This window comes from Klebsiella sp. 10, from assembly GCF_018223925.1.
In the GTDB taxonomy this organism is placed as follows: domain Bacteria; phylum Pseudomonadota; class Gammaproteobacteria; order Enterobacterales; family Enterobacteriaceae; genus Klebsiella; species Klebsiella pneumoniae.
Genome location: NZ_JAGRRB010000012.1, coordinates 169,003 through 223,159, shown reverse-complemented (window position 1 = coordinate 223,159; position 54,157 = coordinate 169,003). Strand labels below are relative to the sequence as shown.

Sequence of the window (54,157 nt, the reverse complement as noted above, 5' to 3'; positions counted from 1 at the left end):
CCAGGTCAAGGCTGTAACCAGTGCCGGAACAATACTGTTTGGAACAAAGAGACTAAAAATCATCAGCGCCGTGTACAGCACCGAAAATAACCCACCGATCAGTTTATTTTTCATTTCGTTACGCTCCTTTTAAGCACCAGGACAGCTCCCGCGCGCGGCGGTTGTCCAGCCCCGGATTAAATACGCCTTTGACGTATACCCAGCGCGGCAACTGATAGCAGGCATCGCGCCAGCGCTTCTGATTGATAAACTTCACCATGGTTGAGCTGCAGGCGTTGCCGGTTCCCACGTTGAAGGCCAGCGATACCAGCGCGTCATAGACGTTCTGCGGTACGCTCACCAGGACACAGCGATCCAGTGCCTTCTCCACCCTTAAAACGTTGGTGATGAAACTCCCGGCGGCCTGCCGTTCCGTGATGGTTTTCCCCGGCACCACGCCGGACGTATTGCCAATGCCATCGGTCCACACCCCCGCATCACACTGATACGGCTGCAGGCGGCAGCCCTCGTAATCGGCTATCAGCTTCAACCCTTCCACTGAGGTATGAAGTTGCTGAAAGCCCGGCAGGGTGGCGGCAATCGCCAGCACCGCCCCTACCAGGCAGCGTTTAACGGTTGAAGGATTCATATTCCCCCTGTGTAATTTTTCCGCCGCGCAGCAGCTGGTAGGTTTTGTGTTTGTAGTACCAGTTGATGGCCAGCATCAGCACGCCAATCAACACACCGCCCACTGTCGACACATCCTTAAGCGATAAATCTCCCATCCATGCCAGCAGTACAGCGATGCAGTACGTGATGAAGGCGCTGATCCGTTCAAGCGTCATATTTCAGTCCCATAACTGGACGGTCTGCACCGTGGAAGTGGTGGCAATATCCGGCAGCTCCACCTGCAGCCCGTGTGGTAAGAACGGGCCGTGCTCAGCCAGCCCCGGATTTGCCTGCAGTACCTGCTCCGTGACGCCCTGCGTGCGTCCGTAATGACGCCAGCAAAGCGCGTCCACCGTGTCACCCTGGTACGCACGCACTTTCATCAGATCAGATCCACCGTACAGTGAGGCGCATCCTGGACCCGGCTGATTGCCCAGCGAGCATCACGCCACAGATCGCCGCTGGCCTCCGCCAGCTCATCCCCCCTTTTCACACCGGAGGCCGTGGCGTCGTAGTCCTGGTAACGCTCATTCACCTGCGCGCGTGCCCAGCAATAAACGGCGTTGTGGTAGTGGTGAATACGTTCGCTTTTACCGTCCAGCAAGTCCGCCGGTACATCGGCCAGCGTCATAAATCCCAGCGCCTGCTGGCGCTTGCGGAAGTCGTACAACTCCGCATTGACCTCTGACATCGCAGACCGGATGAGTTGTCCGAGACGGGGTGACGTCACCGTGCCATCCGTCCGCATCACGCTGCGAAACTCTGATAAATCCACATCGGGCCAGAACGGCGTATTTTTGATAATTTCCGCCTGTTCCGGCGCCTGCTCAGGCGCAACAAACTTCATGCGGGCTTTCTCCTGAAATAGTGGGCGGTGGACGGGGTTTTGATGTGGCAAAAGCCTTTCGCCACCCCGTGCCGCCCGTGCGCGGGGCACGTTCCGTTAACGGCTGTCATTGCGCAATCTGCGCTCCAGCTGCTGTTTTTCTTTTTTGACGCCACAGCGTGGATCAAGCTGCAGCGCATGATTGATGTGATTCAGGGCGGAGGCCGGGCTGGTTTCGGTCAGTACAGCGCCAATCGCTTTATGCAGTCGTGCCCGTGACTGGTCTGGCATATCCTGGCCGTCTGTCAGCTCCAGTGTCTGCAGTAACAACCCGGCATCGAAAGATTCACCTACCAGCAGAGCGGCCTGCGCAGCGTCTGCCATTTCCTCTGCCAGCACCGTCTGGACGTTACGGTTTCCGATGGGCATCACCCATCCGTGCCGCAGCGCATGACGCCCGGCATCCAGCGCACCGGCATAATCACCGGCATCGATACGCCAGAGCATCACAAACATCACCACGTCATCCTGCCGGGCACCATCAGCAGCCAGCACACCCTCCACCCAGGCGGAATAACGGGGCAGCAGTTCCACTTTGATTTGGGCTTTCTTCACGGTGGACTGGATACCTTTCAGGCGGCGGCGGTCCTCCGCCAGCTGCATCAGCATCAGGTCATACCCCGTCGCGTGGCGAACATTGCCGCCCTGCCGGGCGGCCTGTTCAGCCTGGACGCGCAGGCGGTGCTGCCGTGCGGGACTCAGGCTCATGCGTTATGCCCCCTCGCCTTCCGGTACAGCTGGCGCGCTGAAATCCCCCATCTGGATGTTTTCGACCAGCGCCGCGCAGCGGTAATCCTCAACCACATACGCTTCATTGACGGACTCGAAATTCTCGATCCGGTCACGTTTCGGGTTATCGATAACAGAACGACGGCGGGTATCTTCCTGCCAGTAAATGGACAGGTTATCCAGGCGGGTGATCAGCAGTGCATTCGCAGGGAAATACGGCGCGCGTACAGCCTGCAGGCCACCCATGCGTTTCTGGCTGATGATCAGATCAGCGGCCAGCTTCTCCGTGTTCTCCTGGTCTTTGTTAACTAGCGGGAAATACTTGTCAGACAGCAGCTCACGGCCACAGACCACCACCAGATCATCATCATCCTGATACACCGGGTCGATCAGCTCGTTGACCGCATCCATCACCACGGCGTCCAGGTTGGCATAATCGCCACCCTTACCAACCTTCACGGCGCCTTTGGTGGTCACGCCTTCTTTGGTTTCGCTGCCCATGACATGATCCGGCGCATCTTCGCGGATTTTTTGCAGCCAGCCCTTATTTACGTCCTGCAGCATCGGGTTGGCGTCGCGGTCAGAGGTTTTGGCACGCTTCACGCCGTTGAACCCGATCATGATGCGGTCCAGAGCCTGGCGCTTCACGATGGCGTTACGGATCCGTACCTGGAAATCCTGGAATTTTGCCCACAGGTCCAGCTTTGCATAGGTTAGCACCGTATCAAAGTTGGTCTGCTCGCATTTGTATTCCACGTCCGCCATCACTGTCGGGTCAGTTGGTTCGCGCTCTTTGGTGGTGGTATCCGTAGTACCGGCAATCGTGCTACCGACACCCAGACCCAGCAACTGGCCTGACTGCTCATCCACCGGGGTGATGTTAATCAGTGTCAGAAAGGCAGCGGACTGCTGGATCTGGTCTTCCAGCGTCTGCTGTACCGACGGCTCAACGGTGAATTTGCTGGAAAGTTCTTCCACTTCCACGTTGTTCAGGCGTGCCAGCTGCTGCAGGTAGGCGTTAAAGGCAAAACGGGTTTTCTTTTTCATTGGTTCTTATGCTCCATCAGCAATTGGTCAGTGTGCCTGCCGGTGCGTTTCCGCCCGGCGCGCGCTGGCGATAATCTTTGCGGCTGTCTTCCTGGCTCAGCCGCTGCTCCAGTTCAGCAAAAGCGGTCTGCTGTTCCTGCAGGGAGGCTTCCAGCTCAGCAATGCGCGCATCCTGCGCAGACAGGGAGTGCTCAGTACGTTCGCTCAGGTTTTGCTGTTCAGTAGCAATCAGCTCCACCGCGCGATGCACGTCAGAAAAACGCGCGTCATCGTTCTGTTCTTTTTTGGTGAACATCGCGGCAACGCGGGAAAACAGGGAGGGTTTTTCGTCCTGGACTTCTTCCCACTCGATCAGCGTTTCTTCTGCGGCGGTAAAGAGGTTTTCAGGGTTTTGCTTGCGGCCTGCCAGGGGGTTACTTCTGGCGCTGGCGCTAAACTGCAGCATTTCAGTACCGAGGCTTGCGGGATCATCCGTCGCCGCCAGGCCAATGAGGTAGGCTTTGCCGGTATCGGCAAAACTGGTATTGACTTCCATAGAGGTAAACAGCTTTTGCAGATTGCGTGTATACGCCACCAGATCCGCTGACGGTGTGATCCACGCATACAGGGCCATTTTCCCTTTCAGCGGGCCGTCTGCAATCTCCTCTGCCTCCAACTTATCCACGGTCCCGAAACGGCGGAATGGGCTATCAGGGGTGTAACCCTTGATGTGCTCCAGATTAATCAACGCGGTATACACCTGTGGGTCATAGCTCGCCGCCATCTGTTCCAGCCAGGCACGCTCAATATTGCGCCCGTCTGTCGTTGCCCCTTCCACACCGATGCGGAAGCGCTTTGCTTTTACAGCCATGTGACCGACTCCATCAAATAACTCTGTGAGGCCTTATGGTTGCTGCGATGGAGGGGGTGAAACAACGCGCGGACCTTGTGCGGTAAACCATACAAAGGCCAGCCGGGGAAAGGCGCCTGGCAAGGTCGTATGTTTGTGCCATGGAAACGATGACCCCCGCAGACCTCGATCCCCGCAGGCAGGCATTACTGCTGTATTTTCAGGGATACCGCGTAGCCCGCATTGCTGAAATGCTGGGCGAAAAAGTTGCAACCGTTCACAGCTGGAAAAAGCGCGACAAGTGGGGCGAATATGGCCCACTCGATCAGATGCAGCTCACCACTGCCGCCCGCTATTGCCAGCTCATCATGAAGGAGCACAAGGAAGGGAAAGACTTTAAAGAAATAGACCTGCTGGCGCGCCAGTCCGAGCGCCACGCCCGCATCGGTAAATTTAACAACGGCGGTAATGAGGCGGACCTTAACCCTAACGTGCAAAACCGCAACCGCGGCCCCCGCAAGACACCAGAAAAGAACCTGTTTACTGACGAACAGATCGAAAAGCTGGAAGAAATTTTCCGCAACGGAATGTTTGAATATCAGCGCCACTGGTGGGAAGCAGGAATTAAGCACCGCATCCGCAACGTGCTTAAATCGCGCCAGATCGGCGCTACGTATTATTTCGCGCGTGAAGCGCTGATGGACGCCCTGATGACAGGGCGAAACCAGATTTTCCTGTCAGCCAGTAAAGCCCAGGCGCATGTTTTTAAGCAGTACATCATCGAGTTTGCCAAAGAAGTCGACGTGGAATTAAAAGGCGATCCCATGGTGCTGCCAAACGGCGCCACGCTGTATTTTCTCGGGACCAACGCCCGCACCGCACAGAGCTACCACGGCAACCTGTATCTTGATGAGTATTTCTGGATCCCGAAATTTCAGGAGCTACGTAAAGTCGCCTCCGGCATGGCGCTGCATAAGAAATGGCGCCAGACCTATTTCTCAACGCCTTCCAGCCTGACGCACAGCGCTTACCCGTTCTGGTCCGGCGCCCTGTTCAATCGCGGGCGGGCAAAAGCTGATCGCGTTGATATCGACCTGACCCACTCAGCCCTTGCTGCCGGTCTGCTTTGCGCTGACGGTCAGTTCAGACAGATCGTGACGGTGGAGGACGCCGTGAGCGGTGGCTGCAATCTGTTCGACCTCGACCAGCTGCGCCTGGAGTACAGCCCCGACGAGTACCAGAACCTGCTGATGTGTGAGTTCATCGACGATCTCGCCTCCGTTTTCCCACTGGCTGACCTGCAGGCCTGCATGGTGGACAGCTGGGAAGTCTGGGAAGACTTTCAGGCGCTGGCCCTGCGTCCGTTTGGCTGGCGCGAAGTCTGGATCGGCTATGACCCGGCGAAAGGCACCCAGAACGGTGACAGCGCTGGCTGCGTAGTTATTGCCCCGCCTACGGTACCTGGCGGTAAGTTCCGCATCCTTGAGCGCCACCAGTGGCGCGGAATGGACTTCCGCGCCCAGGCAGAGGCCATCCGCAAACTGACTCAGCAGTATAACGTGACCTACATCGGCATTGACTCCACCGGCGTCGGTCACGGTGTTTATGAAAACGTAAAAGGCTTTTTTCCTGCCGTGCGGGAGTTTGTCTATAACCCCAACGTCAAAAACGCCCTGGTGCTCAAGGCATACGACATTATCAGCCACCGCCGTCTGGAGTTTGACGCCGGGCATACCGACATTGCGCAGTCATTTATGGCTATCCGCCGCGCCACCACCGCCAGCGGAAACCGTCCGACCTATGAAGCCAGCCGCAGCGAAGAAGCCAGCCACGCCGATCTGGCCTGGGCTACGATGCACGCACTTTTTAATGAACCGCTGCAGGGCGAAGCGGCCAATACCAGCAACATTGTGGAGATTTTTTGATGGGCAAGAGGAATAAAAACCGCGCTGTAGCTAACCAGAACGTTCAACAAAACAGCGGCGTATCTACAGAAGCATTCAGCTTTGGCGATCCGATTCCGGTACTGGACCGCCGGGAATTGCTGGATTATGTGGAGTGCGTGCAGATGGATCGCTGGTATGAACCGCCGGTGAGCTTTGACGGGCTGGCGCGCACTTACCGAGCCGCCGTTCATCACAGCTCGCCAATTGCGGTCAAACGCAACATCCTGACCAGCACCTTTATCCCGCATCCACTGTTAAGCCAGCAGGCGTTCAGCCGGTTTGTTCAGGACTATCTAGTATTCGGTAATGCCTATTTGGAGAAACGCACTAACCGGCTCGGCGGCACTCTGTCACTGGAGCCGTCGCTAGCTAAATATACTCGCCGTGGCCTGGATCTTGATACTTACTGGTTTGTGCAGTATGGGATGACAACAGAGCCTTATGAGTTCACAAAGGGCAGCATTTTTCACCTTATGGAGCCGGATTTAAACCAAGAGATTTATGGCCTGCCGGAATACCTGTCAGCCATCCCCTCTGCGCTGCTTAACGAGTCCGCTACGCTGTTCCGTCGTAAGTATTACATTAACGGTAGTCATGCGGGCTTCATCATGTATATGACCGACGCGGCGCAGAATCAGGAGGACGTGAACAACATCCGCCATGCGATGAAAAGTGCCAAGGGGCCAGGCAACTTCCGCAACCTGTTTATGTATTCACCCAACGGGAAAAAAGACGGCATCCAGATCATCCCTCTGTCAGAAGTAGCGGCAAAGGATGAGTTTCTGAATATCAAAAACGTGAGCCGCGATGACATGATGGCAGCGCACCGCGTACCGCCACAGATGATGGGGATTATGCCGAGTAATGTTGGTGGGTTTGGGGATGTGGAGAAAGCAAGTAAGGTTTTTGTCAGGAATGAATTACTTCCGCTTCAACACCGGATATCAGAAATTAACTCATGGATTGGACTTGACGAAGAATTGATTAAATTCACCTCATATGATTTAGATTAACTATCTAGAAACGCACCTAAAATGAAGAATAACTTTAGGTGCAGTTCATAATCACCCTATTTGATCCAATAATTCTTCCGCATATTTTTTATCACTATCCATTCGTTGCTGAACTGCATCTCTAAGATGATTCTTCAACTGCTCAGGGTAATTTTTACTGGCATCAATCAATTTTGTTCTTAAAAGCTTAGCACCATTTACGATGGTGGCATAAGCCAAAGCATCAGCTAACTCCTTAACTTTAACATCATCAGTTATGATAGAAGGAATTGAAAATACGTAATATTTTGCGACATAATTTTGCGTATACCAGCTATTATATAACAATCCAATTAAAGCATCCCCAAGATCGTCTTTTCTTTTAAACTTGCTGCCAAATGTATTACCCCAAGTACCTATAGCCCCTTTGGTAGCATTAGAATAAAAGTCAAAATATCCTTTTTTGCATTCTTCAATAATGATGTTTTCCATCCTAATTAAAACATCATCAGGAAGAATTCGCCAAGCACTCGGCTTAATTATTCTGAATACATTAGCAAACTCAGAATCATTACTGGCCCTGCGTAATTCCTCACCTATCAACCGCATTGCAGCTTTTTCTTCTTCTCCTGACAATCTTTGGTTAATTGCTTTAAATATAGAATCGATTTCCTTAGTTGGCCTTTCGTTAAAACGAAGAATTAAATCTTGAAAAAAATCAACTAGTCTTTTCTCTGGGATTTGTGAAATTAAAGCTTCAGCATAATCAGAATTATTCACAAAATGAACTTCATAAACTCTTTCAAGAATAGCAGTGTAATCGAATTCAGCTACATCTCTTTTTAAATATTTAATTAAAGTATCCAACATGATCAATATTCTCATGCAGGAATCTTCTGTATCGGGGAAATTGTCATGTGTCCTTGGATTTCTTATACACTGGTAGTACCCTCTTAATAGGGATTCAAATCCGCGCTGTTCGTCCTGCTCTGATACAGATTGAAGGCTATTAATTTTGATTCTAGGCGATTGTCCACCCAATACAGTACCGACAAGCTGAGCCCCATCCCCTTCACATTGCCCTTTTTCACGCAGCAAAGTTGTTAGATATTTGGTTCCTGCAAGTATTGCATCCGAGAATTGATTGTTTTCCAGCCTGTTACCAATGGCATCAACTAATTCCACATCAAAATTATTTGCATTGAAGTTATTTTTTACAAACATCAGATTCCCCTTTTTTGAGAGGGTATTGTAATGGACCTTTTTAAGATTTCTCTGATAAGTATCACACTATCTAATGTTGCGCGCGCTCGTATCCCCGCCACGCCTGCCCGCTTTGTGTAGTGGTTTTCATGCACCTGCATGAGATATGAAAAAACCCGCCTGAACTGGCGGGCCGGAGCTAAAACGATCCTCAAACGATCATGCAAATTCATGCAGCATAGTCATGCACTACTCTGCTCTGCGTCGCCAGCAGTCTTTCTCCTGCGTGTGGATGGCTTTTTACCACCCAACTTGCGGCAGTCTTTCCGGTCACGCGCTTCGTTTTCTTTAAATTTGTTATACGTTTCAGTATCAAAAAACGAGATGGTTTCAACTTCGTCTTTAGGGATCAGCACACGGAAATCCTGGATATTCAGGCGCGACATCCCACTGATAACACCGCTTTCAAGATAGTGCTGATGATAGTTTGTCGTGATATTTATCGTTAGGTCGTCTTTATCACGATATCCGCTCAGCAAGGGGAGAATTTCAAGGTGTTCCGACAATCCATTTTCCAACGCAGGGCAAGTCACCAGCCCTACATAGATTTTGCGTGATGAAAGTGTAGCAATGATAGGAAACTGGCGAGCTGATGCTTCCATGAGCAGCGATTCAAAAGCATTGTTTCCCACTGCCTTTGCCAGTGCATCCCAACGGCGATCCCCCTTTGAAGTACGGCGTTTGTTTAGCCAACCGAACAGTGCCGCCAGAACTATTGAAATCACAACCCACGCGATTTGCTTAATTTCATTGATGCGCTGCGGTTTATCGGTTGTGGTGGATAACATCCCGTTAAAGCTGTCTGGAGTCAGATTCAGCGCATTAGAAAACCAGCGAAACCCACCGCTGATGTTAAGAGCGAAGGTAAGGAAGCCGCCAGCGAGGAAAAAGACAATTCCCCATGCAGCCACAAAAAAATAAGCGTCCCAGCCATTGGAACGCTTATATCTATAACGTGTTGAAAGTGATAGGTTTACATATATAAAACCACTAACCAAAATCACTGCTAAAAGTAATGTTGCCATTAACGGGTTCTGTAATAATATTTTGCTTTAACAGTGCTCGTTTTGATGCCTTCAAGCTTATCCATCTGATCTCGGATGGCTTTCATAGCTTCTTCGTTGGACAAATCTACGGACACAAAACCATCTTTACTCAGATTGAGCTTGTCCTGGTTCTCTTTCAGAACCCGTGCCAAACGTTCAACTGGATTACCCAGCTTCAATGCGGCGATACTTGACATAACCCCTCCTTCTTATACGGCGCGGAAGTGTACACTTCGTCACCAGCAACCACAACAGCAAATTCCTTATAACTAAGACAACCGTTTTAACTGTTGGTTGCGTTACTTAACTTAAGTTCATTGCCCCTAATCGCGCAAGATGTTTCTGCCTTAAACCACTGCATTTAGCATATATAGTGCCTCTTATGAGAAGCAGGCACTAACAAAGGCAATTTCTAACGCCTCGCACGGCTCGTTGTTCAACCTTGCGGACGGTAAAAGCCAGTTTTATCGTCCGCAAGGTTCGCTAATGCAGCCAGCTGTCGTCTTCCCAGACCTGCTGCATAATCTCCATTACCCGCTGCTTATCCTCATCAAGTTTTAAGCCGGTCAACTCGATACCGTTGGCACTCCTTTACGAATGCGGATCGCCGTCTTGGGATACAAAGGGGTCAGGTTTCGGTAAAGCTCGGTTTCAAGTGCTTCCAGTGTCGCCAGGCTAATTTTCTGCTCTTTATCAATCATTATTTCGACACGCATGGAGATCACCCCTTCTAACTGGAAACATCCATTGACTGGCTGTACTCATGGCTACGAATTTTCGCCATTAATTCATCTGTCAGCTCTGAGACCCACTGGATAGCAAGCCGCTTCTCTTCATCGCTGCACTCACTAGCCGCTACAAGCTTGATAAAAAAATCAATACGCTGGAGCTTCAACGACTCCAAAAGATAGTCCTGCATTTTCCCTCCGATCCTCACTACAGGGTATGTAATGCCACATCCCTACATACGGACAACCAAATACTGTATATGCATACAGTATAATACGTTTTTTAAGTTGTAAAATACTTTCTATCATTCAATCAGATGTGTCCGATGTAGCAGGATAAAGGCAAAAAATGCGCCCCTTCATCAGTACCACCGCCGCCATTTATCATCTTCCTGCAGCCTTTGGTTCCGGTAAAAGACACGCAGACCGGCTCCGGATGGAATACTGCCACCGCGCAGAAGCAGATCGATCTCCGCCTCCGAACCATCAAAGCCTCTCGATTTAAGTTCATACTCCAGCTGCAGGCGCTGCTGATTATCCACATCCTGCCTGTACCCTTTCCGGCGCTTAGGCTTAACCATGCGAAGCCGTGCGTTTAGCTCCCTCAGCTCTTTTTTGCTCATGCTATGGAGATACTCCTGCAGCTCCCGCTCATCCATACCCGCAATATCCGGTAAATCCTGTCCGCTTACGGCCCCGTTTTCGTTCATTTTTTCCACAGGGGGACAGTTATTGCCACGAGTCCAAGGGGCGCAAGCGCCCTGGTCGGCTGGCGCCTCCTGAACGTCAACGGCCTTACGAACCATTTTCCACTTCATCGCATGCGTGCAAATCCGGTCCTCAATAATCGGGGACCAGATGCCATAAATACGGATGCCGTGATCGCCATAGACTGATGGCTCGTCATTGAGTTCATAAGCCGTTCGGACCAGGTGATGTTTACGCGGAACCAGTACGCCGCCCTGTTTCATGATGTAGGTGGCAAAACACCCGGCATCGGCTGCCGCCAGCACGGCATCCAGACGCGGGTTATCCAGTACCGGCGCACCGGCTTTTTTATCGGTCTGCTGTCGCGCGGCCTGGCCCGCCAGCAAACGCAGCTCGCGATAAGCCTGGCGGCCCGGTATACCGAAAAAGCGGAATTGCTGGACGCGATGCAGCGAGGCCCAGGCATTGACATGTTCGGCATTGTCCCGCAGTGATCTGCCGGTTTCTTTGCTGATTTCGTTAGCCAGGCCACGCCCGTCGATGTTCTTACTTATGTACTTCGCGATGTAGCTGGTCGGCGTACCCTTGCGCGGGTTGATCAGCTCAGACTTAAAGCGCGGGCCGGTATTGTTGCCCAGCTCCTCGCGGTCCTCACGGATGGCAAATTTACGCAGCAGTGCAGTGATGGACTTGCGGTCTTTTTTGCGCATGAAGCAAAGCAGGTGCCAGTGCACGGTGCCGTCATGGTGTGGCTCAGCAACGCGGACGCCATACCAGCGCAGCCCGGCTTTGTGCATCGCCTTGCGGAAAGCGGCGAACGTATGCACCAGATAGTCGCTACTCTGCCGGACCGTTGCACTGGTCCATTTCGGGTTTGGTCTGCCGTTATTGAGCGTTGCGTGAAAGCGTGACGGGCAGGTGATGGTATAGAACACCGCGCAGTCTCCGCGCATTTCTGCGATCAGCTCCAGCCCTTTAACGCAGGCCATCATTTCGTTGCGCCGGTGTGCCGGATTGCTGCTGCTGGCTTTTACCACGTCTTCCATATCCAGCGTATCGCCCTGCTCATTGGTCAGCTCATGCGAGCGGAAGAACTCCAGCGATTTGCGGCGCTGTTCGCGTTTATGGATCACGGCCTCATAGCTGACATACGGAGACGCCTTTTTGTTAACCAGGCAGACGGCGCGCAGCTGTTCTTCTCGCCATTCACACCGCATCTGCCACAGCTTGCGATACCACCAGTCAGCACAGAGCATACGGGCAAGCGAACCCGGAATAAGTTCGTACGGGACGGGGTTACGGCGGTGCTTTTTACGGCGCAGCTGCTCGAAGGCAGGCGGGATAACATCAAGGTGCATGGCCTCAGCGGCCACCCTTTCCCATGACCGGCGGATCTCTTCCGGCGTAACGTCTTCATCCGCAAACAGCTCACCACAGGCAGCATCCAGACACATGCTCATGTGTGCCGCCACCAAGGTAGATAACCGCTTAACCTGATCCTGGTTCATTTCCGGCAGAACCAGTAAGCCCTCCAGCCCGTCGTGGCTCGCCATAAACCGGAATGACGCAGAAACCTGGCTGGCACGCACGCGCTCCAGGCGTTCCAGGCACGGCCTGATGGTTTCACGTAGATAGCGGGAATATGCCTTCGGCTTGCCCAGGCCCTCGAAATATTTAATGCGCTCAAGCAGTGGCTTGCTGATATGTGATGGTTCAGCGCTTACGTCTGCCAGAATCACCAGATCGGGATTAAACCGCTGCTGCTCGCGGGCCATTTTGGCACGGCTGATCAGCCGGTCCTGCTCCATTTCACGCTGAACAGGATCACGGGCTTCATTGTAGAAATAGCGCTCCCAGACCTCATCGCTCATCGCCTCACGGCGCAGCTGCTCCTGCTCGTTGTCGCTGGCGTAGAGAGCGATCAGGTTTGAAAGCGCAGACACCGGCGCAACTTCCGCCGGGTCCACATACGGGTTAACCGCTTTTTTCGGGGCATTCCAGACAAAAGCAGCGGCGGCATCATCTGCACCGCCGTAGTTTTTAATGTCGTGATGGCTCACACAAATACTCTCTTTGGAAAGTTTCGTAAGACGCACTCACGACTGGATACGCTGCCAGATCAAACCCGGACCAGATCAGAGGTTGAGAAACAGCGATAATTTCAGTTGCAGACTTACCATCACCACCAGCAACGCCCATACTGCGTTTTGCGTTAATACGGTGGCGGGTAAAATTCTGGTAAATCGCGTTCGTCAGCTCGGTTTCACTGTTCGACACAACAACCTGATGGCCTGCTGATGCCAGTACATCAAGAGTCGTCGCCAGGCGACGCTGTTCAAGCTCATTGAAACCATCAGTGTGATAGTCGGTAAATGTTCCGTCATAAGGTGGGTCGCAATAAATCACATCACCTGCTTTGACCATCGCTAAAGTTTCCTCATAGCTGGCACAAATGAAGGTGGCGCGTTTTGCTTTCTCTGCAAATGCTCTGATTTCGTCTTCCGGGAAATATGGTTTTTTATAATTCCCGTATGGAACGTTAAATTCACCTTTCCTGTTATAACGACACAGGCCACGATAGCCGTGGCGATTGAGATATAGGAAATATACTGCTTTCATGAAATCAGTAATTTCAGAGGAATGATTAAATTCATGCCTAATGTTGTAATAAGCTACCTCTCTATTCGCAATCGCAAAAATATTTTTTGCGCGTGATACGAAAGCTTCACAATCAAGGGCAATTTTTTTATAAAGATTGATAAGATCTGGATTAATATCCGCGACAAGATAATGAGGATACTCTGTCGCCATCATCACAGCGCAGGAACCCGCGAAAGGCTCAACCAGTCGCAGGCCTGCAGGCAGGTGCTTTTTCAGCTCATGCGTGACGGAGGTCTTATTGCCCGCCCATTTCAGGATGGTGCTCATACAGCACCCCCATTGTAGTGTTTGCCTTTCAGCTCTGCGATTTCCTGACAGGTGATGCAGCACTGCACGCCAGGAATAGCACGGCGGCGGGCTGGCGGTATTGGTGCGTCGCAGTCAATGCACAAGACACGGGAAACGCCCGGCGCTTTACTGCGGGCGGTGTGGATGTGCCTCTGGCGTTCTTCTTCAACGCGCTGCTGTACGAGGTCCATAGAATCAGCCATCAGTGGATCTCCTGCGCTTCGTTCTGGATGTTTTCCGCAGCAACGCACAGCAGCTCCGCCGCCTCAACGTGATTAAGCTGGCGCGATGTGATGTGACACGCCAGGCTATCAAGGCGGGCAGCCATTGCCGCAGCACGTGCGCGGCGTTCTTCCATGCGGGCCTCTGTCAGTATCTGGTTAAGACCTGCATCATCCGGGCCGATTTTGTTGGAACGGGTTTCGATATTTCGCATTGTTGTTTCTCCTGAATTTTGGCAAAAGAATGCCCGGCGGGTTTACGCCATTAATTTCCGTTGTCGTTTAATTCGGCATGGTTAGCCGCTTTGGAAATAAACTCACGACTGCGCGAAGATGGTTCATCACACCAATAAGTGCGGTTACCTCGTCACTCGTCAGCTCACTAAATTCAACGCAGTGACGCTCCTTGCTAATATTTGCAAGAAAAAATAATGCTGCAAGCACACGATTATTCAGCTCGTACTTTTCATCACGCTTATCACGCATTTCGTTAATAAAACGATTAAGTTCTTTTTCACAGTCGCCATATAGAGCGGTGCGTAATACAGATATATGATTTAACGCACTGGCACGCTGCCCGGCGCTCATATTGATAGTGATATCTTCAGCTTTGAAAGCCATGACATTCTTTTCCTGTTACCGGTTAAACCTTCCAGCAGCGCATCCTGAGAGCGGCACGGATGCCAGCGCTTGCCATCCTTCCCCATGATCCAGCCATGCCCGAAATGAGGTGATGGGCTTTGCTTAACGAGCAGCGATGCGAGTGATGGTTGTTTAGTCAACATAGCCACCTCAGATCAAACCAAATGAGGCACCCAGGCCAGTGACTGTATCAATGGTGCTGGCCATCGCCGGGCTTGCCTGCAGGCGCGCGTGCAACGTCACTGCGGTTAATGCCATCAGTCGAGTAACTGAATTGATGCTATCAACAATCTGGCGGCGCCCTGCCGTTGTATGAGCTTCGCCGGAAACGGCGCCGGCAGCCACGCGGCCGATTTCGGCCGTAGCTTTTAGTACATAATCCGGCATCTTTTCGCGAGCGACTTCGTTTAGCGGCACGCACGGGAGGCAGTGGATCTGCGCCAGGAAGCCATCAACCAATGCGGAATCCTCGGTCAGATCAGTAAGCAGCCAGATTTCCGGTGCGGTAAGTTGGTGCGGCTGGTCAGGGTTTAGCTTGTTGCGCAGAGTCTGAACATTCATCCCGGCACGCCCTGCCAGCTTCGTCATGTTATGACGCAGTGCGAAAGCCCTGCAGGCTTCATCAAAATGCGGATGTTTGGAAATCCTGAAATCAAACATGTTTTTGGCCTCTCTATATCCCAAAATGGAACTATCAGGCTTGCATTGCGATTTCGCAGCCTTGAGCCGCTTCCATCGTCAATGCGAACATGTTTACTTCGATAAGGCTATTTACCCCTTCCTTTTTACGAATTGGAAGGCGGCCTTCACGGATCATTTGGCGGGCGTAGCTGAGTTTGTAACCGGTACGGCGGCAGAACTCATCCAGGGTAATGAATGGTTCAGACACCACAAGATTGATGCTAGGGCGCATTGATAATTGGCGACTCATGATGCACTATTCCTCGGTTTGGGTGCGTAACTCACTATTAGGCACTGTTTAACACTATTCAAAACATCTTGAATCGAGATATTAGGATCACAAAACCATCATGTCAACACGAAACTTAACGAATAAAGATGACGTAAAGCTGATTCGAGATTTCATATCTCAAAATAGAGGCGGAAAAGAGGTTATTGCTCGCATTCTGGAAGCTTATGGTTTCACTACCCGCATAGCCCTCTGCCATCAGCTTGGCGTCTCGCAAAGCACTATGGCTAACAGGTATGCACGCGATACCTTCCCAGCCGACTGGGTGATCGTTTGTCATCTTGAAACAGGAGCATCCCTAATTTGGCTTAGCACAGGGGAAGGAAGCAGGTTCCTTGGGGGCAACGATGAAAATATCACCTATTTAAAACGCATAGACATCACTAATGGGAATATCTCACCCCAAAACGATGTAATAGCTGATACATCGACAATTCCAGAGGGCTTGAATTCACCGTTCATCTTGAATGCTGACAAAACGACCTACCTTGCTGAACGTTACGATGGCGAATTGGTAGATGGGCTCTGGTTCATTGAAATTGATGGGATTGTAAGCGTCCGCGAGTTGTACCGCTTTCCCGGCGGACGCGTGCGAGTTGAGAATGGCAAGGCCTCTTTCGAATGCAAAATTGATGACATAAAAATTCTTGGGAAAATAATCACTCGTACAGAGAGCATGTGAATTATGGCTGTTTCAAAACTACCTAACGGAAAGTGGCAGGCTCAGGTTTTCCCAAACGGTAGGGATGGAAAGCGCATCCGTCGCCAGTTCGCGACCAAAGGGGAGGCTTTAGCATTCGAGCGTCACATAAAAGATCAGGCTCAAGATAAGCCGTGGCTGGGCGAGAAAACTGATAAACGCCGCGTTCGGGATTTGGTTACAGCTTGGTATAACGCACATGGCGTTACGCTTGCTGATGGTGAAAAGCGCAAAGGCGCAATGGAGTTTGCCTGTCTCGCAATGGGTGATCCCCTCGCTACAGAATTCAACGCTAAACTGTTCTCAACTTATAGAGAACAGCGGTTAAGCGGAAAAATAACCCGCTCTGATCGCGTCAAGGCTGTCACCCCTCGCACGGTTAACCTTGAACTAGCTTACTTTCGGGCTATGTTCAACGAGCTGAAAAGACTTGATGACTGGACAGCACCCAACCCTCTTGAAAACGTCAGAGAGTTTAAGATCGCAGAAATTGAGCTGGCCTGGCTTACAGTTGAGGAAGCGGCTCGCTTGCTGGAAGAATGTGAAAAAAGCAAGGCGGAGGATTTAACCATGATTGTTAAAATCTGCCTTGCAACCGGAGCAAGATGGGGTGAAGCGGAAAGTTTAACTGGAAAGCAGATAAGCCCCGGAAAAATCACTTTTATCAAAACGAAAGGTAAGAAGAACCGAGCTGTTCCTATCAGTGACGAGCTTTATGAATTACTACCCAAAAGCCGAACCTCTAAACCGCTCTTTACCGGATGTTACTCAGCATTCAGGAGCGCAGTAAAACGGGCGGGAATTGAACTTCCTGACGGTCAGCTTTCGCATGTTTTACGGCATACTTTTGCCAGCCATTTCATGATGGGCGGCGGCAATATTTTAGTCTTACAACGCATCCTCGGACATACAGATATCAAAGTCACGATGCGTTATGCTCACTTCGCCCCTGACCACCTTACAGAAGCGGTTCAACTTAACCCATTAAACCTGATAAGTGGCAGCAAAATGGCAGCACAGCGCAGCACTATGCAATACTTTTCGACAATATACGAAATGCTATGCGTTTGATTTAACTGTATATCTTTGTTTTTATTAGAATATAGTTCGGACTCATAATCGCTTGGTCGTTGGTTCAAACCCAACAGGGGCCACCAAATTTTAGCTTTAAAATCATATAATTAAGTCACTCGAAAGAGTGGCTTTTTTGTTTCTGAATTTTAAAATGGCACCACAAACCACTGAGCAACGCGCATGGCTTAGCGTGTTGTCGCTATCCCATTAAGAGGATAAAAAGTCCGTTATAACGCAGGGAAAATTTGCGCTTACGCTAAAACAGATAGCATTCTGCATTAGCAAAATATTGCTCAGAGCATCTCGGGCAGCCCATAACCGCCGCACTCCTGTTGACTTCTGTCTAACTACGCAACGTAGTCTTGAAATATCTTTCATTCCTGCAATGCTGGAATTCATACTACTCACGATAAATGTAACAACACAGTTCAATTTCCGAAAAATAACCATAGCCTGCGCCAGCTGATCGTAATCAACGCGTTCCTCCCCCCGCTCTTATATATAACCCGCTGACTTACAAAAAGGATGAAATGATGAAAATACGGGATATATCAATCAGTACCTGTCTGGCACTGTTATTAATGGGTTGCGTAGCTAAACCACCCATGACGACGGAAAATGAAAGAGGCCGCCGCGTTTGCTTTTAATGTCGATGCTTCGCAGGTGACAATTTCCGATGCGAGGCAGCAGGATGTGAAAACCAACTTTGTGGTCACCATCGGCAAAACCAGCCATCGCTGCTATGTGACGAAGGCCGCCGAGCCGAAGCTTTACGGGCTGATCCCGCTGGGCGGCGGTAGCACCGTCTCGGATGCCATCTGCGCAGGCGCCAACCCGACGCTAGCGAGCAAAACCTGCGACGCCCTGTCGCAAAAAGCGGGCCGCTGCTGAGCCTTTGCGCAGAAGAAGGCCGCTAACTGCGCATTTAGTCACTTTTTCTGCCGTTTTACCGCGGTCGCTTAGTTCAGCGACCGCACCTGCTGATAAGAATTGAGCCGTTCCCGCAGCGAGGTGAGCCAGACATCCGGCTCCTGACGGCAGATTTCGGTGAGGATCGGCGTCAGCACCAGCTCGGCTTCATGGAAGTCGGTCCACTCCGGCGGCTCCAGTGAAAAAGGATCGTTCATCAGCCAAATCACCATCGGCGTCCAGGCGCGCGGATCCAGTTGCAGATAATCCTGACAGCGCATCATATCTCGGGTCCGCGCCTCATCGGGGACGACATCCTTTCCCACCGCGGCGCTACTCATTGCCAGTACTGTTATTCCTGCCATTAGATGTTTCCAAACCCATTTTCGCCAGAAGGCGCGTTTTTCTTTCGCCATTGTTATTATTTTACCTGCCAGTTGTCGCCGGACGATATTCCCGAGAACTCGCCTTAATAAGAGCAGATTAATCGTTTGCATTTTTTTTAACAGCAGACCGCGCTGAAGCAAGTGAACGCCCGTTCCTACAGCTGTCATCCAGCTATGCAAATATATTCGTCTGGCTCAGCTCCACAATATTTCCCTGGCCCAAAACGATTTGTGTTACAATTACGCCTTATAACGGCATCGATAAAAATAACCCCCGCCGCACCTGCACCAGGCATCGCCCTTCTTTTTTCATATCAGGATTTACGCCCCCATGAATGCGATAATCATTGACGATCATCCATTGGCACGTATCGCCATTCGCAACCTTCTCGACAGCAACGGTATTACCGTCGCGGCAGAGCTCGACAGCGGCGCTCATGCCGTGCAGACCGCGGAAAGCATGCAGCCTGACCTGCTCATCGTCGACGTCGATATTCCGGAGCTCAGCGGTATCGAGGTGCTGGAGCAGCTGCGCAAACGCCGCTACCAGGGAACAATCATCATCATTTCCGCTAAGAATGAACTGTTCTACGGCAAACGCAGCGCCGACTGCGGAGCAAATGGTTTTGTGAGTAAAAAAGAGGGAATGAATAATATCCTCGCCGCAATCGACGCAGCCAATAATGGCTACAGCTATTTCCCCTTTTCACTGGAACGCTTCTGCACCCACGGCATCACCGATCAGGACCGGCTGGATACGCTGTCAACGCAGGAGATGAAGGTGTTCCGCTATATTCTCAGCGGCGTCGACTACACCACCATCGGCAGCAAAATGAACATCAGCAATAAAACGGTAAGTACCTATAAGGTCCGTCTGATGGATAAATTAGGCTGCAGCACCCTGCTTGAGCTATATGACTTTGCGCAACGCAATAAAATAGGGTGATGGCATGGCGGTTCGTCTTATTTTATCCGTCGTTGTCGGGCTGGCGCTCAGCCTCTCGCCTGCCGCGTATGCCATGAAACAGCTGGAGCTGAAGAGCCATTCTCATATCGCGGCGATCGATATCCCGCTTAGCGGTAAGGAGAAAGCATGGCTGGCGGCGCAGCCGACGCTGACCGTCGGGACCTGGCTTCCCGAGAGGACGCCCATCGTCTATGACGGCGACGAGAAAAGTTATCAGGGCATTAACGCCGACTATCTGGCGCTGATGGCGCACAGCCTCGGACTGAAGGTGATTATCCGCCAGTATGACACCGAGCAGCAGGCGCTCACCGCCCTGGCCGACCGCCAGGTGGATACCCTGCTCACTCAGGTGGCGCACCGGGATGCGCTCGCCCCGGGCCTGGATCAATCCGCGCCGCTGCTTAAAACCTGGCCGACGCTGGTCACCTCGCTGAAATCCCCTCTGCCGCCGCTGACCACTGACCGCCGCGTCACGCTGGCCTGCACCCGCGATTGCGCTTTTTTCGATATTATTCAGCAGGCGTTTCCCAACGCCAAAATCACCCTTTATGATAGCGACTATCAGGCTCTCGCCTCGGTGGTCAGCGGCGAGAATCAGTATTTTATCGGCAACAACATCACCACTGGCCACTGCATCTCGAAATATTTCTCGCAATCGCTGGTTATCGCGCACTATTTTCGTCAGCAGGAGCAACACAACCGCTTTGTCACCCGTGACGATCGGCCAGAGCTGCATCAACTCCTCGACCGTTTTATCCATGCCGTCGACAGCGACACCGCGATGCGGATCATGCAAAACTGGCTCAACCGTGGCGATCTGTCGTTTCTCAATACCCCGCTTACCTTTAGCCCCGAAGAGCAGCGCTGGCTGCAGAAGCATCGTCGCGTCCGCCTGCTGGTGAACCCCTATTTTCCGCCATTTACCCTGGTGGATAACGAGGATGAACTGCGCGGCATCATGGCCGATATGCTGAATATTGTCTCACTCCAGACCGGCCTGCAGTTTGACCCTATTCTGGTGCGCAACCGTCAGGCTCTGGCAAAGCGCATGGAAAAAGAGGACTGGGCGATCATGCCCGCCGCCACCCTGACCCCACAGCCGCAGGCCTACGTCACCCTCAGCGATCCGCTCATTAACGTGGCCTTTGTGCTGGTCGCCCGCGGCAGCGCCCCCGATCAGCATCTGCTGACGCGCTCGGCGCGGATCGCCCTGCCGGTCGGGCCTATCGCCGCCCATGATCTGAAAGCGCGTTTTCCGCTGATTAACTGGGTGGAAACGGATAACGTTGGCGTCGCCATGAAGATGGTAGAGGAAGGCGAAGTGGATGCCGCCGTAGCCTCGGAGCTTTCCGCCCGCTATATGATCGACCACTACTATCCACAGGGTCTGCACTACACCCGCATTGATGGACTCCCCGTCGCGGCCATTCGGCTGGCCATCCCGCGCGATGAACCGGTGCTGGCCGCCATTCTTAACAAAGCGCTGCAGGTTATTCCGCCACGGGATATTCTGCAGATGACCGAGAAGTGGTCGAAAATCTCCAGTCAGCAAATAGAGAACTGGAGCCAGTACAGCCGCCAGTTTTACCAGCTGATCGCCTTTGCGCTGGTGCTGATCGCCATCAGCCTCGGCTGGGGACTCTCCCTGTGTCGGGAAGTGCGCAAACGTAAAGACTCCCAGCAGCGGCTCGAGGAGGAGCTGGCGCAGAAGGAGGCCCTCTCCTGTGCGCTGGAGCGCGAAAAAGACAAAGCGATTCAGGCGACAAAAGCCAAGAGCCGCTTTCTGGCCAGCATGAGCCACGAGCTGCGCACGCCGGTGAGCGCCATCGTCGGCTTTCTGGAGCTGCTGGCGAAACCTGAGCTGAACGTCGGCCAGCGTAAAGAGGCGATCGAGCTGGCGGGGTCGACGGCGCAAACCCTGCTGGGACTTATCGGCAATATTCTTGATATCGACAAGATTGAATCGGGAAAATACCAAGTTACCCCGCAGTGGAGCGATGTCGCACAGTTAGTGTCGCAGCAGTGTCATACCTTCGACGCGCTGGCGCAGCAAAAGGGCATCGATCTGCACTACCATAACGCGCTGCAGGAAGGGACCATGCTGTGGGTCGACCCGCAGGCGCTACGGCAAATCCTCAATAATCTCATCGGCAATGCGCTGAAGTTTACCGTCGAAGGCGCAATTCAGGTCTCCTGCCGGCTGACGCCGGCGAATGAGACACAGGGAGAGCTGGCCCTCATGGTTAGCGACAGCGGCTGCGGGATCAGTGAAGCAGAGCAGGCCACCCTCTTCCACCGCTATGCCCAGGCGCGCCAGGGACGACAGCAGACCGGCTCCGGACTGGGGCTGGTCATTTGCAAAGAGCTGGTTGCGCTGATGCAGGGTCGCCTGGAGATGGTCAGCCGTCCGGGCGTGGGGACCACTTTCACCATCACGCTGCCGGTCAAGGCGAGCCGCTGCGCGATCCACGCGCCGCAGGCGTCGCCCGCCAGACCGCAGGCTCTACCCGGGCTGGCGATACTGATAGCGGACGATCACCCCACCAACCGGCTACTGCTCAAGCGCCAGCTCAGCACTATCGGCTATAGCGTCGATGAAGCCTGCGACGGTGAAGAGGCAGAGAATAAGCTCGCCAGCAAACATTACGATCTGCTGATAACGGACCTCAATATGCCGAAGAAAGATGGCCTGGCGCTGGCGGCCTCGCTACGCCGTCGCTATCCGGGCCTGGTAATTTGGGGCGTGACTGCCAGCGCGCTGCCGCAGTCGCGGGAGGCGTGTCTGGCCAGCGGCATGAATATGTGTCTGTTTAAGCCGGTGTCGGTCCAGACGCTGAGTCATGAGCTCAGCCGTTTAGCGGTGGGCCGCGCATCACCTCACGCTACCCGGCACCTGAAGCTCAGCGTGCTGAGCGAGAATACGGGGGGAGACCAGGCGCTGATGAATGAGATGCTGGAGACGTTCCGCGATGCGTCGGCCGCGGATTTACAGGCTGCCGGACAGGCAATCGCCCGGCATGAGCCGCAGACCTTTCTGCGGGCGCTGCACCGCCTGCACGGTTCAGCACAAATTCTGGGGATTACTGCGCTACAACAACTGTGCGCCCCTTTTGAGGCAAAGCGGCCTGATTCGCTGACGCCGGCAAGCTGTCTGGAGGTGGTACAGCGCATCACCGGCGTCATGCGCGAGATCGATGGCGAAATCGACGCCCTGATCGGCCGCTAGCCGTTCCGCTCGGGCAGTCCGCCTGCCCGAGCGTTAAGGGGACATCCTTGTCAGTTTTTTCCTCTGCGCTCTCTCAGGGTGGAACAAGTATCAGTTGCCTGCCACCAGCATCTCGCTATCCACCACAATGCCCTCTTCAGCGCCCTTCAGCACCAGATTCGCTTCGTAATATTTACCGGCTTTCAGCAGTTCTTGCGCCTGCGCTACCGCCTTACGGGTCTGGTTAAGCGGCATCAGATACTGGTTCTCAATCACGCCAATACCGGCCAGGCGCAGGGTATCGATAGCTCCTTTCTGATCGCCTTTCGCCAGCTTTTCGTTGGCGGATTGGATAGCGCTCTCTTTTTCCGGCGTGGCCACATAGTCTTCAGACAGGGCGATAGAGGCGTTAATGATCACATAGCGATCGGCGATCATTTTGGCTTTAGCATCAGTTTTCACAAACTTCGCCCAGCTGGCATCATCGGCGGCCAGCAGCGCGGCGGCGTCGTCTGTCAGTTTTTTGGCGCTATCCGGCTGGCCATGGAACAGCGCCAGACGGGCGAACTGGATGTCGCGCATCGCATTCGCGCCCTGCACCGCCACCTGCAGCACATCGGCGGCTTCTTTCTGTACCTGCGTCGTGGCTGCCGCGGCTGGCGCTGCCGTCGCGCTATCTGTTGCCCATACCGGAGAGGTACTCATCATGGTTGCCAGCAGGCTCGCCAGAATGACTTTTTTCATCGTTGACTCCTGATTAAAATCGGTAAGCATCACCAAACGCAGCCAGCTTAAAAAATATCGTGGGCATTGAGAATCAGAGCCCGGAAGTAATATTGCGGGCCTGGTCTGACAGCTGTCAGACCAGGCGTATAAAGTGGCCTCGGCGCTCTTATTTACGCCTGCCGATCGCGCGGCCTACTATTTTCCTCAGACCTTTCTTTTGGCCCGCTGAATAAATCCTCACGCTTTTTATTCAGCGTCAGGCCGCCAACCGGGATCTGCGGAGCAATTATGTTTATGTTTAGCCATTACACCTTAAATGCGTTTAGCCCACGCGTCTTCATTCGATATAAACGGCATGCCTGCCTGATGGCGGTATTGCTGTTTATCTGCGGAGCCTGTTGTCTGGCCTGGCCGTTGGTCGCCGGCTGGTATCTCGCCACAGTAACCGGCATGTTATTGATGATCTGCGGCTTCTATTCGCTGTACAGCCTGATTGTCTTCCGCCAGCAGCACTGGAAATCACGCCTGGTGGCGCTGATCTTCGCCATCGCCTGGATCGTGCTCGGCCTGAGCTTTGTCGTCAATCCTCTCAACGGTATGAGCAGTCTGGCCATTTTATTTGGCTTTTTATTTGTTCTCGGCGGTATTTCCCGCATCGTTAACGGATGTCAAACCCGCAAACAAAGCGGCGCTGGCTGGAATATTTTTATCGGCCTGTTGGATTTACTTATCGCCTGCCTGTGGCTGGCCATGAACCCGCAGCAAAGCTGGTTATTTATTACCGCCTTTATCGGCGTTGAAATGATATTTAGCGCCACCGGCTTGTTGGTCCTGCGCAATAAAATGAAGCACGCTCAGGCTTAAGCTCTATTTTGACACTGGAGAAGAAAATGAATTTACCTAAAGCACTCGTATTGACCGTGGCGGCTACCACATTCTGTCTGATGACCAGCCCGGCGTTCGCGGTTGAGGAAACCACGCCGCAGAATATGACCTGTCAGGAATTTATGGATATGAACCCAAAAAGCATGACCCCGGTGGCCTTCTGGGTAGTGAATCGCAACACCGACTTTAGCGGCGGCGACTATGTTGACTGGCATGAAGTCGAGACCGTTTCGGTACCGAAAATGCTGCAGGAGTGCCACAAGAACCCCGCCGCTAAACTTGGCGATCTCAGCGCGGTCATCAAAAAATAACCCCCCCGGCATCAGGCCGGGGAAACCCGCCGCGCTGCGGCGGGTCCCGCTTTACTCATCGATACCGCATTCGCACGGCAGATGGCGGCCGATAAGCTTGCGATACAAAAACGCCCCGATAATCGCCCCCACCACCGGCGCCAGCAGCGGCACCAGAAAGTAAGGGATCGCCAGCCCACCGGTAAAGGCGATCGAGCCCCACCCGGCCAGACTGGTAAACAGTTTTGGGCCGAAGTCGCGCGCCGGATTCAGCGCAAAGCCGGTTAGCGGCCCCATCGACGCGCCGATCACGGCGATCAGCAAGCCAATCAGCAACGGCGCCAGCGGCCCGCGCGGAATTCCGTTGCCGTCGTCGGTCAGGGCCATGATCATCGCCATCAGGATTGCCGTGATGGTGGTCTCCACGGCAAACGCTTGTATAAAAGTGATATGTGGATGCGGGTACGTGGAAAAGACCCCGGCCAGGTTAAGACTGGCGGCAGTGCCGCGCACGATATGCTGACTCTGTTCAAGATCGAGAAACAGCTGGCGATAGAGCCCATACACCAGCGCGGCGGCGCAGAAGGCCCCGGCCGTCTGGGCAACAATAAACGGCAGCACCTTGCGGCGTTCAAAACAGGCGAACAGCCACAGGGCAATGGTCACCGCCGGATTAAGGTGCGCGCCGGAGACACCGGCCGTCAGGTAGATGGCCATGGCGACGCCAAGGCCCCAGATAATACTGATCTCCCACTGACCAAAGCTGGCCCCGGCGACCCGCAGCGCAGCGACGCAGCCCGCGCCGAAGAAAATGAGCAATCCGGTGCCAAGAAACTCGGCCACGCACTGCCCGGTTAAGGTAGAAGTCTGGTTCATTATCGGCATCCTGAAATAGCACGTTAAAGAGAGAGGCTGGCGCGAGCGCCCGTTTAATTCGCCTGACCGGCCAGTAGCAGCCCGGTGGCGACCGCATTGCGCGGCCCTTCTGTTCCCCGAATATTGCCCTGCCCGGCGACCACGCCATAGTGCGACAAGGCTTCCGTGATAAGCTGCGGGATCTCAAAGTCCAGCGATGAGCCGCCCACCAGCACCACAAAGGCGATATCGCGAATGGAACCGCCGGGTGAGACCTGGCGCAGCGCGCGCAGGCAGTTGGTGACAAACACTTTCTCTTTCGCCTGCCGGCGCACGAGACGAATTTTTTCCAGCGGGCTGGCGTTATCGATCGGCACCAGTTCGCCCTCCTTGATGTACACCACTTTGGCGAACACCGCCGGGCTGAGGGCTTCCCGAAAGAACTCCACCGCGCCATTCTCGTGACGAATACTGAACAGGCTTTCCACTTTGGCCAGCGGGTATTTTTTTATCGCTTCCGCCAGCGAAAGATCCTCGAGGCCCAGCTCGGTTTTAATCAACAGGCTGACCATATTCCCCGCCCCGGCGAGATGGACCGCCGTTATCTGCCCCTCCGCGTTGACGATCGCCGCATCCGTCGAGCCGGCGCCGAGGTCGAGGATCGCCAGCGGCGCCGCACAGCCGGGAGTGGTTAACGCCCCGGCGATGGCCATGTTGGCCTCCACGCCGCCCACCACCACCTCGGTCTGCAGTCGGGCGCTCAGTTCGCGGGCGATAACCTGCATTTGCAGACGATCCGCTTTCACCATCGCCGCCATCCCGACGGCATTTTCCATGGCGCACTCGCCGGCCATCCCGCCCTGCACCTTGCGCGGAATAAACGTATCCACCGCCAGCAGATCCTGGATGTATATCGCGCTCATCTCATGGTCGGTCAGGGACGCCATTACCTTGCGCACCCGCTCAAGCATGCCGCCGGCGTGAGTGCCCGGTTCGCCGCGGATGTCGCGTACCGGAGCGCAGGCGCTCATCGCCTGCATGATGGCTTCCGCGCCCTCGGCGACATCGGCCTCTCCGCGGCGCTTTTCGCCGCTAATGTAGAGGTTGCCCGCCGGGATCACCCGCGACTGCACGTCCCCCTGCGGGGTCTTGAGCACCACCGCTGAACGGTTGCCAATCAGGGCGCGGGCGATGGGGACGATGGCCTGGGTCTCTTCCGGGCTTAGCCCGAAGAAGGTGGCGATCCCGTAGGGATTCGACAGGATCCGCACCACCTGGCCCGGCGCGGCCACTTCCACCGCCGCCATTACCCCCTCGGGGACCTGCTCCAGCAGCGTCACTTCATCTACCACCGGCAGGGTTTTACGCAGGCGGTTGTTCACCAGCACGCCGTCGTCCTTTTTGAGGATCGCCGCCACCACGTTGATCCCCCGGTCGAGCGCCTCATTGAGCCACCACACGGCGTCAAGGAAATCGACGGCGTCGTCAATCAGTACGATCCACCCCTCGGCATACTGCGCCGCCGGCAGCGTCGCCAGCCGCCCGAGGGCGATAGTCGTCCCCACGCCAACGCCCACCCCGCCCGGCGTCTGCGGGTTATGACCGATCATGGTCGATTCGGTGATAATGGTCTCGGTGATGGTCTCCATCGCCACATCGCCAATCACCGGCGCGGCTTCGTTAAGATAGATGCGAGAGACATCGCTCATCGACCACGGTGTTTTCGCCAGGGCCTGCTCCAGCGCGGCGAGGGTCCCGGCGATATTGTCCCGCGTCCCTTTCATGCCCGTCGTCGCGACGATCCCGCTGGCAACAAACGCCCTCGCCTGCGGGTCGTCGGACGCCAGCGCCACCTCGGTGGTGGCGTTGCCGATATCAATCCCGGCTATTAACGGCATGCTGACCTCCGCTTAGCTTCCTTTACGCAGCTTATGCCGCTGCTGATACACTTCCGCCGACTCCCGGACAAAGGCGGCATTCACTGTCGCATGCCAGGTGTGCTCCAGCTCGTCGGCGATCGCCAGCAGCTCCGCCTGCGAGGAGCGGAACGGGCGCAGCGCGTTATAGATAGCCAGAATGCGCTCGTCAGGAATGGCGATAAGCTCCGCCGCGCGGCGGAAATTGCGCGCCACCGCATGGCGCTGCATCTGCTCGGCAATCTGCGCCTGGTACTCAAGGGTCTGGCGGGAGATCCGCACATCCTGCGGGCCCACCTCGCCAGAGAGCACCTTCTCGAGGGTAATATCGGTCAATGGTTTACCGGTAGGCGTCAGGATATGCTCCGGGCAGCGGGTGGCTAACGGATAATCCTGCACGCGCATGGTTTTCTCGCTCATGGTCACTCCCTTACTAAGTCGACGTGCAGGGTGACGGGCTCGGCGTCCTGCACCACATGTTTGGTCTCTTTGATATGAAATAGCGCGGCTTTGGCCATAAATTTCGGCCGCACCATCTGATCGTTCACCACCGGCACCGGCGAAGGTGACTCTTTGCGCGCATAGCGCGCGGCGTTTTTGCCAATCTGCCGGTAGGTCTCCAGCGTCAGCAGCGGCGCCTGGGAGAACAGCTCCAGGTTGCTGAGCGGCAGCAGATCGCGCTGATGGATGACCGTGGTCCCCTTCGACTGGATACCGATGCCGATCCCCGAGCCGCTCAGGTTGGCCGCATCCCAGGCCATAAAGGAGACGTCGGACGTGCGCAGAATGCGCACCACCCGGGCGTGAAGCCCCTCTTCTTCCACCCCGGCAATCAGCTCTTTGAGGATCGCGCCATGGGGCATATCGATCAGAGTGTGATGCTGGTGTTTATCGAAGGCAGGGCCGACGCCGATCACCACTTCATCGGCGCGTTCATCGGCAGAAGCTACCCCGCCCTCGCGGGTTTTCAGGGTAAAAGAGGGCTGAATTTGGGTTGTCTGTTGCACAGGAATACCGCCTTATTCAATGGTGTCGGGCTGAACCACGCCCGGAATATTTTTGATCTCCGCCCAGCGTTCGGCAGAGATGCGATAGCCGGTGCCCGGCCCCTGATAGTCATTGATGTCGTTGACCGCACTCACCACCTCGAACTGCCGATCGAGAATGGCCGAGGTCTGCAGGTAATCGCCGGTGACCCGCTGGCGCAGCATATTGAGAATATTGCTGGCGATATCCTCAAAGCCGCTGCGGCTCAGCGCGCCGACAATATCGAGGCCGGTGATGTTGCGCTTCATCATCTCTTCCACCGCACTCAGATCCTCCACCACGTTACGCGGCGGCATCTCGTTGCTGCCGTGCGCGTAGGTGGCGGCCTCCACCTCCTCGTCGGCGATTGGCGGCAGCCCCAGCTCGCGGAAAACCGCCTGGATCGCCCGCGCCGCTTTCTGGCGAATGGCAATGGTTTCCGCCTCGGTCACCGGACGCAGGCCGCCGTCAACCATCAGGTCACGCTGCAGGATGTTGTAATCATCAAAATCTTCCGCATCGAAGTTCGAGCCGGCGAACATGTTGTCGTAGTTCGGCACCGCGCTGTAGCCGGAGAAAATAAAGTCGGTGCCCGGCAGCATCTGCATCAGGGTGCGCGCGGTGCGGCGAATATCCGAGTGGGAGAAAGTCTGGTCGTTGGCGGACGCCACTTCGAGGTCGAGCATAGAGGCGATCAGGTTTTCCGCCAGCACCGCCCGAATGCCCGACGGCACAGCGCCGGTCATGCCGATACAGCTCACCGCGCCGTTTTGCAGCCCCTGAACCCCGGCGCCTTTGGTAATGAAGATGCAGCGCGATTCGAGGTAGAGCATCGACTTGCTCTCCGAATAGCCCATCAGCGCTTCGGATCCGGTGCCGGAGGTGTAGCGCATTTTCAACCCGCGGGAGGCGTAGGCCGAAGCGAGGAACGCCTTTGACCACGGAGTATCATCGCCGTCGGTAAATACCGCTTCCGTGCCGTAGACCGACACCGTCTCGGCGTAGCTGGTTAAGCCACGCATGCCCAGCTCCAGCTCGGTGGCCTCTTCCACCGAGCACTGCGTCAACACGCCGGGGCGGCCGCACTGCGAACCGACCAACAGCGCCAGGGCGTTAAACGGCGCGTAGCGCGCGATACCGACCGTGGTCTCCTGTTCTGAGAAGCCGCGGATCCCGGCCTCGGCGGCGTCAGCGGCAATCTGCACCGGATTATCTTTGAGATTGGTGACGTGGCACTGGTTGGAGGGGGTCCGGCGGGCACGCATCTTCTGCAGCGCCATCATCATCTCCACCACGTTCATCTGCGCCATCACCTCGACCGCTTTGGCCGGCGTGATGGCGGTAGTGATGGCAATGATCTCCTCCCGGCTGACGTGAATATCCACCAGCATGCGGGCTATTTCCACCGCCTCCAGGCGCATTGCCTGCTCTGTGCGCTCAACGTTGATCGCGTAATCGGCGATAAACCGGTCGATCATGTCAAACTGGTCCCGGCGTTTGCCGTCCAGCTCGACGATCAGACCGTTGTCCACTTTTACTGAAGAGACCGGGTCAAAGGGGCTGTCCATGGCGATCAGCCCCTCTTCAGGCCACTCGCCAATCAGCCCGTCCTGATTGACGGGGCGCTGGGCCAGTACTGCAAATCGTTTTGATCTTTTCATTGTTCATCGGCTCAAAAGGTGAAATCCGCAGACGGTAGCGAATACGCCGGGCCAGCGTCGTTGCCGCCCGGCCATTACCGGCAATAGCGGAACTTTAAATGAGCCAGTGGTGAAAAAAATAAATTTAATTTCGTTTCAATTTGGCACACGAAATCTACCGACAGTTTCACTATGAAACTTTACTCCGCCGGCAAAAATAAAAAATGTGATCGCCCGCAATGATATAAATCAATTAATAAAAAACGCCCTTAATTACGTTTTACCGACGCTATTTTAACCCTATTGACTAAATCATGGCGGGCGACAAAATAACGCTGACAAAAATAAAGTAAACCAACCGTCTGGTGATCGTTTTTGACTATCACCCCATACTGACTATTCGCACCAGCATTATCCTGGTGTGGGAGAGCATGATGAACAAGAGTCAACAAGTTCAGACAATCACCCTGGCCGCCGCCCAGAAAATGGCGGCAGCGGTGCAACAAAAAGCTAATGAGATCAACGTTCCGGTGGTATTTTCCGTGGTCGACCGCGGGGGCAATACGCTGCTTATCCAGCGGATGGACGAGGCCTTCGTCTCCAGCTGCGATATTTCTCTGAATAAAGCCTGGAGCGCCTGTAGTCTAAAACAAGGTACCCATGAAATTACGTCAGCGGTCCAGCCGGGACAATCTCTGTATGGTCTACAGCTAACCAACCAACAGCGAATTATTATTTTTGGCGGCGGCCTGCCAGTTATTTTTAATGAGCAGGTAATTGGCGCCGTTGGCGTTAGCGGCGGTACGGTCGAGCAGGATCAATTATTAGCCCAGTGCGCCCTGGATTGTTTTTCCGCATTATAACCTGAAGCGAGAAGGTATATTATGAGCTATCGTATGTTTGATTATCTGGTGCCAAACGTTAACTTTTTTGGCCCCAACGCCATTTCCGTAGTCGGCGAACGCTGCCAGCTGCTGGGAGGAAAGAAAGCCCTGCTGGTCACCGACAAAGGCCTACGGGCAATTAAAGATGGCGCGGTGGATAAAACCCTGCATTATCTGCGGGAGGCAGGGATCGAGGTAGCGATCTTTGACGACGTCGAGCCGAACCCAAAAGACACCAACGTGCGCGACGGCCTCGCCGTGTTTCGCCGCGAACAGTGCGACATCATCGTCACCGTGGGCGGCGGCAGCCCGCACGACTGCGGCAAAGGCATCGGTATTGCAGCCACCCATGAGGGCGATCTGTACCAGTATGCCGGCATCGAGACCCTGACCAACCCGCTGCCGCCCATCGTCGCCGTCAACACCACCGCCGGCACCGCCAGCGAGGTCACCCGCCACTGCGTCCTGACCAACACCGAAACCAAAGTGAAGTTTGTGATCGTCAGCTGGCGCAACCTGCCGTCGGTCTCCATTAACGATCCGCTGCTGATGATCGGTAAACCGGCCGCCCTGACCGCGGCGACCGGGATGGATGCCCTGACCCACGCCGTAGAGGCCTATATCTCCAAAGACGCTAACCCGGTGACGGACGCCGCCGCCATGCAGGCGATCCGCCTCATCGCCCGCAACCTGCGCCAGGCTGTGGCCCTCGGCAGCAATCTGCAGGCGCGGGAAAACATGGCCTACGCCTCTCTGCTGGCCGGGATGGCCTTCAATAACGCCAACCTCGGCTACGTGCACGCCATGGCGCACCAGCTGGGCGGCCTGTACGACATGCCGCACGGCGTGGCCAACGCTGTCCTGCTGCCGCATGTGGCCCGCTACAACCTGATCGCCAACCCGGAGAAATTCGCCGATATCGCTGAACTGATGGGCGAAAATATCACCGGACTGTCCACCCTCGACGCAGCGGAAAAAGCCATCGCCGCTATCACGCGTCTGTCGATGGATATCGGTATTCCGCAGCATCTGCGCGATCTGGGAGTAAAAGAGGCCGACTTCCCCTACATGGCGGAGATGGCTCTGAAAGACGGCAATGCGTTCTCGAACCCGCGTAAAGGCAACGAGCAGGAGATTGCCGCGATTTTCCGCCAGGCATTCTGAGTGATAACGAGGGGACCGTCATGTCGCTTTCACCGCCAGGCGTACGCCTGTTTTACGATCCGCGCGGGCACCATGCCGGCGCCATCAATGAGCTGTGCTGGGGGCTGGAGGAGCAGGGGGTCCCCTGCCAGACCATAACCTATGACGGAGGCGGTGACGCCGCTGCGCTGGGCGCCCTGGCGGCCAGAAGCTCGCCCCTGCGGGTGGGTATCGGGCTCAGCGCGTCCGGCGAGATAGCCCTCACTCATGCCCAGCTGCCGGCGGACGCGCCGCTGGCTACCGGACACGTCACCGATAGCGACGATCATCTGCGTACGCTCGGCGCCAACGCCGGGCAGCTGGTTAAAGTCCTGCCGTTAAGTGAGAGAAACTGAATGTATCGTATCTATACCCGCACCGGGGATAAAGGCACCACCGCCCTGTACGGCGGCAGCCGCATCGAGAAAGACCATATTCGCGTCGAGGCCTACGGCACCGTCGATGAACTGATATCCCAGCTGGGCGTCTGCTACGCCACGACCCGCGACGCCGGGCTGCGGGAAAGCCTGCACCATATTCAGCAGACGCTGTTCGTGCTGGGGGCTGAACTGGCCAGCGATGCGCGGGGCCTGACCCGCCTGAGCCAGACGATCGGCGAAGAGGAGATCACCGCCCTGGAGCGGCTTATCGACCGCAATATGGCCGAGAGCGGCCCGTTAAAACAGTTCGTGATCCCGGGAAAGAATCTCGCCTCTGCCCAACTGCACGTGGCGCGCACCCAGTCCCGTCGGCTCGAACGCCTGCTGACGGCCATGGACCGCGCGCATCCGCTGCGCGACGCGCTCAAACGCTACAGCAATCGCCTGTCGGATGCCCTGTTCTCCATGGCGCGTATCGAGGAGACTAGGCCTGATGCTTGCGCTTGAACTGGCTGGCGTCAATATCGTACTGCTTCATTTTGCGCCACAGGGTGGTGCGGCCGATATTGAGCAGCTGCGACATCTCCTGCACCCGCCCGCTGGTCACCCGGGCGGCGTGAATAATAGCTTCCTTTTCGATGGCGCTAAAAGTCAGGCTGGCCGGCAGCAGCGATGACGCGCTATCCCCGCCCGGCCGCTCGGAAAAGAGATATTCCGGCAGATTACTCAGGCGAATGTGGCCGTTGTCGCTGCTGATGGCGATATTCTCAATGACGCTATTGAGCTCAAAATCATTCCCCGGCCACGAGTAGGCCACCAGCTGCGCCAGCGCGTCATCGTCCACTTTCAGCCGCGAAGAGAAACGCTTCTCCAGGCTCTTCAGCCGGTTATGTACCAGCGACGGAATACTGTTGCGTCGGGCGCGCAGCGGCGGGATGACGATTTCAAAGGAGTGCAGCGCATAGTACAGCTGGCGGCTAAAGCGGTTCTGCTCCACCAGGTTGGCGAGATCGACGGTGGTGGTGGCAATCACCTTCACATCCACCGGGATCAGGCGCCGGGCGTCGAGGCGGGTGAGCACGCCCTGCTTAATCACCTGCAGCAGAGCCGACTGCAGCTCCGGCGCCAGATACTCGATCTTTTCCAGAAACAAAGTGCCGCCGTTGGCCAGCTCAAGGCGGCTCAGGCGGCCATTCTCATCGTCGGTAGGGGCGCTGCCCATAAAGTCCTGGCCCAGCACGCTGTCGGCATACAGCTGGCAGTTGACGGCGATATAGGGGCCGCCCGCCCGTTCGCTTTCATTGTGGATAGCCTGGCTCAGCAGCTCTTTCCCAACCCCCTCTTCGCCGCACAGCAGCACCGGGAAGCCGCCGCGCGCCGCCTGGCGGCCAAAGTGGATCAGGCGCCGGGTTTCCGGATCGTCAGCAGACATCTGTTCAAAGGTGTGGCTGACTTTACCGAGCTGGCTGGTCATCAGCTGCCGCATCTGCTCCACCGGATGCAGCAGCAGAATAAAGCTGTTGCCTTGCGCCTCGACAATCGGTTTTAAGGTGATCACCGCGTCGACAAACTGATGCTGACTTTCAAAGGTGACTTCGACGTGATTCAGGCCGCGGGCGTGTTTGATGGCGCGGCGCAGCAGCGCCGGGAGGGTCACCAGATCGGCGATATTTTTCCCCTGGCTGGCCTGAGCATCAAGATGCAACAGTCTCGCCGCCTGAACATTGAGAAACTGCAGCACGCCCTGTTCGTTCCACGCCATCACCCCATCGTCCATGCTCTCCAGCAGGCCGTACATCTGATTAAGGTGACGGTTGGATTCCGCCAGCAGGCTGTCGGTAAGCAGGGAGTTACCCACCTCGCGGGCGATGGCCAGCGTCAGGGAGAGGTCGGCGCTGGACTGGTGCTCGACCAGACAGCAAAGCGAGATAGAGCCGAACAGCCGCCCGTGGTTATCAAACACCGGCGTCGAGCAAAAACTCCATGGCTGTAGCGCCTGCTTAAAATGCCGATCGCCGGCGGTGTTGATCGGCTGGCCCTGCATCGCGGCCAGCGACAGCGCGCAGGTGCCGATAATGCTCTCCGCGCAGTAGCTGCCGTCGCGAAATCCCAGGGCAGCCAGCTGGGCCAGGGTTTGCGGCTCGCCGCAACGGCTGAGGATGCAGGCAGACTCATCAAGAATAAACAGCGCGCAGGGGCGACCGTCCATAAACTCCCAGGCGTCTTCCAGCGCCGCCTGACCGATGGTCAGCAGCGCGGTTTTACGCCGACAGATCGAGTCGAAGGTCAGGCCCTGGGCCTGGTGCGGCGTTTGCCAGGTTTCGCGCTGCATAAACTTGCTGCAGCGGTGCCATGACTGGGCGATGACGGAAGAGACCGCCTTCCCGGTATCCTGAGTCTGAACAGTCATATCCTTTTCCGCGTTGTACCATAGAGAACCCCTCCGGCAGCGACTGCCGGAGGGGAGAAAGAAAAACCGCTGACCTGGGCCAGCGGTTTAGCCACCGCGAATTAACGCGCCAGCCACTGCTGGCCTAACAGATCGGCGGTGAGGATAGCGGCATGGACGCTCTCCGGGGTCACCGCAAACGGCATATTGTGGATGGTTTCCCCTTCCGCGCAGGTGGCTTTCGCCACCGCGGCGATTTTCTCGTCGATCCCCTCTTTGACGCCCATCTGCGCGAGCGTCACCGGCAGGCCGACGCGCTGGCAGAAGCCCAGCACCGTTTCAATCTCGTCCATCGGGCTGTTCTGCAGCACCAGCTGCGCCAGGGTACCGAAGGCCACTTTCTCACCGTGATACAGATGGTGGCACTCTTCAAGAATGGTGAAACCGTTGTGGATTGCGTGGGCGGCGGCCAGGCCACTGCTTTCAAAGCCAATGCCGCTGAGATAAGTGTTCGCCTCGATGATGCGCTCCAGCGCTTCGGTCACTACCCCGGCCTGCGCCGCCAGACGGGCCTTTTCGCCCTCCGCCAGCAGCGTATCATAGCACAGGCGGGCGAGGCTCAACGCCGCCTCGGTGGACTGTCCTCCGGCCATGCTGGTGGCGCGCGCATCGTAGCAAGCTTTGGCCTCGAACCAGGTGGAGAGCGCATCGCCCATGCCGGAGACCAGCAGGCGTACCGGCGCTTTGGCGATAATCGCCGTGTCCATCACCACCATATCCGGGTTTTTCGGATAGATCAGATACTCTTCAAACTCGCCCGCTTCGGTGTAGATCACCGACAGCGCGCTGGTCGGCGCATCGGTCGAGGCGATGGTCGGGATCACCACCACCGGCAGCTTCTGGTAGTAACCGATCGCCTTCGCGGTATCGAGGGTTTTACCACCGCCGATCCCGACCACGCCGCGGCAGCCCTGTTTTTGCAAAATCGCCATCAGACGGTTGATTTCCGCATGGCTGCATTCGCCGTTAAACCGTTCCGCATGGCAGCGAATATCGTGGCTCTGCAGGCCATTCACCACTTTCTCTCCCGCCAGCTTCATTACGAAATCGTCGGCGATGACGAAGAAGCTCTCCGCCAGGTTTTTGGCATATTGACCGAACAGAACAGCAGCATCAGGACCCTGAAGATATTTGGCTGGAGATTGAATAACTTTTAGCATTCCTTTCACCCTCAAATAAGTGCGCATGTAGACATGATGAGCCCTGGCGTTATCCGCGCCGGCCAGTGAAGCGCGGCCTGAACGGAGCGTACCGGAGCAGTGCGATCACTGTAGGGCCGGCAGGGAACAAAAAAATCTTTCGCCTTTTTGTTCTGATATGAAACACAGGTTAATTTTTTACGTTCCATATTGGAACAAAAAACCCTAGTCTCTGTCAGGATTGCGATCCCGATCCGCTCCTTTGCCGCATAATGCCCTTACAATCCTCCGTGTTTGACCGCCTTTTCTCCCGCAGTCGGCAGAAAATCAGCAAAAAATTTTTTTCCACCCGCTTCGCCAGCTATCCTGACCGCCGCTTATGGCAGAAGAAAAAAAGCGCGCCAGCTCGCATTTTCACCATATCCTCAGCAAAAACGTTCCATAAAGAAACAAAACAAGGAGGCAATGTTTCGTAATGAAACCCGATCGTCGGGGCATTCTTTTTTTCGTCCGCTCAGCCAGAATCATCATATCGCCAGGCACGCTCCACCGTCAGACGATACCCCTACGCGATGACCGCCTCCGCCAGCAGAGAGGCGGCATCGAACCTTCTCCAACGGAGCACTGAATAATGAAAAAGCTGATTAACCGTGTTGAAGATGTACTGAATGAACAATTACAGGGGCTGGCTAAAGCCCATCCGCAGCTGACCCTGCATCAGGACCCGCTGTATGTGACCCGCACCGACGCGCCGGTGGCTGGCAAGGTGGCCCTGCTCTCCGGCGGCGGCAGCGGACATGAACCGATGCACTGCGGCTATATCGGCCAGGGCATGCTCTCCGGCGCCTGTCCGGGGGAAATCTTCACCTCGCCGACGCCGGACAAAATGTTTGAATGCGCGATGCAAATTGACGGCGGCGAAGGCGTCTTGCTAATTATCAAAAACTATACCGGCGACATCCTGAATTTTGAGACCGCCACCGAGCTGCTGCATGAGAGCGGCATTAAAGTCACCACCGTGGTGGTCGACGACGACGTGGCGGTGAAAGACAGCCTCTATACCGCCGGTCGTCGCGGCGTCGCCAACACCGTACTGATCGAAAAACTGGTCGGCGCCGCCGCCGAGCGCGGCGACTCGCTGGAAGCCTGCGCTGAACTGGGCCGCCGCCTGAACAATCTCGGCCACTCGATTGGTATCGCCCTTGGCGCCTGCACCGTACCGGCTGCCGGGCAGCCATCCTTTACGCTGAAAGATGACGAGATGGAGTTCGGCGTCGGCATTCACGGCGAGCCGGGCATCGACCGCCGCCGCTTCAGCTCGCTGGACCAAACCGTCGATGAGATGTTCGATACCCTGCTGGAAAACGGCGCTTACAGCCGCACGCTGCGCCAGTGGGATACCGTCAAGGGCGCGTGGCAGGAAGTGCAGCAGAGCAAAACCGCGCTGCAAAACGGCGACCGGGTTATCGCGCTGGTTAATAACCTCGGCGCCACTCCGCTTTCCGAACTGTATGGCGTGTATAACCGCCTCGCCCAGCGCTGCGAAGCGTCCGGCATCATCATCGAACGCAACCTCATCGGCAGCTACTGTACTTCGCTGGATATGGCGGGCTTCTCCATCACTCTGCTGAAAGTGGATGACGAGACGCTGACGCTATGGGACGCCCCGGTTCACACCCCGGCGCTGAACTGGGGAAACTAAGGAGCACGACATGTCACTGAACAGAACGCAAATCGTCGACTGGCTGTACCGCTGCGGCGATATTTTCACCAAAGAGAGCGATTTTCTCACCGGCCTCGATAAAGAGATTGGCGACGCCGACCACGGTCTCAATATGCACCGCGGTTTCAGTAAAGTGGTCGAAAAGCTGCCGTCGATTGCCGATAAAGATATTGGCTTTATCCTCAAAAACACCGGCATGACGCTGCTCTCCAACGTCGGCGGTGCCAGCGGCCCGCTGTTCGGCACCTTCTTCATTCGCGCCGCGCAGGTGACCCAGGCCCACCAGAGCCTGACGCTCGACGAGCTGTACCTGATGATCCGCGAAGGTGCGGACGGTGTCGTCAACCGCGGCAAAGCGGAGCCAGGGGATAAAACCATGTGCGACGTCTGGCTGCCGGTGGTGGACTCCCTGCGCCAGTCCAGCGAGCAGCACCTGTCGATCGCCGCCGCGCTGGATGCCGCCTGCGAAGTGGCCGAGCGTGCGGCCCACGCCACCATCACTATGCAGGCGCGTAAAGGCCGCGCCAGCTATCTCGGCGAGCGCAGCATCGGACATCAGGATCCCGGCGCGACCTCGGTGCTGTTTATGGTTCAGATGCTGGCCGCCGCCGCCAAAGAGTAAGGAAATTGCGATGGTAAACCTGGTTATTGTTTCTCATAGCGCCCGGCTGGGCGAAGGTGTCGGAGAACTGGCCCGGCAGATGTTAATCAACGATGGCTGCAAACTGGCGATCGCCGCCGGGATCGACGATCCCGACAGCCCGATCGGCACCGATCCGTTTAAAGTCATGGAGGCGATCGAATCCGTGGCCGATACCGATCACGTGCTGGTGATGATGGATATCGGCAGCGCATTGCTCAGCGCCGAAACCGCCCTCGATCTGCTCGATCCGGCGATTGCCGCGAAGGTGCGACTGTGCGCCGCGCCGCTGGTGGAAGGGACGCTGGCGGCCACCGTCAGCGCTGCCTCCGGCGCCGGGATCGACAAGGTGATCGCCGACGCCATGAGCGCCCTGGAGGCCAAGCGGGTTCAGCTGGGTTTACCTTCGCCAACTTCTGACGCCGCGCCGGCGCCGATGCTTGCCGACGACGGCGACACAAAATCGGTGTCAGTCATTATTAACAATCATAACGGCCTGCACGTGCGTCCGGCGTCGAAGCTGGTCGCCGCGCTGGCGGGCTTTAACGCCGATCTGCTGCTGGAGAAAAACGGGAAGTGCGTCAAACCGGACAGCCTCAACCAAATCGCGCTATTGCAGGTCCGCCGCAACGATAAGCTGCGCCTGCTGGCCCGCGGTCCGGATGCCGACGCGGCGCTGGCGGCGTTTCAGGCGCTGGCCGCCGATAACTTCGGTGAATCGCCTGCGGCGCAACCGGCAGCGGCTCCGGCAACGCCCGAGCGCGTCGAAGGCGCTGCCCTGCGCTATCCGCTGGCCCTGATCCAGCCGCTCCGCCCGGCTGCCGCCGATGCCGCCCGCGAGCAGCAGCGCCTGCGCCAGGCCATTGACCAGACGCTGGCGGATCTTATCGCCCTGACCGAGCTGGCGGAAAATAAATTTCACGCCGATATCGCGGCGATCTTCGCCGGGCACCACACCCTGCTCGACGATGACGATCTGTTTGATGCCGCCAACGATCGTCTGCTCACCGAACAATGCACGGCGGAATGGGCATGGCATCAGGTGTTGATGGAGCTCAGCCAGCAGTATCGCCAGCTGGATGACCCCTACCTGCAGGCGCGCTATATCGATATCGAAGATATTTTGCAGCGCACCCTGCGCCATCTGCAGGGCGTTCAGGAGAGAGTGCCGACGCCCGGCGAGCCAACAATTATTATTGCCGACAACATTTATCCCTCAACCGTCTTACAGCTGGATGCCAGCTTCGTTAAAGGCCTGTGCCTGCGCGATGGCAGCGAACAGGCTCACGGCGCGATTATCGCCCGCGCGGCGGGGATCGCCTGGCTGAGCCAGCAGGGCGAGGCGCTGAACAGCGTGCAGCCCGGCGAGACTATCGTGCTCGATATGCGCCACCAGCGCCTTATCCGTGACTAAAATTCACGTTGACCGTTACCGCTCCGGGGGCCTGCCTCCGGAGGGTGAGTTTTCGCTTACTCTTCAGGAACCACTATGTCTCAATTCTTTTTTAACCAGCGCGCCAGCCTCGTCAACGATGTGATTGAGGGTACCATTATCGCCAGCCCGTGGAATAACCTCGCCCGTCTGGAGAGCGACCCGGCGATCCGGGTGGTGGTCCGTCGCGATCTGAATAAAAACAACGTGGCGGTGATCTCCGGCGGCGGCGCCGGCCATGAACCGGCGCACGTCGGCTTTATTGGTAAAGGCATGCTGACCGCCGCGGTCTGCGGCGATCTGTTCGCCTCGCCGAGCGTCGACGCGGTGCTCACCGCCATTCAGGCAGTGACCGGCGAGGCGGGCTGCCTGCTGATCGTCAAAAACTACACCGGCGATCGGCTTAACTTCGGTCTGGCGGCGGAGAAAGCGCGCCGACTCGGCTACAACGTGGAGATGCTGATCGTCGGCGACGATATTTCGCTGCCGGATAACAAACAGCCGCGCGGCATCGCCGGGACCATTCTGGTGCATAAAGTGGCGGGCTATTTCGCCGAGCGCGGCTTCAACCTCGCCACCGTCCTGCGTGAAGCGCAATACGCCGCCAGCCATACCGCCAGCATCGGGGTGGCGCTGGCCAGCTGCCACCTGCCGCAGGAAGCCGACAGCGCGCCGCGCCATCAGGCCGGTCACGCCGAGCTGGGAATGGGCATCCACGGTGAGCCGGGCGCCTCGACGATCGCCACGCAAAACAGTGCGGAGATCGTTAACCTGATGGTGGAAAAACTGACCACCGCCCTACCGGAAACCGGCCGCCTGGCGGTGATGCTCAATAACCTCGGCGGCGTGTCGGTGGCTGAGATGGCGATTCTGACCCGCGAGCTGGCCAACACCCCGCTGCAGGCGCGCATTGACTGGTTAATAGGCCCGGCCTCGCTGGTGACGGCGCTGGATATGAAAGGCTTCTCGCTGACCGCCATCGTGCTGGAGGAGAGTATTGAGAAAGCGCTGCTTTCGGATGTGGAAACCGCCAGCTGGCAGAAGCCGGTGCAGCCGCGGACTATCAACGTCGTGCCGTCCACCCTCGACAGCGCCCGGGTGGATTTTACGCCCTCGGCCAACCCACAGGTGGGCGATTACGTGGCGCAGGTGACCGGCGCCCTCATCGATCTTGAAGAACATCTCAACGCGCTGGATGCCAAAGTAGGCGACGGCGATACCGGCTCCACCTTCGCCGCCGGGGCGCGCGAGATTGCCGAGCGGCTCGAGCGTCAGCAGCTGCCGCTGAACGATCTGCCAACGCTCTTCGCGCTGATCGGCGAACGCCTGACGGTGGTGATGGGCGGCTCCAGCGGGGTATTGATGTCTATCTTCTTCACCGCTGCCGGGCAGAAGCTGGGGCAAGGCGCCAGCGTGGCCGAGGCGCTGAACGCCGGTCTGGAACAGATGAAGTTTTACGGCGGCGCCGATGAGGGAGACCGGACGATGATCGACGCTCTGCAGCCGGCCCTGGCGGCGCTGCTGGCCGAACCGGAGAATCTGCAGGCCGCTTTCGCCGCGGCGCAGGCCGGGGCGGATCGCACCTGCCAGTCAAGCAAAGCCGGCGCCGGACGCGCGTCCTATCTCAACAGCGATAGCCTGCTCGGCAACATGGACCCCGGCGCCCACGCGGTGGCGATGGTGTTTAAGGCGCTGGCGGAACGCTAAGCCTTCCCCGGTGGCGCTACGCTTACCGGGGCGACGTAACACCGCCGAATAGCAGGTCGGGTAAGGCGTAAGCCGCCACCCGACAAAAAACGGCACCGCCGGTAGCCCGGATAAGGCGCGACGCGCCGCTATCCGGGTTTTACCACGATGGCTTTTTACTTGCTGTGCCAGTACGCCTGGGAACGCACCAGCTGCTGATCGATGCTCTCGTCTTCAAAGCGCGCCAGCAGCGATTTCACCACCGCGCCTTCGCCGGTCAGCCAGATAAAATAATCCTCCGCCGGCACCTTCACCTGCGCCAGACGCTCGGCGACGAAGGCCGGATTGTGGCCCACCACCCAATCGATGTTAAAGCCGTCGAGATCCGCCAGATAATCTTTATACGACGCATCGGCGATAGTAACGATGGCCGTCACCTGCGGCCTCGCCGGCAGCTGGCGTAATCCCAGCAGACGACGGCGCAGCGCCGGCATGCCGGACTCATCGCAAACATACAGCTGCCAGGCATAATCTTCCGGCACCACCAGCGAGCCACGCGGGCCGCCGATCACCAGCTTATCGCCCACTTTTGCTTCCAGCGCCCAACGGCTGGCGATACCGCCATCGTGGATATAGAAATCGTAAGCCAGCTCGTGACGTTCGGCATCGTACAGCGGCGTATAGTCGCGGGTGGCAGGCCGCACGCCTTCCCCCCAGTCAATCCCCTCCTCGGTCACCTGCGGCGGGGTAAATGCCGCGCCCGGCTCGGGGAAAAAAAGCTTGGTATGGTCGTCAAAGCCGTGAGAGGCGAAGCCTTCCAGCGCCTCGCCTCCCAGCACGATACGCTGGAACGCCGCGCCTGCGCGCTCCACGCGCAGCACCGTCAGCTCACGGAAACGCAGCTCATTGCGGACACGCTGCGGGTACTTGTCTGCTTTGGTTTTTGTCATCATCGATTGCCTTCGTGAACGGTAAATAGATATATCTAAACTTGATGCAAATGATAATGATTGCCAACTAAAAAGAATGCAAGTCTTTTTTTGATATAGTCAAAACAAACCGCATCAAAATCCACATCCAGAAAACAATCACATATATATCAACATCTTAAAAAATAAATAGCAACCAGCATTGCGAACATTCATTTTTTAGATATAAATTAGATATATCAAAAACAGCAGGAGGTAACCATGCGACATCATCATGAAGAAGGGCGTGGGCCACGCGGGCGCCACGGTGATCCCAGCGAACACGGCGACCATGGCCGCCGCGGCGGCGGACGTCGCCAGCGTTTCTTTGGCCACGGCGAACTGCGGCTGATCATTCTGGATATCCTCAGCCGCAGCGCCAGCCATGGCTATGAGCTGATCAAAGAGATCGAAACGCTTACCCAGGGGAACTACAGCCCCAGCCCGGGGGTGATCTATCCGACGCTGGATCTGCTCCAGGACCAGGGCCTTATCAGCGTGGAAGACGACAACGGACGCAAGAAAATCCTTATCAGCGAGGAAGGAAAACAGCTGCACGCCGAAAACCAGGAGCACCTGGCCCATATCCAGGAGCGCCTGCAGGCGCGGATGGTCGGCTGCGAGCTGCGCCGCGATCCGCAGATGAAGCGCGCGCTGGAAAACTTCAAAGCGGTCCTCGACCTGAAAGTGAACCAGCAGGCCAGCAGTGCCGCCCAGCTCAAGCAGATCATCGGCATTATTGACCGGGCGGCGATGGAGATCTCTCAGCTCGACTAAGCCTCTTTTTTCACCACCGGCTGCCCCGCGCTGGGGCAGCCCGCACCACGGCGGATCGCCCCGACCATTGCCGCCAGGCAGAAAATCTCGTCAGCTCAGGAATAAAACGTGCCAATAGTGGCGCAATGAGATTAAATTTTACACAATTCGTCTTTTACTTTGCATTTATCCCGATTTTCACCGCTTCTGCCGAACTGGCGTAATCCCTGCAATACTTAATCCAGTATCGTGTGATACGTCCGCCCCAGGAGCACATTTTGAACAGGTTACCTTCCAGCGCATCGGCTCTGGCCTGCAGCGCACACGCACTGAATCTCATTGAAAAGCGCACGCTTGATCATGAGGAAATGAAAGCACTTAACCAGGAGGTCAGGGAATACTTTAAAGAGCATGTGAATCCGGGGTTTTTAGAGTATCGAAAATCGGTCACAGCCGGCGGGGATTACGGAGCCGTAGAGTGGCAAGCGGGAGGGTTAAATACGCTTGTCGACACCCAGGGACAGGAGTTTATCGACTGCCTTGGTGGGTTTGGCATCTTCAATGTAGGGCACCGTAATCCAGTTGTGGTATCCGCCGTCGAGAATCAACTCGCGAAACAACCGCTTCACAGTCAGGAGCTGCTGGACCCGCTACGCGCGATGCTGGCGAAAACCCTGGCAGCCTTAACGCCCGGGAAACTAAAGTACAGTTTCTTCTGCAACAGCGGTACCGAATCGGTAGAGGCGGCCATCAAGCTGGCGAAAGCCTATCAGTCGCCGCGCGGTAAATTTACCTTCATCGCCACCAGCGGCGCCTTCCACGGTAAATCGTTGGGCGCGCTGTCGGCCACCGCCAAGTCGACCTTCCGCAAGCCGTTTATGCCGCTGCTGCCGGGCTTCCGCCACGTGCCGTTCGGCGATATCAACGCCATGCGCACCATGCTGAGCGAGTGCAAGAAAACCGGCGACGACGTCGCGGCGGTGATCCTCGAGCCGATTCAGGGCGAAGGGGGCGTGATCCTCCCGCCGGCGGGTTACTTACCGGCGGTGCGTAAACTGTGCGACGAGTTTGGCGCATTGCTGATCCTCGACGAAGTGCAGACCGGCATGGGCCGCACCGGCAAGATGTTCGCCTGCGAGCATGAGAACGTCCAGCCGGACATTCTGTGTCTGGCGAAAGCGCTCGGCGGCGGTGTGATGCCGATCGGCGCGACGGTGGCGACGGAAGAGGTCTTCTCGGTGCTCTTCGATAACCCGTTCCTGCACACCACCACCTTCGGCGGCAACCCGTTGGCCTGTGCGGCGGCGCTGGCGACGATCAACGTGCTGCTGACGCAAAACCTGCCGGCGCAGGCGGCGCAGAAAGGCGATATGCTGCTGGACGGTTTCCGCCTGCTGGCGCAGGAGTATCCGGACCTGGTGAATGAAGTGCGCGGGAAAGGCATGCTGATGGCTATCGAGTTTGTTGATAACGAGATTGGCTACGACTTTGCCAGCGAGATGTTCAGACAGCGGGTGCTGGTCGCCGGGACGTTAAACAACGCCAAGACGATCCGCATTGAACCGCCGCTGACGCTCACCCTTGAGCAGTGCGAGCAGGTGCTGAAGGCGGCACGCAAGGCGCTGGCGGCCCTGCGCGTTTCGGTCGAAGAAGCGTAATAAAGTGTCCTTCACCCTCTCCCTCTGAGAGGGTGAAGGATAACCCTCACACCTGCGGTAACAGGCCGATAAAGCTGCGCTTCTGCCGCGGCTGCGACATCATCTCCTCCAGCTTTTCGACGCAGGCTAAATAGTGCGGCGTCTTCTTATGCGCCAGCACCGCCTCATCGTCTTTATAGGCTTCGTAGATAAAAAAGCGGGTTTTCACCTCGGGATCCTGCAGGACATCAAAGCGCAGGTTGCCTGGCTCCCGCAGCGCGCCCTCGTGGTTGGCGCGAAACACCTCGAGAAACTCATCCACCCGCTCGGGTTTAATATTGATCTCCACTAGCGTGACGTTCATTTCAGCTCTCCCTGTTTTTCTTCCTGCCAGAACTGATACGCTTCGCGCGCGTTCAGATTCTCATGCACCACCTTTTTCACCGCCTTCAGCATCGCGCGCGGGGCGCTGGACTGGAAGATATTGCGCCCCATATCCACCCCGGAAGCCCCCTGGTCGATCGCCCGCCAGCACATCTCCAGCGCCTCATGCTCCGGCAGTTTTTTACCGCCGGCGATAACGATCGGCACCGGACAGCTGGCGGTCACTTTTTCAAAGCCTTCCTCAACGAAATAGGTCTTCACAAACTGCGCCCCCATTTCGGCGGCAATCCGGCTGGCCAGCGAGAAGTAGCGCGCATCGCGGGTCATCTCTTTGCCGACGCCGGTAACCGCCAGGACCGGCATACCGTAGCGATTGCCGGCGTCCACCAGTTTGATGATGTTATTGATCGACTGATGTTCGTATTCGCTGCCGATATAGACCTGCGCCGCCACCGCGCATACGTTGAGCCGCAGCGCGTCCTCCATCGCCACCGCCACGCATTCGTTAGAGAGTTCGCTCAAAATCGAATTGCCGCCGGAGGCGCGGAGCACCACCGGCTTATTGGTGGCCGCCGGTACCTGGCTGCGCAGTACGCCGCGGGTGCACATCAGCACGTCGGTGTCGGCAAACAGCGGCGCAATCGACAGGTCGATACGCTCAAGCCCGGTCGTTGGCCCCTGGAAGTAGCCGTGATCGAAGGCCAGCATCACCGTGCGGTTGCTGTGCGGATTAAAAATGCGCGCCAGCCGCGACTGCATGCCCCAATCCAGCGAGCCGCAGCCTTTCAGGGTATACAGCGTATTCTGCTGCGGGCGGTCGATGCCGAAGTCCTTCCCCTCTTTGATATCGTCTAAATCTGCCATCTCATCCTCCGTCAGAAGTCGTAGTTGTTGATGTTCTCTTTGCTGAACACCACGCGCTCCGGCAGCAGCACGATACCGTTGCCCTTCGCCTCATACTGGTAGCCCTGCACGCTGTTCGGTTCGACCTTCAGCGAGCCGATATCTTTCACCTCAACGCTGTCGCCTACGTTAAGATCGCCCTTTTTCAGTAATCGATCGGCGACGTTAACCGCAATTTTGCCCTGCTGAACCACATCCCACAGGCCGAACGCTTTCACCGTGCCGCGCTCAACGTACGGACGCATCACGTTCGGCGTACTAAAGCCGACGATCGCCACGCCCTGACGCTTGAGGTTCTCTGCCGCCTGCGCCGCCGCCGGCAGCGCATTGGCATCCGGCGCGATAATGGCGTCGAGATCCGGATAGGCTTTTAAGATCCCCTCGGCGGTTTGTAGCGATTTGGTGGCATCGTTATAGCCAAACTGGGTGGTGACGATTTGCCACTGCGGATGTTCTTTTTCGATTTTGGCTTTGGCTTCCTTCACCCACTGGTTCTGGTCGGTCACCGTCGGGCTGGAGTAGAAAAACGCTACCTTGGCAGTAGGCTTCGTCACCTGCTTTTCCGCCATCTCGACCAGCAGGCCGCCAAGCTGCTGCGGCGTGCCCTGATTGATATAGATGCTGCGGCACTCCGGCCTGGTATCGGAATCCCAGGTCAGGACTTTCACCCCGCGCTGCATCGCCCGCTTCAGCGCCGGACACAGGCCGTCCGGCGAGACAGCGGAAACGATAATCGCGTTGTAGCCCTGGTTGACGAAGTTGTTGATAAGCTGCACCTGGCCGGAGACGCTGGGCTCGGTTGGGCCGTCATAGGTGACATCCACGCCCAGCGCTTTCCCCGCCTCTTTCGCGCCGTTGCCGCCGCTGGTAAAGAAGCCGACGCCGACCAGCTTAGGAATAAAGGCGATGCGGTCCGCCGCCTGCGCGGTAACCACGCTCATCGCCAGCGCCAGCACGATCAGTTTTAATTTCATTTTATGCTCCGATTGTTTTATGCGAGAAAAGACGCCGCCAGGTCGCGCGCACCCATTCACGGTGCAGGCTCAGCGAACGCCCCATCACCACCACAACCAACAGCGCCCCTGACAGCGCGCTCGACACCTGGTTGGGGATGCCGACCATCTGTAAACCCTGTTGCAGATACCCCACCAGCAATGCCGCCAGCGCGGTACCCAGTATCGATCCCGAGCCGCCGTAAATATTGGCCCCGCCGAGCACCGCCGCGGTCAGCGCAGGCATCAGCAGGTCGCGGCCTAAATCCGAACGTGCCGAGCCGAAATAGGAGACCATCACCAGCGCCGCGACCGCCGAGGCGACGCCCACCAGGCCATACAGCACGTACGGGATGCCGTTCACCGACAGCGCGGCATAGCGCGCGGCGCGCGGGTTTTGCCCGAGTAAAAAGAGGTGGCGGCCAAAGCGCCCGCGATGGGTCAGCAGCCAGAAGAAAAAGGTGATAATCGCGAACAGCACCAGCGGCAGCGGCAGTCCGGCGAGGGTTAAATTGGCGAAGGCGGTGAAGCTATCGGGAAAACCGCCAATCCCCTCGTAACCGGTCGCGCCGGCCATCCCGGAAAGCAGCAGCGCGCCGCCGCCGTACAGATACAGCGTACCAAGCGTGATCACCAGCGGGCTGATGCCGGTGTAGTGGATCAGCGCGGCGTTGAATAACCCGCACAGCAGTCCCAAGAGCAACGTCAGCGATACCGCGAGCCACAGCGGCCAGCCCGCCTGGGTCATCACCCCGAGGGCGATGGCGCACAGGCCGATGGTCGAGCCCAGCGAAATATCGATCCCGCCGCTGATGATCACCAGCGTCAGCGGCAGCGCGACGATGCCGATGCAGATAAAGTCGCTGGTGCTAAAGAGCAGCATATTGAGATCCAGCATGCGCGGATTCAGCGCGCCGAACAGCAGGATCTCCACGATCAGCAACGCCAGCAGCGCGCTTTCCCAGTTAAGCTTCAGCTTCATTTAAGCCACCTCTTTGCTTTTGCGTTCAGGAAAGCGGGCAACCTGTTTCCCCCCTTTGTTACCGGGCTGGAAACGGCTGTACTTCAGCGCCCGCTGATGGCGGGCCAGCGCCTGACGCAGACGGCCATCGAGCACCAGCACGCCGAGCAGCACCAGGCCGGCGATAAAGTCGTTCCACCAGGCGGGAAGGCGGAACAGCACCAGTACGGTGTCGATTTGGGTGAGGAAAAAGGCGCCGAGAAACGCGCCAAGCAGCGTGCCGGTACCGCCGAGCAGCGAGATCCCGCCCAGCACGCAGGCGGCGATGGCTTTCATCTCCAGGCCGCTGCCGGTCTGATTAGGCACAAAACCAATCTGCGCGGCGAAGACGATCCCGGCGCAGGCCGCCAGCATACCGTTGAGGGTAAAGGCCAGCATCCGCGTGCGGTTGACCGCCACGCCCAGCTGGCGCGCGGCGGCGAGGTTATCGCCAGCGGCGTAAAAATCACGACCAAAGGCGGTGCGCGACAGCAGCCAGCCGCCCGCCAGCAGCAGCGCCAGCACCAGCCAGCCCAGCGGCGACACGCCGATAAACGCGGGCTCCGAGAGCGATTTCAGGCTGTCGGGCAAGCCTTCGATCCATTTCCCGCCGGTCCACAGCAACATCACCCCGCGATACAACCCCAGCGTACCGAGCGTCGCGACGAGCGCCGGGATGCGCAGCCCCACGACCAGCAGGCCGTTAAAAGCTCCGGCCAGCGCGCCAATCGCCAGCGCGAAGGCGATAGCCGTCGCCAACCCATAGCCGTTGTTCAGCGCCACGCCGACGGCGATGGCGCATAGCCCAACGGTCGAACCTACCGACACGTCAATATTGCGGGTCAGCATCACCAGGGTCGCGCCCAATGCCAGCAGGCAGAGGATTTGCGAGCTGGAGAAAATCATCGCCAGGGTCTGCAGGCTGAAATAGGCTGGATTGAGCGCCACCAGCACAACAAAGAGCGCCACGATGGCAAAGAAGGCGCTCAGTTCGCGATTCTTGAGTAACGTTTTCATGCCTGCCCTCCAAAGGCCAGGGTCATCATGCGATCGACGGTCACCGCCTGCCGCGCCAGCTCGCCGCTGTAGCGGCCCTGATGCATCACCAGCACCCGGTCGGCAAGGCCAACGAACTCATCCAGATCGCTGGAGATCATCAGCACCGCCACGTTTTGCGCGGCAACGCTTTTTAGCAGTTGATAGATATCGGCGCGGGCGGAGACATCCACGCCGCGCGTCGGCTCATCGACAATCAGCAGTAACGGATTAGCTTCCAGACAGCGCGCCAGCAGCACCTTCTGCTGGTTACCGCCAGAGAGAGTGCGCACCGGCTGATCGCCATCGGCCAGCTTGATCCCCAGTGCCCGGTGATAGCGTTCAACCACCGCCGCCTCCCGTTTCCCCTGCTGCCACCACGACGGCTGATTGAACATCACCGTGTTCCAGCGCACCGGCGCATCGAGAAACAGCCCCGAGACCTGGCGGTCTTCCGGCAGATAGACCAGCCCGCTGGCCAACCTGGCGCGGGTGCTGTCGCAGCTAATCTCGCGGTTCTCCAGCCAGATTCGCCCGGCGCGCGGTGGACGCAGGCCGTATAAGGTTTCGGCAAATTCGGTGCGCCCGGATCCCACCAGCCCGGCCAGACCGACGATCTCTCCGGCGCGGATCTCCAGATTGAGATCGATAAAGCCTTCGCCGGTAAGATCTTCCACCCGCAGCACGGGAAAGTCCTGCGGTTGCGTACGGCGGTTGCCCGGTAGCGACAGCCACAGCTTTTGCGTGTCGCTCAGCGCATGGTCGCGGCTGACCGGCGTCATCGCGTTAATCAGTTGTTCGTCGCGGTATGCCGCGGTCTCGCCGCTCAGCACCACCGCGCCGTCGCGCATCACCGAAATATGGCTGGCAAGCTGGCGGATTTCGGGCAATTTGTGTGAGATAAAGACGATCCCAACGTCCAGCGCCTGTAACGCACGGATCTGGCTAAAGAGCCTCTCGGTTTCACCCGGCGTTAAAGAGGCGGTGGGTTCATCCAGGATCAGGATCCTGGCCTCGCGCATCAGCCCGCGCAGGATCTCGACCATCTGTTGATCGGCTACCTCGAGCGTGCTGGCGCTGGCGTCGAGGTTGATCTGGCAGTTCAGCTGCTGCAGTTTTTCCTGCAGTCGCGCGGCGGTATCCGCCCGCTTCGGCAAACGAAAGAGAATGTTCTCGCGCACGCTGAGGTTGGGAAACAGCATCGGCTCCTGCGGCACCAGATAAATGCCCAGCTGGTGGGCCAGCGCCGGGCTGAGGCGCGCAAACGCGCGGTCGCCGATCGTCAGCTCACCGCTATCCGGGGTTTCGACGCCGGCGATGATCTTCATCAGCGTCGATTTACCCGCGCCATTGCCTCCCATCAGGGCATGCACCTGGCCCGCGCATAGCGTAAAGTCGATGCCCTTCAGCACGGCAACGCCGGAGAACTGTTTGCGGATCTGGCGAGCTTCAAGCAGTGGCTTCATCGTCGCGCCTCGTTTGAACAAATGATTTTTAAATTTAATAATGTTCAAAAGCGTAGACGGTGAACTATATTTACAACCGTGCGAAGATCACAGTTTGGCGCTTTAGATCCTCAGGAAAAAATGGGCCAGCGATGAAAGATCCGTTTTGCCAGTCGGCTCACACTTTCCGACCGCGCAATAGCGAACATATGATCTAAATTTTTATAAGAGTTCAATTTATGAGCGAAAAACGCATTACGGAAGAGAACCGCTACGCCGGGCTGGCGTTAGCCGAGGAAGAGCTGGTGGCGCGGGTGGCGTGGTGCTACTACCACGACGGCCTGACGCAAAATGACATCGGCGAGCGTTTGGGACTGCCGCGGCTGAAGATTTCTCGCCTGCTGGAGAAAGGCCGCCAGTCCGGGGTGATCCGCGTGCAGATCAACTCGCGCTATGAGGGCTGTCTGGCGCTTGAAAGTGAACTCCAGCAGCGTTTTGGCCTCAAGATTGCCCGCGTGCTGCCGGCGCTCAACACCCCGCCGATGAATACCCGGCTGGGGATCGGCGCGGCGCAATCGCTGATGGGTATTCTGCAACCGGGGCAATTATTGGCGGTCGGCTTCGGCGAAGCCACCATGAGCTGCCTGCAGCATCTCAGCGGCTTTATCGGCTCGCAGCAGGTGCGGCTGGTGACTCTCTCCGGCGGCGTCGGCCCGTATATGACCGGCATCGGCCAGCTTGATGCCGCCTGCAGCGTCAGCATTATCCCGGCGCCGCTGCGGGTCTCTTCGGCGGAGGTCGCCGAGATCCTGCGCCGCGAGTCGAGCGTGCGCGACGTGATCCTCGCGGCGACGGCGGCGGACGCGGCGGTGGTTGGCATCGGCGCCATCGATCAGCGGCGCGACGCCACCATTTTACGCTCCGGCTATATCAGCGAGGGCGAACAGCTGATGTACGCCCGCAAAGGCGCGGTCGGCGACATTTTAGGTTATTTCCTGCAGGCCGACGGCAGGCCGGTAGAAGGACTGGAGATCCATCGGGAACTGCTCGGCGTGACCCTTGATGAGCTAGCGCAGCTGCCGACCATCGTTGGCGTCGCCGGGGGAGAAGAAAAAGCGCAGGCGATTTATGCCGCTCTGATTGGCAAGCGCATTAATGGCCTGGTAACGGAAGAGACAACAGCACGCGCGGTGCTTACCCTGGCCTCCTGACGGCCTGGCGCCGCGCGACAACAGCGAGGCGCATGTCATGAGTTACCTGTTAGCGTTAGATGCCGGGACCGGCAGCATTCGGGCGGTTATTTTCGATCTTAATGGCCGCCAGCTGGCGGTAGGCCAGGCCGAATGGAAACACCTGAGCGTTGATAACGTCCCCGGCTCGATGGAGTTCGACCTTACCACCAACTGGCAGCTGGCCTGCCAGTGCATTCGCCAGGCGCTCGACGCCGCCCGGCTCTCTGCCGCCGATATTCAGTCCGTCGCCTGCTGTTCGATGCGCGAAGGCATCGTTCTCTATGACCGCAACGGCGAGGCCATCTGGGCCTGCGCCAACGTCGATGCCCGCGCCAGCCGCGAAGTGGCGGAGCTTAAGGAGATCCACGACTATCGCTTCGAATCCGAGGTATACGAGGTCTCGGGACAAACCCTGGCGCTCAGCGCCATGCCGCGCCTGCTGTGGCTGGCGCACCACCGCCCCGATATCTACCGCAAAGCGGCAACCATCACCATGATCAGCGACTGGCTGGCGGCGAAGCTTTCCGGCGAGCTGGCGGTCGACCCGTCAAACGCCGGCACCACCGGCATGCTCGATCTGTTCAGCCGCGACTGGCGTCCGGCGCTGCTGGATATGGCCGGGCTGCGCGCCGATATGCTGTCGCCGGTCAAAGAGACCGGTACCCTGCTGGGCGCCGTCACCGAAGCGGCGGCGCAGCAGAGCGGCCTGCGCGCCGGGACGCCGGTGGTGATGGGCGGCGGCGACGTCCAGCTCGGCTGCCTGGGCCTTGGGGTGGTGCGCGCCGGGCAAACCGCGGTACTCGGCGGCACTTTCTGGCAGCAGGTGGTCAACCTGCCGCAGGTGCGCACCGATCCGCAGATGAATATTCGTGTTAATCCTCATGTCATTCCCGGCATGGCGCAGGCGGAATCGATCAGCTTCTTTACCGGCCTGACCATGCGCTGGTTTCGCGACGCCTTCTGCGCTGAAGAAAAACTGATTGCCGAGCGGCTCGGCGTCGATGCCTATTCGCTGCTGGAGGAGATGGCCAGCCGCGTCCCCGCCGGTTCCCACGGCGTGATGCCTATTTTTTCCGACGCTATGCACTTTAAGCAGTGGTACCACGCCGCGCCGTCGTTTATTAACCTCTCCATCGATCCGGAGAAGTGCAATAAAGCGACCCTGTTCCGCGCGCTGGAAGAGAACGCGGCGATTGTCTCCGCCTGCAACCTCGCGCAGATCTCGCAGTTCTCCGGAGTGACATTCGACAGCCTGGTGTTTGCCGGCGGCGGCTCTAAAGGCGCGCTGTGGAGCCAGATCCTCAGCGACGTCACCGGCCTGCCGGTGCGGGTGCCGGTGGTCCGCGAAGCCACCGCGCTGGGCTGCGCCATCGCCGCCGGAACCGGCGCCGGGCTGTATGACGATATGGCCAGCACCGGAGAGCGGTTAGTGAGCTGGCACCGCGAGTTCACCCCAAATCCGCAGCATCGCGAGCTGTATCAGGAGATGATGAGCAAGTGGCAGACGGTGTACGCCGATCAGCTTGGCCTTGTCGATAGCGGACTGACAACGTCGATGTGGCAGGCGCCGGGCCTGGAGCGCCGCCAGCGCGTAGCGTCCTCCCCGTCACCCTAACCACCGGTACCGATCCGCCTTTCCCCCTCTCCCTTTGGGAGAGGGCCGGGGTGTGGGGCAACGCTTCGCCGTTCTTTGAATCCCATCACAATCACCGCACTCCCCTTTTCCCTTTTTCTCCGCGACGGCTAAATTAGTAACTCATCCGACCACATAACAATAATTTTACATTGGAAGCCACTATGAGCCGCTATCCGTCGCTTTTCGCCCCGCTTAAGCTGGGCTTCACAACGCTCAAAAACCGCGTGTTGATGGGCTCAATGCACACCGGGCTGGAAGAGCTGCCGGACGGCGCGCAGCGGCTGGCGGCCTTTTACGCCGAGCGCGCCCGTCACGGCGTGGCGCTGATCGTCACCGGCGGCATCGCTCCGGCGCCCTCTGGCGTCACCATGGCCGGCGGCGCGGTACTCAACGATGCCAGCCATCTGGCGCACCATCGCCATATTACCGACGCGGTACATCAGGAAGGCGGCAAAATCGCTCTGCAGATCC

General features: G+C 57.1%; 59 protein-coding genes and 1 pseudogene (2 of these 60 running past the window's edge). 23 read left to right on the top strand and 37 right to left on the bottom strand.

Going from position 1 to position 54,157, the window contains the following annotated elements:
* The 8 genes from KHQ26_RS14605 to KHQ26_RS14570 all read right to left on the bottom strand — a co-directional run.
* Positions 1-114 carry the 5' portion of a DNZ54_00345 family protein gene (locus tag KHQ26_RS14605; protein ID WP_211777905.1) on the bottom strand. It extends 270 nt beyond the left edge of the window, so 114 of the gene's 384 nt are visible here — the first part of the coding sequence; the start codon lies at positions 112-114; its stop codon lies off the left edge, out of view.
* Between the two features lie 4 nt (positions 115-118).
* Positions 119-628 carry a lysozyme gene (locus tag KHQ26_RS14600; protein WP_038421819.1) on the bottom strand — a complete coding sequence of 170 codons (510 nt, stop codon included), beginning with the start codon at positions 626-628 and terminating at the stop codon, positions 119-121.
* Positions 609-824: an HP1 family phage holin gene (locus tag KHQ26_RS14595; protein ID WP_004144702.1), complete on the bottom strand. Its 216-nt coding sequence runs from the start codon at positions 822-824 to the stop codon at positions 609-611. The genes KHQ26_RS14600 and KHQ26_RS14595 overlap by 20 nt, the downstream gene beginning before the upstream one ends.
* Positions 825-827: 3 nt before the next feature.
* The gene (locus tag KHQ26_RS14590; RefSeq protein WP_004144701.1) at positions 828-1,031 is read right to left on the bottom strand and encodes a tail protein X; all 204 of its coding nucleotides are present in this window, start codon (positions 1,029-1,031) and stop codon (positions 828-830) included.
* Positions 1,031-1,495, bottom strand: a complete 465-nt coding sequence (locus KHQ26_RS14585; protein ID WP_110247448.1) for a head completion/stabilization protein — start codon at positions 1,493-1,495, stop codon at positions 1,031-1,033. Before KHQ26_RS14585 ends, KHQ26_RS14590 begins: the two co-directional genes overlap by 1 nt.
* A 96-nt stretch (positions 1,496-1,591) precedes the next feature.
* Positions 1,592-2,242 carry a terminase endonuclease subunit gene (locus KHQ26_RS14580; protein WP_117028914.1) on the bottom strand — a complete coding sequence of 217 codons (651 nt, stop codon included), beginning with the start codon at positions 2,240-2,242 and terminating at the stop codon, positions 1,592-1,594.
* 3 nt (positions 2,243-2,245) lie between these two features.
* Entirely contained in the window at positions 2,246-3,310 is a 1,065-nt protein-coding gene (locus tag KHQ26_RS14575; protein ID WP_019704960.1) for a phage major capsid protein, P2 family, read from the bottom strand.
* Positions 3,311-3,326: 16 nt separating this feature from the next.
* Positions 3,327-4,160: a GPO family capsid scaffolding protein gene (locus tag KHQ26_RS14570; RefSeq protein ID WP_023313658.1), complete on the bottom strand. Its 834-nt coding sequence runs from the start codon at positions 4,158-4,160 to the stop codon at positions 3,327-3,329.
* A 140-nt stretch (positions 4,161-4,300) separates the two neighbouring features.
* Between KHQ26_RS14570 and KHQ26_RS14565 the strand changes: the two genes are divergently transcribed.
* Together KHQ26_RS14565 and KHQ26_RS14560 are read left to right on the top strand one after the other, a co-directional pair.
* Positions 4,301-6,064: a terminase ATPase subunit family protein gene (locus KHQ26_RS14565; RefSeq protein WP_032409543.1), complete on the top strand. Its 1,764-nt coding sequence runs from the start codon at positions 4,301-4,303 to the stop codon at positions 6,062-6,064.
* Positions 6,064-7,098 carry a phage portal protein gene (locus KHQ26_RS14560; protein ID WP_211777904.1) on the top strand — a complete coding sequence of 345 codons (1,035 nt, stop codon included), beginning with the start codon at positions 6,064-6,066 and terminating at the stop codon, positions 7,096-7,098. The genes KHQ26_RS14565 and KHQ26_RS14560 overlap by 1 nt, the downstream gene beginning before the upstream one ends.
* 51 nt (positions 7,099-7,149) lie before the next feature.
* Here the strand turns inward: KHQ26_RS14560 and KHQ26_RS14555 are convergent, their stop codons facing one another.
* The 13 genes and pseudogenes from KHQ26_RS14555 to KHQ26_RS14495 form a co-directional block, all read right to left on the bottom strand.
* Complete coding sequence (locus KHQ26_RS14555) at positions 7,150-8,301, bottom strand: TIGR02391 family protein (RefSeq protein ID WP_023313661.1); 1,152 nt, start codon at positions 8,299-8,301, stop codon at positions 7,150-7,152.
* Between the two features lie 221 nt (positions 8,302-8,522).
* Positions 8,523-9,365, bottom strand: coding sequence for a hypothetical protein (locus KHQ26_RS14550; protein WP_211777903.1), 843 nt, complete (start codon positions 9,363-9,365; stop codon positions 8,523-8,525).
* Entirely contained in the window at positions 9,365-9,583 is a 219-nt protein-coding gene (locus KHQ26_RS14545; RefSeq protein WP_016529211.1) for a hypothetical protein, read from the bottom strand. The genes KHQ26_RS14550 and KHQ26_RS14545 overlap by 1 nt, the downstream gene beginning before the upstream one ends.
* Before the next feature lie 286 nt (positions 9,584-9,869).
* Positions 9,870-10,102 (bottom strand): annotated as a pseudogene (locus KHQ26_RS14540) (DinI-like family protein).
* A 14-nt stretch (positions 10,103-10,116) separates the two neighbouring features.
* On the bottom strand, positions 10,117-10,305 hold the full coding sequence (locus tag KHQ26_RS14535) for a hypothetical protein (protein ID WP_023313664.1): 189 nt from the start codon (positions 10,303-10,305) through the stop codon (positions 10,117-10,119).
* 171 nt (positions 10,306-10,476) lie between these two features.
* Positions 10,477-12,882, bottom strand: coding sequence for a replication endonuclease (locus KHQ26_RS14530; RefSeq protein ID WP_211777902.1), 2,406 nt, complete (start codon positions 12,880-12,882; stop codon positions 10,477-10,479).
* A complete protein-coding gene (locus tag KHQ26_RS14525) occupies positions 12,863-13,750 on the bottom strand; it encodes a DNA adenine methylase (protein WP_211777901.1) in 888 nt (295 codons plus the stop codon). Before KHQ26_RS14525 ends, KHQ26_RS14530 begins: the two co-directional genes overlap by 20 nt.
* Entirely contained in the window at positions 13,747-13,974 is a 228-nt protein-coding gene (locus KHQ26_RS14520; RefSeq protein WP_023318930.1) for a TraR/DksA family transcriptional regulator, read from the bottom strand. The genes KHQ26_RS14525 and KHQ26_RS14520 overlap by 4 nt, the downstream gene beginning before the upstream one ends.
* Complete coding sequence (locus KHQ26_RS14515; protein WP_032438887.1) at positions 13,974-14,207, bottom strand: DUF2732 family protein; 234 nt, start codon at positions 14,205-14,207, stop codon at positions 13,974-13,976. The genes KHQ26_RS14520 and KHQ26_RS14515 overlap by 1 nt, the downstream gene beginning before the upstream one ends.
* A 67-nt stretch (positions 14,208-14,274) precedes the next feature.
* Positions 14,275-14,613: a DUF5347 family protein gene (locus tag KHQ26_RS14510; protein WP_032706406.1), complete on the bottom strand. Its 339-nt coding sequence runs from the start codon at positions 14,611-14,613 to the stop codon at positions 14,275-14,277.
* Positions 14,577-14,777, bottom strand: a complete 201-nt coding sequence (locus KHQ26_RS14505; protein ID WP_004205792.1) for a phage filamentation protein Fil family protein — start codon at positions 14,775-14,777, stop codon at positions 14,577-14,579. Before KHQ26_RS14505 ends, KHQ26_RS14510 begins: the two co-directional genes overlap by 37 nt.
* 7 nt (positions 14,778-14,784) lie before the next feature.
* A complete protein-coding gene (locus KHQ26_RS14500; RefSeq protein ID WP_211777900.1) occupies positions 14,785-15,294 on the bottom strand; it encodes a phage regulatory CII family protein in 510 nt (169 codons plus the stop codon).
* Between the two features lie 34 nt (positions 15,295-15,328).
* Positions 15,329-15,565, bottom strand: coding sequence for a hypothetical protein (locus KHQ26_RS14495; protein ID WP_004144798.1), 237 nt, complete (start codon positions 15,563-15,565; stop codon positions 15,329-15,331).
* A 100-nt stretch (positions 15,566-15,665) separates the two neighbouring features.
* Here KHQ26_RS14495 and KHQ26_RS14490 point away from each other — a divergent pair, with 100 nt between their 5' ends.
* The 3 genes from KHQ26_RS14490 to KHQ26_RS14480 all read left to right on the top strand — a co-directional run bounded on the left by KHQ26_RS14490 (position 15,666) and on the right by KHQ26_RS14480 (position 18,269).
* Positions 15,666-16,286, top strand: coding sequence for a phage repressor protein CI (locus KHQ26_RS14490; RefSeq protein WP_211777899.1), 621 nt, complete (start codon positions 15,666-15,668; stop codon positions 16,284-16,286).
* Between the two features lie 3 nt (positions 16,287-16,289).
* The gene (locus KHQ26_RS14485) at positions 16,290-17,375 is read left to right on the top strand and encodes a tyrosine-type recombinase/integrase (RefSeq protein WP_032439000.1); all 1,086 of its coding nucleotides are present in this window, start codon (positions 16,290-16,292) and stop codon (positions 17,373-17,375) included.
* A gap of 621 nt (positions 17,376-17,996) precedes the next feature.
* Entirely contained in the window at positions 17,997-18,269 is a 273-nt protein-coding gene (locus tag KHQ26_RS14480) for a hypothetical protein (RefSeq protein ID WP_020803697.1), read from the top strand.
* A 68-nt stretch (positions 18,270-18,337) separates the two neighbouring features.
* On the opposite strand, the gene KHQ26_RS14475 is transcribed toward KHQ26_RS14480, so the two are convergent.
* Positions 18,338-18,703, bottom strand: a complete 366-nt coding sequence (locus tag KHQ26_RS14475; protein WP_004144804.1) for an HdeA/HdeB family chaperone — start codon at positions 18,701-18,703, stop codon at positions 18,338-18,340.
* 301 nt (positions 18,704-19,004) lie between these two features.
* On the opposite strand from KHQ26_RS14475, the gene evgA reads away from it, so the two are divergent.
* Positions 19,005-19,619 (top strand): acid-sensing system DNA-binding response regulator EvgA, encoded by a 615-nt coding sequence (gene evgA / locus KHQ26_RS14470; protein WP_004174237.1) that lies wholly within the window; start codon positions 19,005-19,007, stop codon positions 19,617-19,619.
* Positions 19,620-19,623: 4 nt separating this feature from the next.
* On the top strand, positions 19,624-22,866 hold the full coding sequence (locus KHQ26_RS14465; protein WP_020803702.1) for an ATP-binding protein: 3,243 nt from the start codon (positions 19,624-19,626) through the stop codon (positions 22,864-22,866).
* Positions 22,867-22,956: 90 nt separating this feature from the next.
* On the opposite strand, the gene KHQ26_RS14460 is transcribed toward KHQ26_RS14465, so the two are convergent.
* The gene (locus tag KHQ26_RS14460) at positions 22,957-23,619 is read right to left on the bottom strand and encodes a YfdX family protein (protein WP_004144810.1); all 663 of its coding nucleotides are present in this window, start codon (positions 23,617-23,619) and stop codon (positions 22,957-22,959) included.
* A gap of 240 nt (positions 23,620-23,859) precedes the next feature.
* Between KHQ26_RS14460 and KHQ26_RS14455 the strand changes: the two genes are divergently transcribed.
* Positions 23,860-24,435, top strand: a complete 576-nt coding sequence (locus KHQ26_RS14455) for an HdeD family acid-resistance protein (protein WP_020803700.1) — start codon at positions 23,860-23,862, stop codon at positions 24,433-24,435.
* Positions 24,436-24,461: 26 nt separating this feature from the next.
* Positions 24,462-24,767: an acid-activated periplasmic chaperone HdeB gene (gene hdeB, locus KHQ26_RS14450; protein ID WP_002917655.1), complete on the top strand. Its 306-nt coding sequence runs from the start codon at positions 24,462-24,464 to the stop codon at positions 24,765-24,767.
* A 51-nt stretch (positions 24,768-24,818) separates the two neighbouring features.
* Here the strand turns inward: hdeB and KHQ26_RS14445 are convergent, their stop codons facing one another.
* The 5 genes from KHQ26_RS14445 to KHQ26_RS14425 are packed head-to-tail and all read right to left on the bottom strand — an operon-like array spanning position 24,819 to position 30,204.
* Complete coding sequence (locus tag KHQ26_RS14445; RefSeq protein WP_002917658.1) at positions 24,819-25,622, bottom strand: MIP/aquaporin family protein; 804 nt, start codon at positions 25,620-25,622, stop codon at positions 24,819-24,821.
* 53 nt (positions 25,623-25,675) lie between these two features.
* A complete protein-coding gene (locus KHQ26_RS14440) occupies positions 25,676-27,499 on the bottom strand; it encodes a diol dehydratase reactivase subunit alpha (protein WP_004174234.1) in 1,824 nt (607 codons plus the stop codon).
* A 12-nt stretch (positions 27,500-27,511) separates the two neighbouring features.
* Positions 27,512-27,937 (bottom strand): glycerol dehydratase small subunit DhaB3, encoded by a 426-nt coding sequence (locus tag KHQ26_RS14435; RefSeq protein WP_002917670.1) that lies wholly within the window; start codon positions 27,935-27,937, stop codon positions 27,512-27,514.
* 2 nt (positions 27,938-27,939) lie between these two features.
* Positions 27,940-28,524 (bottom strand): propanediol/glycerol family dehydratase medium subunit, encoded by a 585-nt coding sequence (locus KHQ26_RS14430; protein ID WP_002917672.1) that lies wholly within the window; start codon positions 28,522-28,524, stop codon positions 27,940-27,942.
* Positions 28,525-28,536: 12 nt separating this feature from the next.
* Positions 28,537-30,204 (bottom strand): propanediol/glycerol family dehydratase large subunit, encoded by a 1,668-nt coding sequence (locus tag KHQ26_RS14425; RefSeq protein WP_002917676.1) that lies wholly within the window; start codon positions 30,202-30,204, stop codon positions 28,537-28,539.
* A gap of 413 nt (positions 30,205-30,617) precedes the next feature.
* Between KHQ26_RS14425 and KHQ26_RS14420 the strand changes: the two genes are divergently transcribed.
* From KHQ26_RS14420 to KHQ26_RS14405, 4 genes are read left to right on the top strand one after another with little or no spacing between them, the layout of a single operon-like run.
* Complete coding sequence (locus KHQ26_RS14420) at positions 30,618-31,046, top strand: GlcG/HbpS family heme-binding protein (protein WP_025710565.1); 429 nt, start codon at positions 30,618-30,620, stop codon at positions 31,044-31,046.
* A 21-nt stretch (positions 31,047-31,067) separates the two neighbouring features.
* Positions 31,068-32,231, top strand: coding sequence for a 1,3-propanediol dehydrogenase (gene dhaT / locus KHQ26_RS14415; protein ID WP_020803713.1), 1,164 nt, complete (start codon positions 31,068-31,070; stop codon positions 32,229-32,231).
* A gap of 20 nt (positions 32,232-32,251) precedes the next feature.
* A complete protein-coding gene (locus tag KHQ26_RS14410) occupies positions 32,252-32,605 on the top strand; it encodes a glycerol dehydratase reactivase beta/small subunit family protein (protein ID WP_002917678.1) in 354 nt (117 codons plus the stop codon).
* A complete protein-coding gene (locus KHQ26_RS14405; protein WP_019704946.1) occupies positions 32,606-33,136 on the top strand; it encodes a cob(I)yrinic acid a,c-diamide adenosyltransferase in 531 nt (176 codons plus the stop codon).
* Here the strand turns inward: KHQ26_RS14405 and dhaR are convergent.
* Together dhaR and KHQ26_RS14395 are read right to left on the bottom strand one after the other, a co-directional pair.
* Positions 33,114-35,039, bottom strand: coding sequence for a dihydroxyacetone kinase operon transcriptional regulator DhaR (gene dhaR / locus KHQ26_RS14400; protein WP_002917680.1), 1,926 nt, complete (start codon positions 35,037-35,039; stop codon positions 33,114-33,116). The genes KHQ26_RS14405 and dhaR overlap by 23 nt on opposite strands.
* A gap of 101 nt (positions 35,040-35,140) precedes the next feature.
* Positions 35,141-36,238: a glycerol dehydrogenase gene (locus tag KHQ26_RS14395; protein WP_002917681.1), complete on the bottom strand. Its 1,098-nt coding sequence runs from the start codon at positions 36,236-36,238 to the stop codon at positions 35,141-35,143.
* 269 nt (positions 36,239-36,507) lie between these two features.
* Between KHQ26_RS14395 and KHQ26_RS14390 the strand changes: the two genes are divergently transcribed.
* The 5 genes from KHQ26_RS14390 to KHQ26_RS14370 all read left to right on the top strand — a co-directional run bounded on the left by KHQ26_RS14390 (position 36,508) and on the right by KHQ26_RS14370 (position 41,719).
* Positions 36,508-36,693, top strand: a complete 186-nt coding sequence (locus tag KHQ26_RS14390) for a hypothetical protein (protein WP_020803688.1) — start codon at positions 36,508-36,510, stop codon at positions 36,691-36,693.
* A gap of 155 nt (positions 36,694-36,848) precedes the next feature.
* Complete coding sequence (gene dhaK, locus KHQ26_RS14385) at positions 36,849-37,919, top strand: dihydroxyacetone kinase subunit DhaK (protein ID WP_002917682.1); 1,071 nt, start codon at positions 36,849-36,851, stop codon at positions 37,917-37,919.
* A 10-nt stretch (positions 37,920-37,929) separates the two neighbouring features.
* On the top strand, positions 37,930-38,562 hold the full coding sequence (dhaL, locus tag KHQ26_RS14380) for a dihydroxyacetone kinase subunit DhaL (RefSeq protein WP_004181378.1): 633 nt from the start codon (positions 37,930-37,932) through the stop codon (positions 38,560-38,562).
* Between the two features lie 10 nt (positions 38,563-38,572).
* Complete coding sequence (dhaM, locus tag KHQ26_RS14375) at positions 38,573-39,994, top strand: dihydroxyacetone kinase phosphoryl donor subunit DhaM (RefSeq protein WP_020803687.1); 1,422 nt, start codon at positions 38,573-38,575, stop codon at positions 39,992-39,994.
* 75 nt (positions 39,995-40,069) lie between these two features.
* On the top strand, positions 40,070-41,719 hold the full coding sequence (locus tag KHQ26_RS14370) for a glycerone kinase (protein WP_020803714.1): 1,650 nt from the start codon (positions 40,070-40,072) through the stop codon (positions 41,717-41,719).
* A gap of 155 nt (positions 41,720-41,874) precedes the next feature.
* Here the strand turns inward: KHQ26_RS14370 and KHQ26_RS14365 are convergent, their stop codons facing one another.
* Positions 41,875-42,651: a siderophore-interacting protein gene (locus tag KHQ26_RS14365; RefSeq protein WP_020803691.1), complete on the bottom strand. Its 777-nt coding sequence runs from the start codon at positions 42,649-42,651 to the stop codon at positions 41,875-41,877.
* A 237-nt stretch (positions 42,652-42,888) separates the two neighbouring features.
* Between KHQ26_RS14365 and KHQ26_RS14360 the strand changes: the two genes are divergently transcribed.
* Positions 42,889-43,443, top strand: a complete 555-nt coding sequence (locus KHQ26_RS14360; protein WP_002917718.1) for a PadR family transcriptional regulator — start codon at positions 42,889-42,891, stop codon at positions 43,441-43,443.
* Positions 43,444-43,700: 257 nt separating this feature from the next.
* Complete coding sequence (gene ygjG / locus KHQ26_RS14355) at positions 43,701-45,080, top strand: putrescine aminotransferase (protein WP_021465185.1); 1,380 nt, start codon at positions 43,701-43,703, stop codon at positions 45,078-45,080.
* A 46-nt stretch (positions 45,081-45,126) separates the two neighbouring features.
* Here the strand turns inward: ygjG and lsrG are convergent, their stop codons facing one another.
* The 6 genes from lsrG to lsrA are packed head-to-tail and all read right to left on the bottom strand — an operon-like array spanning position 45,127 to position 50,839.
* Complete coding sequence (lsrG, locus tag KHQ26_RS14350; protein ID WP_004181386.1) at positions 45,127-45,423, bottom strand: (4S)-4-hydroxy-5-phosphonooxypentane-2,3-dione isomerase; 297 nt, start codon at positions 45,421-45,423, stop codon at positions 45,127-45,129.
* Positions 45,420-46,307 carry a 3-hydroxy-5-phosphonooxypentane-2,4-dione thiolase gene (gene lsrF, locus KHQ26_RS14345; RefSeq protein WP_002917724.1) on the bottom strand — a complete coding sequence of 296 codons (888 nt, stop codon included), beginning with the start codon at positions 46,305-46,307 and terminating at the stop codon, positions 45,420-45,422. The genes lsrG and lsrF overlap by 4 nt, the downstream gene beginning before the upstream one ends.
* 11 nt (positions 46,308-46,318) lie before the next feature.
* Positions 46,319-47,320 (bottom strand): autoinducer 2 ABC transporter substrate-binding protein LsrB, encoded by a 1,002-nt coding sequence (lsrB, locus tag KHQ26_RS14340; protein WP_002917725.1) that lies wholly within the window; start codon positions 47,318-47,320, stop codon positions 46,319-46,321.
* 1 nt (position 47,321) lies between these two features.
* Positions 47,322-48,320: an autoinducer 2 ABC transporter permease LsrD gene (lsrD, locus tag KHQ26_RS14335; protein ID WP_002917727.1), complete on the bottom strand. Its 999-nt coding sequence runs from the start codon at positions 48,318-48,320 to the stop codon at positions 47,322-47,324.
* Positions 48,321-49,355 carry an autoinducer 2 ABC transporter permease LsrC gene (gene lsrC, locus KHQ26_RS14330; RefSeq protein WP_211777898.1) on the bottom strand — a complete coding sequence of 345 codons (1,035 nt, stop codon included), beginning with the start codon at positions 49,353-49,355 and terminating at the stop codon, positions 48,321-48,323.
* A complete protein-coding gene (lsrA, locus tag KHQ26_RS14325) occupies positions 49,352-50,839 on the bottom strand; it encodes an autoinducer 2 ABC transporter ATP-binding protein LsrA (RefSeq protein ID WP_020803719.1) in 1,488 nt (495 codons plus the stop codon). The genes lsrC and lsrA overlap by 4 nt, the downstream gene beginning before the upstream one ends.
* Before the next feature lie 218 nt (positions 50,840-51,057).
* Here lsrA and lsrR point away from each other — a divergent pair, with 218 nt between their 5' ends.
* From lsrR to KHQ26_RS14310, 3 genes are all read left to right on the top strand, one after another.
* Positions 51,058-52,029, top strand: coding sequence for a transcriptional regulator LsrR (gene lsrR / locus KHQ26_RS14320; protein WP_004144837.1), 972 nt, complete (start codon positions 51,058-51,060; stop codon positions 52,027-52,029).
* Between the two features lie 37 nt (positions 52,030-52,066).
* Positions 52,067-53,665: an autoinducer-2 kinase gene (gene lsrK / locus KHQ26_RS14315; RefSeq protein WP_004149900.1), complete on the top strand. Its 1,599-nt coding sequence runs from the start codon at positions 52,067-52,069 to the stop codon at positions 53,663-53,665.
* Between the two features lie 182 nt (positions 53,666-53,847).
* Positions 53,848-54,157, top strand: partial view of an NADPH-dependent 2,4-dienoyl-CoA reductase gene (locus tag KHQ26_RS14310; protein WP_020803695.1) — the 5' portion only. Its footprint extends 1,712 nt past the window's final position; 310 of the gene's 2,022 nt are visible here — the first part of the coding sequence; its start codon is at positions 53,848-53,850; its stop codon lies off the right edge, out of view.

What these genes read in the sequence shown, in the direction of transcription:
- KHQ26_RS14600 (WP_038421819.1), bottom strand. Translation starts at nt 628, where the DNA reads ATGAATCCTTCAACCGTTAAACGCTGCCTGGTAGGGGCGGTGCTGGCG.
- KHQ26_RS14595 (WP_004144702.1), bottom strand. Translation starts at nt 824, where the DNA reads ATGACGCTTGAACGGATCAGCGCCTTCATCACGTACTGCATCGCTGTA.
- KHQ26_RS14590 (WP_004144701.1), bottom strand. Translation starts at nt 1,031, where the DNA reads ATGAAAGTGCGTGCGTACCAGGGTGACACGGTGGACGCGCTTTGCTGG.
- KHQ26_RS14585 (WP_110247448.1), bottom strand. Translation starts at nt 1,495, where the DNA reads ATGAAGTTTGTTGCGCCTGAGCAGGCGCCGGAACAGGCGGAAATTATC.
- KHQ26_RS14580 (WP_117028914.1), bottom strand. Translation starts at nt 2,242, where the DNA reads ATGAGCCTGAGTCCCGCACGGCAGCACCGCCTGCGCGTCCAGGCTGAA.
- KHQ26_RS14575 (WP_019704960.1), bottom strand. Translation starts at nt 3,310, where the DNA reads ATGAAAAAGAAAACCCGTTTTGCCTTTAACGCCTACCTGCAGCAGCTG.
- KHQ26_RS14570 (WP_023313658.1), bottom strand. Translation starts at nt 4,160, where the DNA reads ATGGCTGTAAAAGCAAAGCGCTTCCGCATCGGTGTGGAAGGGGCAACG.
- KHQ26_RS14565 (WP_032409543.1), top strand. Translation starts at nt 4,301, where the DNA reads ATGGAAACGATGACCCCCGCAGACCTCGATCCCCGCAGGCAGGCATTA.
- KHQ26_RS14560 (WP_211777904.1), top strand. Translation starts at nt 6,064, where the DNA reads ATGGGCAAGAGGAATAAAAACCGCGCTGTAGCTAACCAGAACGTTCAA.
- KHQ26_RS14555 (WP_023313661.1), bottom strand. Translation starts at nt 8,301, where the DNA reads ATGTTTGTAAAAAATAACTTCAATGCAAATAATTTTGATGTGGAATTA.
- KHQ26_RS14550 (WP_211777903.1), bottom strand. Translation starts at nt 9,365, where the DNA reads ATGGCAACATTACTTTTAGCAGTGATTTTGGTTAGTGGTTTTATATAT.
- KHQ26_RS14545 (WP_016529211.1), bottom strand. Translation starts at nt 9,583, where the DNA reads ATGTCAAGTATCGCCGCATTGAAGCTGGGTAATCCAGTTGAACGTTTG.
- KHQ26_RS14535 (WP_023313664.1), bottom strand. Translation starts at nt 10,305, where the DNA reads ATGCAGGACTATCTTTTGGAGTCGTTGAAGCTCCAGCGTATTGATTTT.
- KHQ26_RS14525 (WP_211777901.1), bottom strand. Translation starts at nt 13,750, where the DNA reads ATGAGCACCATCCTGAAATGGGCGGGCAATAAGACCTCCGTCACGCAT.
- KHQ26_RS14520 (WP_023318930.1), bottom strand. Translation starts at nt 13,974, where the DNA reads ATGGCTGATTCTATGGACCTCGTACAGCAGCGCGTTGAAGAAGAACGC.
- KHQ26_RS14515 (WP_032438887.1), bottom strand. Translation starts at nt 14,207, where the DNA reads ATGCGAAATATCGAAACCCGTTCCAACAAAATCGGCCCGGATGATGCA.
- KHQ26_RS14510 (WP_032706406.1), bottom strand. Translation starts at nt 14,613, where the DNA reads ATGGCTTTCAAAGCTGAAGATATCACTATCAATATGAGCGCCGGGCAG.
- KHQ26_RS14505 (WP_004205792.1), bottom strand. Translation starts at nt 14,777, where the DNA reads ATGTTGACTAAACAACCATCACTCGCATCGCTGCTCGTTAAGCAAAGC.
- KHQ26_RS14500 (WP_211777900.1), bottom strand. Translation starts at nt 15,294, where the DNA reads ATGTTTGATTTCAGGATTTCCAAACATCCGCATTTTGATGAAGCCTGC.
- KHQ26_RS14495 (WP_004144798.1), bottom strand. Translation starts at nt 15,565, where the DNA reads ATGAGTCGCCAATTATCAATGCGCCCTAGCATCAATCTTGTGGTGTCT.
- KHQ26_RS14490 (WP_211777899.1), top strand. Translation starts at nt 15,666, where the DNA reads ATGTCAACACGAAACTTAACGAATAAAGATGACGTAAAGCTGATTCGA.
- KHQ26_RS14485 (WP_032439000.1), top strand. Translation starts at nt 16,290, where the DNA reads ATGGCTGTTTCAAAACTACCTAACGGAAAGTGGCAGGCTCAGGTTTTC.
- KHQ26_RS14480 (WP_020803697.1), top strand. Translation starts at nt 17,997, where the DNA reads ATGAAAGAGGCCGCCGCGTTTGCTTTTAATGTCGATGCTTCGCAGGTG.
- KHQ26_RS14475 (WP_004144804.1), bottom strand. Translation starts at nt 18,703, where the DNA reads ATGGCGAAAGAAAAACGCGCCTTCTGGCGAAAATGGGTTTGGAAACAT.
- evgA (WP_004174237.1), top strand. Translation starts at nt 19,005, where the DNA reads ATGAATGCGATAATCATTGACGATCATCCATTGGCACGTATCGCCATT.
- KHQ26_RS14465 (WP_020803702.1), top strand. Translation starts at nt 19,624, where the DNA reads ATGGCGGTTCGTCTTATTTTATCCGTCGTTGTCGGGCTGGCGCTCAGC.
- KHQ26_RS14460 (WP_004144810.1), bottom strand. Translation starts at nt 23,619, where the DNA reads ATGCTTACCGATTTTAATCAGGAGTCAACGATGAAAAAAGTCATTCTG.
- KHQ26_RS14455 (WP_020803700.1), top strand. Translation starts at nt 23,860, where the DNA reads ATGTTTATGTTTAGCCATTACACCTTAAATGCGTTTAGCCCACGCGTC.
- hdeB (WP_002917655.1), top strand. Translation starts at nt 24,462, where the DNA reads ATGAATTTACCTAAAGCACTCGTATTGACCGTGGCGGCTACCACATTC.
- KHQ26_RS14445 (WP_002917658.1), bottom strand. Translation starts at nt 25,622, where the DNA reads ATGAACCAGACTTCTACCTTAACCGGGCAGTGCGTGGCCGAGTTTCTT.
- KHQ26_RS14440 (WP_004174234.1), bottom strand. Translation starts at nt 27,499, where the DNA reads ATGCCGTTAATAGCCGGGATTGATATCGGCAACGCCACCACCGAGGTG.
- KHQ26_RS14435 (WP_002917670.1), bottom strand. Translation starts at nt 27,937, where the DNA reads ATGAGCGAGAAAACCATGCGCGTGCAGGATTATCCGTTAGCCACCCGC.
- KHQ26_RS14425 (WP_002917676.1), bottom strand. Translation starts at nt 30,204, where the DNA reads ATGAAAAGATCAAAACGATTTGCAGTACTGGCCCAGCGCCCCGTCAAT.
- KHQ26_RS14420 (WP_025710565.1), top strand. Translation starts at nt 30,618, where the DNA reads ATGAACAAGAGTCAACAAGTTCAGACAATCACCCTGGCCGCCGCCCAG.
- dhaT (WP_020803713.1), top strand. Translation starts at nt 31,068, where the DNA reads ATGAGCTATCGTATGTTTGATTATCTGGTGCCAAACGTTAACTTTTTT.
- KHQ26_RS14410 (WP_002917678.1), top strand. Translation starts at nt 32,252, where the DNA reads ATGTCGCTTTCACCGCCAGGCGTACGCCTGTTTTACGATCCGCGCGGG.
- KHQ26_RS14405 (WP_019704946.1), top strand. Translation starts at nt 32,606, where the DNA reads ATGTATCGTATCTATACCCGCACCGGGGATAAAGGCACCACCGCCCTG.
- dhaR (WP_002917680.1), bottom strand. Translation starts at nt 35,039, where the DNA reads ATGACTGTTCAGACTCAGGATACCGGGAAGGCGGTCTCTTCCGTCATC.
- KHQ26_RS14395 (WP_002917681.1), bottom strand. Translation starts at nt 36,238, where the DNA reads ATGCTAAAAGTTATTCAATCTCCAGCCAAATATCTTCAGGGTCCTGAT.
- dhaK (WP_002917682.1), top strand. Translation starts at nt 36,849, where the DNA reads ATGAAAAAGCTGATTAACCGTGTTGAAGATGTACTGAATGAACAATTA.
- dhaL (WP_004181378.1), top strand. Translation starts at nt 37,930, where the DNA reads ATGTCACTGAACAGAACGCAAATCGTCGACTGGCTGTACCGCTGCGGC.
- dhaM (WP_020803687.1), top strand. Translation starts at nt 38,573, where the DNA reads ATGGTAAACCTGGTTATTGTTTCTCATAGCGCCCGGCTGGGCGAAGGT.
- KHQ26_RS14370 (WP_020803714.1), top strand. Translation starts at nt 40,070, where the DNA reads ATGTCTCAATTCTTTTTTAACCAGCGCGCCAGCCTCGTCAACGATGTG.
- KHQ26_RS14365 (WP_020803691.1), bottom strand. Translation starts at nt 42,651, where the DNA reads ATGATGACAAAAACCAAAGCAGACAAGTACCCGCAGCGTGTCCGCAAT.
- KHQ26_RS14360 (WP_002917718.1), top strand. Translation starts at nt 42,889, where the DNA reads ATGCGACATCATCATGAAGAAGGGCGTGGGCCACGCGGGCGCCACGGT.
- lsrG (WP_004181386.1), bottom strand. Translation starts at nt 45,423, where the DNA reads ATGAACGTCACGCTAGTGGAGATCAATATTAAACCCGAGCGGGTGGAT.
- lsrF (WP_002917724.1), bottom strand. Translation starts at nt 46,307, where the DNA reads ATGGCAGATTTAGACGATATCAAAGAGGGGAAGGACTTCGGCATCGAC.
- lsrB (WP_002917725.1), bottom strand. Translation starts at nt 47,320, where the DNA reads ATGAAATTAAAACTGATCGTGCTGGCGCTGGCGATGAGCGTGGTTACC.
- lsrD (WP_002917727.1), bottom strand. Translation starts at nt 48,320, where the DNA reads ATGAAGCTGAAGCTTAACTGGGAAAGCGCGCTGCTGGCGTTGCTGATC.
- lsrC (WP_211777898.1), bottom strand. Translation starts at nt 49,355, where the DNA reads ATGAAAACGTTACTCAAGAATCGCGAACTGAGCGCCTTCTTTGCCATC.
- lsrA (WP_020803719.1), bottom strand. Translation starts at nt 50,839, where the DNA reads ATGAAGCCACTGCTTGAAGCTCGCCAGATCCGCAAACAGTTCTCCGGC.
- lsrR (WP_004144837.1), top strand. Translation starts at nt 51,058, where the DNA reads ATGAGCGAAAAACGCATTACGGAAGAGAACCGCTACGCCGGGCTGGCG.
- lsrK (WP_004149900.1), top strand. Translation starts at nt 52,067, where the DNA reads ATGAGTTACCTGTTAGCGTTAGATGCCGGGACCGGCAGCATTCGGGCG.